Origin of the sequence: Rheinheimera baltica DSM 14885 (assembly GCF_000425345.1) — a bacterium.
GTDB lineage: Bacteria > Pseudomonadota > Gammaproteobacteria > Enterobacterales > Alteromonadaceae > Alishewanella > Alishewanella baltica.
Genome location: NZ_AUDG01000035.1, coordinates 1 through 44649, shown reverse-complemented (window position 1 = coordinate 44649; position 44649 = coordinate 1). Strand labels below are relative to the sequence as shown.

Here is a 44649-nt window from a genome sequence, read left to right as displayed (position 1 = left end):
CGACACACTTACTGACGCGGCGATTTAAGAACGTTAGCACGGAAATCAGTTTGCATGTGCTGGCTTATAACCTCAAAAGAATGATGTCCATCTGGGGTTCTGAAGGATTAACTAAAAAGCTGCAAGAGCGTTACGGCTAGCGGCTGTAGTCGCTTTAGCTCCTGATACCACACCCATAACGCTCAATATCGGACTTAATAAGCCTCCGAACCGCACTGAATGAAAACTAAAACGCACACTCATTATTTCAGCGAGGCACTAACAGTGCATACTGGCGAACCGCTGAAAGAGCGGAAAATATGAGTTTTTACACAGCCTGGGCACAAACCGGTAGTAGACTATTGCTCATTACTAAACTACTTAGTTACCATGCCTTACCGACATTGGAAGCGCATTCTTTACTCATGAAATGGATTTTACTAACCGCTATCTTGCTTACACCGTTATCCCTTTTCGCTGCTGAACAGTACTCCAAAGCTGAATGCGATAATTTAAAACATCAAAAAGAACAAATCAGAAAGCGCATGAACCAGGGCTATGGCGTTGCAGAAGGCAACTGGTTAAATAAACGCGATCGTGAACTGTTCAAGCTTATCGGTTTACATTGTTCATCGCCAAATGAAGATAGGGCATCAACCACAACAGAGCGGGTAGATATGTCGCCTTCGGTAAGCAGAAACACGCGACCCAGCACTTCGCTGCAAGATATGCCGAATTGGTCAGCCAATAATGATATTTTTAAAGACGATAAAGCTGCCGCCTGGAGTGAGTATTATCAAGTGCCTGTGCGCTGTCGGCAGAAAGCCTTGTCTGAAATTGATTTTGTGCAGTGTGCTGATCATAAAGCAGAACAGCGAAAGCAATTTGACGAAATGTGGCAATTGCTTAAATTCACCCCGCTAACTACTGGTGTGTCTTCTGCAAGTACCTCTACCTTTTCTACCCCACGATTACAAACACAACCCCACGTTGAAAGTATGCAGATCTATACCATCGACGATACAGCAGATATGCCGGACGTTAGCGTTGCTAATACTGTTACCGTGGATAAGGATTTTCACAAACACTTTAGCTGGTTCGGAATTGCGTTTGTTATCTTCATTGCAGGTTCAAGCTGGATAATATGGCGTAAATGAGCCTAGGCTTCGAGGTGTAATCAGAAATACAGATTACCGGCTTGCACTTATCAAGCTGATTAAAAGTTGTTCATATCTTTGTAACTTTGCTCGGACAGGATGCTTGTAGTTTAATAACCCGAGCATCATCATGAAAACGATAACCTTTATAACGTTTACGCTTACAGCTATTCTGTTTGGCACTTCAGCTAACGCGGCTAATTGTGCTTATAACTGCCCATCCGGTAAATCTGGCCAGACTATTGAAAGGCCAATTTACACGCTACACAACAACAGCAGCACTAAGTTTGCCAATTGGGTGGCTTACAAAGTAACCAAAAACACCATTGATGGACCCAGCCGGACCCGGACGTGGAAAGCAGACCCAAACATCAACTCAGCATATACGCTTGAACCCGCAGACTATACCGATGCGGCTGCAGTACTGAGCACAGACCGTGGCCATCAGGTGCCTTTGGCGGCGTTTAGTAATACTGCTTACTGGGCAATGACGAATTATCTGTCTAATATCACACCACAGTCTGCTAACCTGAACCAGGGGGCTTGGGTAAAGTTGGAAACTGCCGTTCGTAATTTGGCTCGCACCGGCCAGGACGTTTATGTAATCACCGGGCCATTGTATGAATGGTACTTTGGGGCTTTGCCGGGGGCTGATGAAGGCCATACTATCCCGTCTGGCTATTTCAAAGTGGTCATTACGGATAACGCCGGGTGGGTAGAGGCGTCTGCATTTATCATGGAGCAAAACCTTAACCGCTCTGCCAGTTTCTGCCCACGTGAGGTTACGGTTAATGAAGTAGAAAGCCGCAGTGGGTTAAATATTATGCCGTTACTGCCGTCATACAAAGAGCCCGCGGTTGAAGGGCAGGTTGGTGGGCTAAAAACTGAGTTAGGTTGTTAACGTGCCGTCCAAAGGGTATGTCTTGCTACATACCAACAGGAGTTAACAACAGACCTAACCAGGAAGTCTAAATAGGGGCCTTAAGGTTAATTAGCACAGGCCCTTTTTTCTGGCTCTTTTTCGATGCTGCCTTGAGCGTTGTTATACCCGTTTACGGCAACAATACATCAGAGAATGTTTTATCACGGTTATTGAAATAGTTAAGATCAACTTCTTTCTCCACCCCGGGAAGCGTTGATTGCTCTGTCCATTGCCAGAAATGCCAATCCAGCCATCCTTTTGGACTTACCGGTTTTTCCACGCCATACTCCGCAATCCACAATGGATATTGGCCAAATTTGTCGGTCATATTCGTGTTCCAGAAGGTGCGGCCGGTGTAAATAATCGGTTTTTTACCGTAATGCGCGGTCAAAATATTAACAAATACCTGCAGTTTGTCTGCCACATCAGGGGCGGTGTTTTTGCCCAGTAACTCGATGTCTACTGCAGGTACCAAATCTCCACTACTTAGCTTGACAGTATCGATAAAAAACTGCGCTTGTTTCTCTGGCGGATCTTCGGTGACATAAAAATGATAGGCGCCACGCACAATGCCTGTTTTTTTAGCGTTTTGCCAGTGCGAATCAAAGTTAGGGTCTTTGTCATCCATGCCTTCAGTCGCTTTGATAAAGACAAAACGCATCCCCACTGTAGAGAGCTTTGGCCAATCTACTTCGCCGTTATGGTGCGACAGATCAAGCCCGTGGTAGGCAATATTTTGGCTATCATTTGCTGTAGCGCCAACCGGAACCGACGTAAAAAACAGTACCGCGAAAACGCTAAGCAGATTGGCTATTTTTTTCAATATTCTCATTAGTACAACGCCCCGTAGCTAATTATTACCATCGCCAGCAGCAGGCTGGGCCAGTAAAGCAGTTTGGCTAGCATAAAGTTATGCGGTGCCAGTTTACGCTGCACGTCTAGCGGCGCTTTAACTATAAAACTGCACAGCAATACTAAGATCATTGCGATATACAGTAGCAGATAAAAATACTCGATGTAGACAATGCTCTGCGCTGGAAACTTAGCACGGGTATTAAGCTGTAATAACATCACCACAACACACAGTGCCGATATGAAACCGATAACCAACTTAATAGAAAAGCTGTTAAACGCCAGATTGCTGGGCTTACGGCTTATGGTTAATAACACGGCAAATAACAGCACTGCGACGGCTAATGCCGGCAGAACGTTAACCACAAAGGCATTATTGCGCTTTAGTACCAGGTTAAAATGCAGTTCCGGGCTTTGTGCAGCAATGGCGGTGGGGTAACCAAAATTGCTGTGGTAGCTGGCGGTTTTAACATCGAAAAAGGTTGCAGCTATCAACCAGTCACTCAGAACAATATCGCGCTGGACGCCATAGATGTTTGCCATGCCGGAGTCGTTATAAGCGTTGAAATCGGGGATCAGAATCGTTTTACCATCAAAATCATCAGATAAAATGCGCAGCTTTACCGTTTGCTGATCCAGAGGGTACTGGCTGTAATCAAATTGCTGGCGCAGGGTGGTTTCAAAAAACCACGCTGTCAGGGTTTCATCGTCCTGCACCTTTTGATTAACGTCATTCAGCTGCGCGCTACCCTCTATTGCATCTGGAAAGTAAAAACCGGCTTTGGCCTGCAGCGGGCAATTGGGCGCTATGGGGACTTTTTGCCAGATATAGCCGCTGATATGCACATCGTTAAGTGAATGAAAGCTCAGCGATTGCAAAAATACGCCGGTTGCAACATACGCGCAGTGCGGTACATCGTCTTTAGTTGTCTGTGCCAGCTTGGCTATCCAGTTATCGCGATCCATGTTCATGTGTGTTAACTGATGTTCAGTTGCCTCGACCTTTGGGGCGGCCTGAAACCACATATATGCCAAGATGGTAATACCTATAACGCTGCTGCTAAGGCTCAACAGCAGGTAAAAACCCAGGTTCTGCAAAGGGTGGGAGCTAATTTTGTCTGGCATGTTAAAAAGAATATATAAGTTAGGCGCCTGCTAAGCCTAGCTGCTAGCAGGTGAATTGCCAGCATGGCTGTAAGACAAAACTGACCATTAATCTCTTTCTTGAACGATCTGAAAGCCTCCTTATTTGGCCATCTAAACGTATAGAAGTTGACTTTGCCGTCGGTTTTGCGCAAAGTAGCGGCTATGTGTGCTAATGGGGTTTGGCTATGCCTATTAAAGTGATCGATCAGTTGCCGGCGGTAGAAGCGCTGTCGGCAGAAAATGTCTTCGTAATGACCGAAAGTCGGGCGCAGTCGCAGGATATCCGGCCGCTGAAAATTGCCATTCTCAACCTGATGCCAAATAAAATTGCCACTGAAATTCAGTTGCTACGTTTATTGGCTAACAGCCCATTACAAGTAGATGTCGATTTGGTACGTATTGATGATCACGTGAGTAAAAATACGCCACCGAGCCATTTAAATTGCTTTTACCGCTATTTTTCAGACGTGCAGCAGCAAAAGTACGACGGCCTGATTATTACCGGCGCGCCGTTGGGGCTGGTGGACTATGAAGATGTGAGTTACTGGGATCAATTTGGCGATATTCTGCGCTGGGCAGATAAACACGTTACCTCAACGTTGTTCTTATGTTGGGCTGCACATGCCGCGCTGTATCAGTACTACGGTTTACAGCGTGAAATACGCGGCGAGAAACTCTCCGGTGTTTATTGGCAAGATGTTGTGCAGCCACTGTGTCCGTTAGTTCGCGGTTTTGATGATGCCTTTTTAGTGCCCCATTCACGTTATGCGCAGGTGCCAAAACAGAAATACCAGCAACACGATGATTTACATATTCTGGCGGAAGCGGATGCGACCGGCGCCTATTTATTGCAAAACAGCAGTGGTAGCCGGGTATTTGTTACTGGTCACCCGGAATACGACTTAACAACGCTTGATGACGAATATCAACGTGATGTCGCCGCAGGCGTATCGGCAAAATTGCCGGAAAATTATTACCGTAACAATGACCCCTTACAGGGACCACAAAAGTTATGGCAGAGCCATGCCTTTTTACTGTTTAGTAATTGGTTAAACTATTATGTTTATCAGGCTACCCCATTTGATTTGGGCCAGATAGGCCAGACGGCTTAAGGTAAAGAGTATTCTATGACAGCAAGATTAACGCCTGAACAATTTCGCCAGTTGCTCGCTCAACGTATTTTTATTCTTGATGGCGCCATGGGCACCATGATCCAGCAACATCGCTTAGAAGAGGCCGATTATCGCGGCGCGGAATTTGCCGATTGGCCCAGTGATGTTAAAGGCAATAACGATTTACTGGTGCTGACGCAACCGGATTTAATTGCTGATATTCACCGGCAATATTTGTTGGCCGGGGCGGATATTGTTGAAACCAACAGCTTTAACGCTACTACCATTGCGATGGCCGATTACCAGATGGAAGGCTTATCGGCGCGGATAAACCGTGAGTCGGCAGCGCTGGCGCGTAAAGTATGCGATGAGATAACTGCGCTTGAGCCAGAAAAGCCGCGCTTTGTCGCCGGTGTGTTAGGGCCAACTAACCGCACCGCGTCTATATCACCTGATGTAAACGACCCAGGCTTTCGTAATGTCAGTTTTGATGAGTTAGTAGACGCTTACACCGAATCTACCCATGCGTTAATTGCCGGTGGCGCCGACATTATTATGTTGGAAACCATTTTTGATACCTTAAATGCGAAAGCTGCGGCTTTTGCCGTACTTAAAGTGTTTGACGAAGTTGGCTATAAACTACCGGTGATGATCTCCGGCACCATTACCGATGCGTCTGGCCGTACCTTGTCGGGCCAGACTACCGAAGCGTTTTATCATAGCCTGGCCCATGTTGAGCCGGTATGTTTTGGCCTTAACTGCGCACTTGGACCAGATTTGCTGCGGCCTTATGTCGAAACGCTGTCGGGCGTATCAGAAGCTTATGTTTCCGTGCACCCCAATGCAGGTTTGCCAAACGAGTTTGGCGAATACGATTTAGGCGCTACAGAGATGGCTGCAGAAATTGCCGATTGGGCCAAACAGGGCTTTTTAAATATTGTTGGTGGCTGCTGTGGCACCACGCCTGAGCATATAAAAGCCATCGCTGATGCGGTAAAAGATGCGCCTGCCCGCCAACCGAAAGCGCCCGGCCATAGTTTTAATTTAGCCGGCCTTGAAGCCTTTTCTTTGGAGTGGTAATGCGACAACAGGCCAGATTTATCAACGTTGGCGAGCGGACGAATGTTACCGGCTCGGCCAAATTTAAAAAGCTTATTTTAAACGGCGACTATGAGGCGGCACTGGATGTTGCGCGTCAGCAAGTGGAAAACGGTGCGCAAATTATTGATATCAACATGGACGAAGCGATGCTCGACAGCAAAGCCGCCATGGTGCGCTACTTGCAATTACTGGCGTCTGAGCCTGATATTTCGCGGGTGCCCATTATGGTCGACTCGTCGAAGTGGGAGGTTATTGAAGCTGCGCTAAAATGTATTCAGGGCAAGGCAGTAGTAAATTCCATTTCGCTAAAAGAAGGCGAAGCGCCGTTTTTACATCAGGCGCGTTTGTTGCGGCGCTATGGCGCTGCCGTAGTAGTGATGGCGTTTGATGAAAAAGGTCAGGCTGATACTAAGGTGCGCAAGGTCGAAATTTGCCAGCGTGCTTATAAAATCCTTACTGAGCAAATTGGCTTTCCACCCGAAGATATTATTTTTGACCCGAACATCTTCGCTGTTGCAACCGGCATTGAAGAGCACAACAACTACGCGGTCGACTTTATTGAAGCCACCCGCGAGATAAAGCGTTTATGCCCGCATGCGAAAATATCCGGCGGTGTGTCTAATGTGTCCTTCTCGTTTCGCGGTAATGATGCGGTTCGAGAAGCCATTCACTCAGTATTTTTATACCATGCAATCGGCGCCGGTATGGATATGGGCATTGTTAACGCCGGCCAGCTTACCGTGTATGACGATATTCCATCACTGCTGAAAGAGCGGGTGGAAGACGTTATTTTAAACCGCCGTGACGATGCTACCGAAAGGTTACTTGAGATTGCCGCCCAGTTTAAAGGCGATGGCAGCGTGGCTGAAAAAGTGGATGATGCCTGGCGCAGCTTACCGGTAAATAAGCGGCTTGAGCATGCGCTGGTAAAAGGTATTACCGACTTTATTGATATTGATACTGAAGAGGCGCGCCAACAAGCCGAAAAACCGCTGCACGTCATTGAAGGGCCGTTAATGGACGGCATGAACGTAGTGGGGGACTTGTTTGGCGAAGGCAAAATGTTTTTGCCGCAAGTGGTTAAATCAGCCCGGGTAATGAAAAAAGCCGTGGCCTATTTGCAGCCTTATATTGAGCTGGAAAAAGAGGGCGGTCGGGCGCAGGGCAAGGTGCTGTTGGCCACAGTAAAAGGTGATGTGCACGATATCGGCAAAAATATTGTTGGTGTGGTGCTGCAATGTAATAACTTTGAGGTTATCGACCTTGGCGTTATGGTGCCCTGTGCTGAGCTGTTGCGCGTGGCGAAAGAACGCGATGTTGATGTCATTGGTTTATCTGGCCTTATTACACCGTCGCTGGATGAAATGGTGCATGTTGCCAAAGAAATGACCCGCTTAGGCTTTACCCAACCGCTGCTGATTGGCGGTGCTACTACGTCTAAAGCCCATACTGCCGTGAAAATAGAGCCGAATTACGCCAATGGCGTGGTGTATGTGCCGAATGCCTCGCGCAGTGTGTCGGTGGTGCAGTCACTTATAACACCGGACAGCAAAGCGGATTATTTAAGCCGGATTAAAAACGAATATGTCGTGGCGCGTGAACAACATGCCCGCTCGCGCCCCGGTGAAAAGCTGCTTAGTTTAAATGAAGCTAAAGCGAATAAGTTTCAGCTTGATTTAAGTAAGGTGGCGCCGGCACCAAAACAGTTAGGTGTGCAACTATGGAAGGACGTTGATCTTAACGTGTTACGCGATTATATCGACTGGACACCATTCTTTTTAACCTGGCAGTTATCCGGTAAATACCCGGCCATACTTAACCATGCTGAAGTGGGCATGGAAGCGCGCAGAGTGTTTAAAGACGCTAATGCCATTCTGGACACCATGATTAACGAGGGGCATGTAAAAGGTAAGGCCGTATTTGGTTTATTTCCGGCTAATAGTGACGGTGAAGATATTGTGGTTTACACCGACGAAAGCCGCAGCACCGAAAAAGTTCGCTTATATAACCTGCGCCAACAGTTGCAGCTGCGCAATAATGCGCCCAATTGCAGCCTGGCCGATTTTATCGCCCCGGTGGGCAGCGGGGTTAAAGATTATATTGGCGGTTTTGCCGTAAGTACCGGTTTTTGTGCTGACGAATTTGCGGCTAAATTTGCTGCTGAGCACGACGATTACAACAGCATTATGGTTAAAGCACTGGCCGACCGTTTAGCTGAGGCTTTAGCCGAATACCTGCATTTAAAAGTGCGGCGCGAATACTGGGGCTATGCCGCAGGCGAGACGCTTGATAACGAGCAGCTTATTCGTGAGTTGTATCAGGGGATTCGCCCGGCACCCGGTTATCCGGCGTGCCCGGAGCACACTGAAAAAGGCACCTTGTGGCAGTTGCTGGATGTTGAAGCGCAAACCGGTATTGTACTGACCGAAAGCTACGCCATGTGGCCAGGCGCTGCGGTTAGCGGTTGGTACTTTGGCCATCCTGACAGCAAATATTTTGCCGTGAGTAAAATAGGTGATGATCAATTAATCGACTATGCCGCGAAAAAAGGTTGGAGCAAGGAAGAAGCAGAAAGCTGGCTGGCGCCCAATATACGCTGATACGGCAAGGCGCGTTATTTTAGCTGTGTTACAGCACAGGTAAAGCGCGCGCTCATATCTGCTGGCCTGCTTTGTTTTTCATTGCAACCATTTGTCGAGTAATTGCGCCATAGTAGTGATATCGATAGGCTTCATTAACAGATCATTCATGCCAGCTTGTGCGGCGTTTTGACGGGTGATATCGGCGCTGTGTGCTGTCATAGCAATAACCGGTAGAAGGTCTAAGCCTGGCAAGCGACGAAGTTGTCTGGTGGTTTCGTAGCCGTCAATGCCGGGCATTTCTATATCCATCAAAACAAGGGAAATCGTGTGCACTGCGAGGCACTCCAGAGCCTGTTCACCATGGGTGGCAGTGATAATGTTGTAGCCCAGCTTATGCAAAATTATCTTCGCCAACGCCTGATTAAAATAGTTGTCTTCAACTAACAAAATGGTGTGTTGTGCTACTGTAGCCGCGTTGCTTGGCTGGAGTGTTTGCAGTGTTGTTGGCTCAGCGGCGCTTAAGGTTATATTTGCCGCTTCAGCAAATTCCAGACTAAAACTGAACGTACTGCCTTTGGCGGGTGAGCTACTCACAGCCAGCTGGCCTCCCATCAATGTCACCAGCCGCTGGCAAATTGTCAGGCCCAGCCCCGTGCCGCCATACTTGCGACTAATTGAACTATCCGCTTGATTAAATGCAGTAAACAAGAGCTTTTGCTGGCTTTCGCTAATACCGATACCGGTGTCACGCACGGCAAAATGCAACTGCCAGCCTGATTGGTTGAGCTGCGCGTTAATACTCAGGCTAATATCACCTTGCTCAGTAAACTTAATGGCATTACTTATCAGGTTAATTAGTATTTGAGACAGGCGAAGTGCATCGCCTTGCAGCTGATCGGGTATTTGCTCGTCCAAATACAGGCTGAATTGTAAGCCTTTTTGCTTAATGTGTTCGCTAAACATGTCACTGACCTGTGCCACTGTATCGCGCAGACTAAAAGCAGCCTGTTCTAACTCCAGCTTGCCGGCTTCAATTTTAGAAAAATCTAAAATGTCATTAATAATGCTGAGTAACATTTTTCCAGCGCCGCGTATCTTGGTAATGTAACTTTGCTGTGTCGTTGGGTCTTCGTTGAGTTGTGCCAATTCAGAAAAGCCTAATACTGCATTAAGTGGTGTGCGCAGTTCGTGGCTCATGTTGGCCAAAAAGTCACTTTTTGCCTGCGCTGCGGTTTCGGCACTTTGCTTGGCTTGTTGCAGTTGCATCATGGTTTGTTGTAAGTGGGCCGTGCGTTCTTCTACCTGGCGGGTGAGTTGGTGTTTTTCCTGTAACAGATGATAGGTGCGCCATTTCAGCAAAAAATACATAATGAGTAGCGCAAATGTTATGTACCCAATCCATGCGACTGTGCTGGCATACCAGGGCGCAGCAATATGAAAACTTAACTGTTCAGAGAGTTGCAAATTTCCCTGATGGTCGCGACTGCGCACCATAAAATGATAGTCCCCTGGCGCAAGGTTGGTGTAATCGCGGTATAGTTCGTTGCTCCAGCCAGACCAGGCCTTATCATGACCTTGCAGTTTTAGCTGAAACTGCGGCTGAAATAAGTGGCTAAAATTGGGGCTGGCATATTCAAAGCGCAGTGCATTACTGTTGGCGTTAAGCTTGAGTTGTTTAGGTAAAGCCCCTCCGTGGTAAAATGTGCTGCCATCAAGTGTTCTTAGTTGGCGAAGTAAAGGCGGTTTAGGTGGCATATTGCGATGTTCATCCAGCGCAAAGCGGAATAGCCCCTCAGCACCGCCAAACCAAATCACGTTTTGTGCATCAATCAATAAGGTGTCTAGCGGGATATCCTGCAACGGCAGTAGGGCAGAAGCTTGCCAGCGATACAGGCCTTCACTGTCAGCAAACAGCACGCCTGCCTGACGCCGGCCAGTATCATTGTCCCAGGTAAGTAACCACAAATTATTATTTTTTTCAGCTTGCGGATAGCGAACCCAAGGCTGGGTAGCGCTAAACGCTGCAGCTAACTGTGGGTCCAGAAAAAATTGCTGGCTTGGCGGGTCAAAGCGGTAAAAACCGGCAACCGTTGCAATTAATAATGCGTTTTTATACCAGTGCACAGCGTTGCGGTTATTACTGGGTAAGCCATCGGTCTTACTAAAATGTGTAACGGTGAACGAGGCGGAATTGCCGCCTTGCCAATTTGGGGGTAATTGAAGCCTATACACACCATGGGCCAGAGTGCCCAGCCAGAGTTCGCCGTCGGCGGACTCTAGTATGCTGTTAAGATTACCACTGACGCCCGGCACCCGGCCTTCATCTCGCCATTCTCCTTGCTCATAGCGCATGCTAGCCAGACCATTTTGCAGGCCAATGTAGATGCGTTGTGGGTCTAACCTTGATTGATACAGTACTTTGCTGGCCAGTTCTGACGCACGTATTAGCTTCAGTTCAGTTCCGGTTTTAGCGTAGACGCCTTTACCATTAGCGATAAGGAGTTGCTCGTTATAGCTAATAAAATCCCAGGTTTGCTTTTGTGCTTGCTCAACTGCCTCAAAACGGTTCTGCGCATTTTTACGAAATAAGCCCAGGCTGGTGCCAGCATATAAGGTGTTTTGATGCTGGTACAACGACAGCACATTGCCTTGCAAACCACTGGCGCTGTTGTAATAGGAGATAGCTGCGGACAAATCTATGCGGCTTAAACCATGATCCAGCGCCAACCATAAACCTTGCTGATGGTCTTGATACAGCGCACGGATATTCTGGTCTACCAGACCAAGCTCGGCAGTAATGTGGCTTTTTAGTTTGCCATCAGCGGTCAGAATATATAAACCGGCATTTGTAGTGCCAAGGGCAAAGTCGCCGTTTTTTAGCCGTATACCACTGTAAAGTGACGCTTGTTGAAGCTGTGCGTCAATGTCGGTGTGCCAGCGTTCAGTACCGGTGCTGCGAAGCAAAAACAGCTCGCCTTCGCGGCTACCCGCAAGCAGCGTATTTTCATCAAAGGATTCGAGCATAAAAATGCTGGTATCACTAAACTGTTCTGCACCGGGCACAGGGCTAAATTCACCTTGCACCAATTGCAGTAAGCCACGGCCTTCCTCTCTGACAAGTAAGCGCTGCTGTAAATAAAAGGCTTTGAGAAAACCATTTTCAGAGGCCCAAACGCTGACCTGTTGTGGCGAGATAAAAAAGATATAGTTACGGCTAACGAAATAAACGCCGTCGGGGGTGGTGAAGGTTTGGCGCACATCCTGAAAATTGCGGTATTCTGGCGCAATACGGTCTAATAGCGATACGTACTGCGTTCCACCTGCAGCTTGGGTATCCAGATAGCCAAGTTCGCCTTTTGACCCAACATAAACTTTGCCATCTGCCGCTAAGGCCAATGACCGGACTACTGCTTTATTGTGAGTGGGGATCATCCGCCAGCTAGCACCATCATGCTCAAGCACGCCGACATTGTTGCCAACGTAAAGCACGCCGCGCTGATCTTGAATTATGGCCCAGTTTTGCGTGCCGCCATTGTAATCTTTTGGCTTGAAGTTGCTTAGCAGTGGTGTGCCATATTGCTGTGCATTTGCTGTCTGGCTAAATATCAGCACCAAGGCACAGCAAAGCCAGATTAACTGTTTTAAAACCTTCACTATGCACAACCTCCCTGTTTGCACAGCTATCTTTGCTTGTACACCCGTCAGCGTGTCATTCGGGTGGGCGTTTTATTTGCGTAACACTTTGTCCAGATAGCCCATAGCAAACGCTGATAACACAAACGTTATATGTATCAGTAAATACCATTGTATTTTGTCATTGGCAATGGTTTCGGTATTCATAAAGACTTTAAGTAAATGTATCGACGAGATAGCCACGATAGAGGCTGCGACTTTGTTCTTCAACGACGAAGAGTCCAGTTTACCTAACCAGCTAAGTTTGTCGTCATTACCCTCTAAATCAAGCCGTGACACGAAGTTTTCGTAGCCGGAAAACATCACCATGACAATAAGCCCGCCTACCAGAGCAATATCAATAAGTGACAGCACGACTAAGATTAACTCTACCTCTTTCATAGTCAAAATGGTGGGTATAATGTGGAATATTTCCTGGAAAAACTTAATACCCAGCGCGAAAAGTGCCAAGCTTAAACCCAGATAAATTGGCGCCATGATCCAACGTGCTGAATACATCAGTTTTTCAATAAAATTTTCCATAACCATACCCGAAGTTTCTAATCGCTGTATTATGCGGTTACTCAGTTATAGATCAAGCATTGCTAAAGCTTTTTCTTGTTTGCGTTACAGTTACCGCAAATTCCAGCGTCTTGCCGCAACGACAAAGGATACAGCGTGAGAATATGATAGCGTCATCGCGTTATAAGTCAGCCACATGTTGTTATGATGAAAATTATTTGCTGCAGTATGCTTGCCTTACTGCTGTTATCCCCAAAAGGTAGTGCCGCTGAAGGATTTTGGCTGCCAAGCCAACTTACTGCTGATAGCCCCGTACTGCAACGCTACAAGGGGCAAACATTACCGTTAACTCATCTACAACAGGTTAGCGGTCGAATTGATAATTGCAGTGCTGCCTTTATATCCAAAGCCGGGTTGTTGATTACCAACGCGAACTGTGTTGCCTCTTATCTGCAGGAATTGTCTGTTGCAAGTGTAGCCCCAGAAATGCCGGTGCCCGGCTTGAAGTTTAGAATGCTGCAGCAAACTTTGGATGTCACCACGACCATTAACCGTCAACTCAGTGGCGAGTCTTCGGCGTATCAACGTAGTATTAAATTTGAGCAAATAAAACAACAGCTGCAAGCGGATTGTGAACAGCGTTCGCAGTTATCATGCGAGCTGAAGACTCTGCACCATGGCCTGGAATTCTATTTACTGCAGTATAAAACCTTACGTGACGTGCGCTTGGTATATCGACCACCACTGTCAACAGCTGATGCCGATCAGCGCTGGCCACGTTATGGTGCGGACTTTGTAATATTGCGTGCTTATGATAGTGCTAATAACGATGGGGTGGCATATGCAAAAGACAATACGCCTTATCGTTCTGCTTTTGCACGATTGTCGCAACAGGGCGTTACCGATGATGAGTTGGTAATATCACCGAGCTTTTCTGTACATAGCCGGCGCTATGCTACCGCGACAGAGATTCAGTTCAACTTTGAGCAGCTTTTCCCCCGTTCGATTGAATATTTGCAGCAAGCGACTCGGCTGTTAAAGCAACTGGCTCCAGCCGGTTCAGCTAGAGCTGAACAATACAACAATACGTTAACTGACTTGACAAGCGAAGCTGAAAAACTAAGCGATATGCTGTCGCATTATCAGCGTAGCGGCTTATTATCAGGCAAACAGCAGCGGCAACAGGCTGTGCTGGAATGGATTAATAGTAGTGCTGTTCGACAACAATTATACGCTCCTGTACTGGCTACTTTGGATAGGTTATTACTGCAACAACAACGCGTAGCGCTGCGCGATCTGGTGTTGGATTACCTGAAGTATGCGCAGTTACCTGCTTTAGCTAATCAATTATATCAACACGCCTTGCAGCCAAATCCAACGAAGGCTGCGTTATTAAAAAGCCGAATGCAGCAGTTTGACCTGCGGTTTGATGCCAGAGTTGATTTAGAGCTGGCGCTGCATTTTTTGGAACAATACGCTAAGTTGCCGCAGGAGCAAAGACTAGTGGCATTAGATCAGTATTTTGCGCTCAATGATGGGTTTAATCGTGAAATTGTGCGGCATAAACTGTCAGCTATGTATCGGGGGACGAGTTTGACCGATGCTAATCAGCGGTTGCAATGGTTGCAGCGTAATGCTGAACAGTTCCAGCAAAGTTCAGATCCGTTAATTAGCTTTTCCGTCGCCATGTATGACACGGTGACACAGCTTAATGCAGAGCGCCGACAGTTAAAAACAGCATTAGATAATGCCCGCGCTGAATTTATGGAAGTGCTGATGGCCTATAATGATGCGCAAGTCAAAGCCACTTATGCTGAGGCAAATGGTATGTTGCGTTTTAGCGTTGGCAGGGTAAGTGGCTATCAACCCGTTGACGCAGTGTGGTTTCAGCCATTTAGTACCTTGCAAGGTATGCTAAAGCTTAGCCGCAGTGTTAATAACACCCAACCTGTGTTGGCAGAACATGCCGCTGATAAATTAACTCCGGTAAATTTTCTTAGCAGTATCGACAGTGGTACGGATTATGGCGGCGCCCCCACGTTTAATACAAAAGGCGAAGTCGTTGGGCTGCTCTTTTGTGGTGTAGAAGAAAACTTGCTTGCAGATTGGCACTATGATGAAGCGCTTAGCCGTGCGGTGCATGTCGACAGCCGCTTTATTATTTGGCAATTAAAACAAACTGATGCTGGCCGTGCCGTACTGGCCGAACTGTTTTCTGATATATAACCCGTTAACCTATTCCGAACATAGCGTTATTCTGATTCTACGCTCTTAATTTAGGCTAATTTACAGTATCATGGTGGCGTTGCATCAAAACTATGATAGCCAAGATTTTGAACGTTGGAGAGCATGTGGATAAGCAGTTCCGGGTGAAACTTATTGTAAAGCGCGCGCCCACTTTGGCCGCGATAAGCTGGTTAAAGCAAAGCTGGGTCATTTTTATGCAGGCCCCTATGACATGGCTGCTGATGTTTATTACCATTGGCGCTATTGCATTAGTGGGACAGCTGCACCCTTTAGCAGCCGTCATAAGCATTTTGTTAAACCCGTTTCTTACGGCGGGTGTCTATAAAAGTGTGGTGATGCTACAACAAAAGCAGCCCATTACGTTCACTGATCTATTCAAGCCGCTAAGCGAGAGTGACTGTAGAGCCGTATTCTTACGCATCGCAGCGCTAAATGTATTAGCGTCTATACCGTTAAGCAGTTTAGCGATGACACTGATGCAACAGCACGAGGCACAGCAAAGTGTTGATGCATTAATGTTGATGCTTTTTGTGGTAAGTTTTTTAGTCAGTTGGATGGTTTTTGCTTATGCCGTTGCTATAGCTTACTTTTTAAAAGAATACCGCATATTGGCAATTATTAAGGCCAGCTTTATTGCTTGCTGGCGCAATATAGTGCCGTTGGTCGTCTTTGGCCTCTTGAGTCTGTTGCTGATAATGCTTACCATGCCAACGCTATTTATCGGTTTACTGCTGGTTGTACCGGTGCTGAATATCGCGTTCTTTTTATCGTTTAATGAATTTTTTGCTTTGCAAGTAAAAGCTACTGATGATGGCGTATTGGAAATATAACCTTGGCTGATATCGCAGAGCTTAAACGGATGGCGCTAAATTGGTTAAGCCGGCGTGATTATAGCGAGGCGCAATTGAGTCAACGTTTAGCGCGTCAGGGGGGAGAGCCTGCTGATATTGCTCAGGTTATTGGCTGGTGCAAAAACGAAGATTATCTTAACCAGCAGCGTTTTATCAGTATGTTGTTACGCAGCAGAATAAACAAAGGTTATGGCCTTAACTATATTGTGCAGGAATGCCGCCAGCAGAATATCAGCCGTGAGCAGGTACTAGAAGTTGTTGCTCAGCTGGATGTAGACTGGTTTCAACAGGCTTTGCTGCTTTATCAGAAAAAATATGGCCAAAGTGCAATAACAGAATACAAAGACAAGTTAAAACGTATGGCGTATTTACAGCGCCGTGGTTTTAGCAGCGAGCAGATTCAATTTGCTATTAATCATTTAGAGTAAAACCCAAGCGGACAGGATTTTTCCATGACAATGACATCGGCCAACATCAGGCGTGCCTTTTTAGATTTTTTTGCCAGTAAGCAGCATCAGATAGTATCTAGTAGCTCACTTATTCCTGGCAACGATGCCACGTTACTGTTTACTAACGCGGGTATGGTGCAGTTTAAAGATGTGTTCCTTGGCCAGGATTTACGAAACTACAGTCGGGCTGTTTCTGCACAACGTTGTGTGCGGGCTGGCGGTAAACATAACGACCTGGAAAACGTGGGTTATACCGCGCGTCACCATACTTTTTTTGAGATGTTGGGTAACTTTAGTTTTGGTGATTACTTTAAGCATGATGCTATTGCCTATGCCTGGGAGTTTTTAACCGCAGTGGTTAAGCTGCCCAAAGACAAGCTTTGGGTTACCGTTTATGAAACTGACGATGAAGCTTACGATATTTGGCTAAAAGACATAGGTGTACCGGCTGAGCGTATTATCCGTATTGGCGACAATAAAGGTGCGCCCTATGCGTCTGATAACTTTTGGGCCATGGGTGACACCGGGCCATGCGGTCCTTGTTCTGAGATTTTCTACGACCATGGTGAGCATATTTGGGGCGGCCCGCCAGGTTCACCAGAAGAAGATGGCGATCGCTATATTGAGATCTGGAACATCGTGTTTATGCAGTTTAACCGCCACAGTGATGGCCGGATGGAACCGCTACCTAAACCCAGCGTAGACACAGGCATGGGGCTGGAGCGTATTGCGGCAATTTTGCAGCATGTACACAGCAACTATGAAATAGATACTTTTGTAGCACTTATTAAAGCGGCGGCAGAGGCTACCGGTGCAACAGATTTAACGGATAAATCATTGCGCGTGGTTGCTGACCACATTCGTAGCTGTGCCTTTCTTATTGTCGATGGCGTGCAACCCTCCAACGAAGGTCGTGGCTATGTGCTGCGCCGCATTGTGCGTCGCGCAGTGCGCCACGGTAACAAGTTGGGTGCTAAAGGGGCTTTCTTCTATAAGTTGGTCGCTGCGTTAGTGGCACAGATGGGCGAGGTTTATCCTGAGCTGGCTGAAAAGCAGGCCGTAGTTGAAAAAATACTGCAATTAGAAGAAGAGCAGTTCGGCAAAACCTTAGAACGTGGTTTGGTTATTCTGGAAGACGCGTTAGCGGGATTAAGCGGTACTGAGCTACCCGGCGAGCTGGTGTTTAAGTTGTATGATACCTATGGTTTCCCGGTAGACTTAACCAATGACGTAGCACGAGAGCGTAATTTAACCATTGATCAGGCCGGTTTTGATGCGGCTATGGCAGAGCAACGTAAACGTGCACAGCAGGCGTCTAATTTTGGTGCCGACTACAATAACGCGCTAACATCGAATCAGCACACGGTATTTACCGGCTACGAACAAGAGTTTGGTAATGCACAAGTGCTGGAAATTCTACATGAAGGCCAGCAGGTTAATGCGCTAACAGATGGCCAACAGGCTCTGATTGTGCTGGACAGCACACCATTTTACGCTGAATCCGGTGGTCAGATGGGTGATAGCGGCAGCTTGACGCTTTCAAACGGCGCAGTGTTTGTAGTACAAGATACCATTAAGGTAGGTAAAGCCTTTGCTCACAAAGGGCATATCCAGGGAGCCATCGCAACTGGAGATAAGGTTGATGCACAGATTGATAGTGCGCGCCGGGCAGCGATTAAACAAAATCACTCTGCAACACATTTACTGCATGCTGCCTTACGTGAAGTGCTAGGCGAGCATGTTACGCAAAAAGGTTCTTTGGTTGGGCCAGAGCGTTTACGCTTTGACTTTAGCCACTTTGAAGCGGTTAAACCAGAAGAGCTGCGAACCATAGAACAGATGGTAAATGAACAGATCCAGCAAAATAATGCTTTGCAAACGCGTTTAATGCCCATTGACCAGGCTAAAGCGGCAGGTGCAATGGCGTTGTTCGGCGAAAAGTATGACGATGAAGTGCGGGTGCTGAGTATGGGCGAGTTTTCCATCGAGTTGTGTGGTGGAACGCACGTTAATCGTACCGGTGATATTGGTATGTTTAAGCTGGTGTCTGAAGGCGGTATTGCCTCTGGTGTGCGCCGTATAGAAGCCGTCAGTGGTGCTGGTGCCGTTGCCTATATTCAGCAAATGGAACAGCAAGCTCTTGCGGTTGCCAGTGCCTTAAAAGGTGATGTGTTTAGTATTGGTGAACGCGTGCATCAGGCGCTGGACCGCACTAAATCACTGGAAAAAGAGATTGATCAACTAAAAGCCAAATTGGCCAGCCAGGCGGGTGCGTCATTGTTAGATCAGGCTGAGCAAATTGCGGGCGCAACCGTGTTGGTAACACAATTACCGGCAACGGAGCCTAAGGCCTTGCGTACCATGCTGGATGAGCTGAAAAATAAACTGAACTCTGGTGTGGTTTTATTAGCCACAGTAAATGACGAAAAAATTAGTTTAATTGCAGGCGTAACAGCTGACCTGACAAGCAAAGTACATGCAGGCCAACTGGTGGGCTGGGCGGCTGAAAAGTTGGGTGGCAAAGGCGGCGGCCGGCCTGATATGGCGCAGGCGGGTGGTTCAGACGTCGGTGCACTTGCACAAGTTATTATTGATGCAAAAAATCTTATAAGTGAGAAATTGGGCTAAACTGCTTAAATCGCTGATAAAGAAGGGCAAGAAAGTCCTTCTTTACTGTTCCTGAGGCTGAGTTTTGGCATGGAGATATGTCAACGGTTGTGCCCAGATCAGAAGCAAAGGGTGTCTATTTGTCATTCCACTATGACATGTTGCAACATTATTGTTAGCAAACTAGCAGAAATGCTGGGTTTGAACGCTAATTAATTAAACGCTTTACTTTTAATCGGCTTAGAAGCTGAGTTATGATACGGCGCTTATAGTTTATGTCCCGGTGTGATCCGCGCTGGATAAAAGGAAAAAGGAGCAAACGAATGCTAATTCTTACTCGTCGTGTAGGTGAGACACTGATGATAGGTGATGAAGTTACGGTGACTGTGTTAGGTGTAAAGGGAAATCAGGTACGTATTGGTGTTAACGCACCAAAAGAAGTATCAGTGCATCGCGAAGAGATTTATATGCGTATCCAAGCTGAAAAAGGCGATTCAAGCTCAACTTATGGTGAGGACAACTAAATTACGTTTTGCTTTCGTGCCTTGCTGATGATTTATGCCGTTTTTGTACGTTTTATGACTCATTATCGGTGAATTGCTTAAAAGGTCGACAAACGCACTTTTGATTACCAAAAATTGTTTGACTTATTTTCCTGAGACATTAATATACACGCCGCAACACAGAGCGGAGAAATGGCCGAGTGGCTGAAGGCGCACCCCTGCTAAGGGTGTATAGGGGAAACTCTATCGAGGGTTCGAATCCCTCTTTCTCCGCCAGTTTTTCAGATGGACGCATAGCTCAGCTGGATAGAGTACTCGGCTACGAACCGAGCGGTCGGAGGTTCGAATCCTCCTGCGTCCACCATTTACGAAGAACCCGCTACGGCTAACGCCTTAGCGGGTTTTTTTCATTTTAGCCTGGGACAAACTGACGCAGGCGGGTGAGAAGCTCCGCAAGGTTCGACCAATTTGCCGGGAGCAAATTGGCACAGTGTAAGCTGGCCCGAAGGGCTAGCGGCAGGATAGCCGCTAGCAATCCTCCTGCGTCCACCCTATACGAAGAACCCGCTACGGCTAACGCCTTAGCGGGTTTTTTTCATTTTAGCCTGGGACAAACTGACGCAGGCGGGTTAGAAGCCCAAACTAACAGTAAAGCTTGCTGTGCGCCCTGCACCAATCAGATAAGCGCCTTCGCTACCACCGGTAATATAGCTTTTATCGGTCAGGTTGTTCATCACTAAGGCTAAATCAACAGACTTAAACGGGCTTGCAGCACCCAGATCTTTTTCATACCCTAAATAAGCATTAAAAATAGTGTGCGCTGAGATAGTGTCTTTATTCCAGGCTTCACCGCCATTGGCCGTAAAGCTATGTTTAGCTGCACCGTAGTAATCAGCCACGTATTTGCCACTGATGCCGGCGCGATAGCCAGCATCATTATAGTCTAACGACAATGTCAGCATTTTCTCCGGTATACCTGCAAGCTTGTCGCCTTTGCGATAATCCTTTACTAATAATTGCTCTCCGTCAGCGCCTTCTTTGCTGGCCGCGACATCTTCAGAATATTCGGCGTTATTCACTGTTATCGCACTGGTAATGCTTAAATTTGGGTTTAAGCGCCAGTTGATATTCGCTTCAAAGCCTGTTGCAGTTACGCCGCCAACGTTATCAAAATCGCCGTCGCCCTCAGCAAGATAGTTTGGTGTGCCGTCTGCAGTGGTTTGGTAACGTAGTTGGACAATACGGTTATTAAATTTCACCCGGTAAAGCGATGTCGACATGCTGACGACGTCACTAGAGTAGCGGATACCCAAGTCCAGATTTGTTGCTGTTTCGGGTTTTAAACTGCTTAGCTCTGCTGATTTTTTATTTTCCAGTGGGCCGTCTGATATCGCTTTGAAGTTTTTAACGTAACCACTAAATATCTCAATGTGATCGTTTAGCGAGTAAACCACGCCGGCACTGGGCAATAGTGAAGAATCGCTATCGACACTGTCTTTGCCTTTACCATTAAGATCATCGGTGCGGCTTACATCAACCAGATATTGTTGTACACCGAGTGTAAGTTGTAAATTTCCAAACGTTATGTTGTCTTGCAGGTAGTATTTAAAGACCTTATTGGTGTAATCATCATCAAACTGCACCCAGTAAGGTGTTTTATCAAAGTAATGATAAATCTTCGGATCGATAATGTTGTGCCAGTCGCGGGTTTGATTACGTTTTTGCTGCTCCAGCCAAATACCCATGCGTAGCTGATGCATCTCAAGGTCCCACTGCAAGTTAGCCGTGGTACCAAAACGTTGCTTTTCATAATGTGTATGTCGGTAAGAGGCTACACGGGTTGCATCAGTGGTGTCGGCATTGGGATCCAGAATAGGTAAGCCGTTTACGTCAATGTAGCGGTAGCGCTGCATGTTTGCACCGGTGCCTTTGGTAATCCGATTACCTGATGCATCTGTTGTATACACCTGATAGTTTGGCATCCAGTCGCCACGACCATTTTGCAAATGCAAATAGGGCGTGATCTCAAGCGCGATGCTGTCAGATAAATCAAACTCACCTTTAACATAAACTAAGGTATTTTCTCGTAAGGTTGACCAGGTTTCAGCAAAATTCTGGTCGATGTCAGGAGCGCCAGTCCAGGCGTTCGTCAGGCCATCCCAGCGCGGTGTTTTGGCAAAATGGGCCAGAGAGATTGGCTGATAATTATCTTCATGCGTGTCGTCATAGGATACCCGGGCTGTAATGCGGCCTGAATCCAATTCAGTGATACTTTTGGCTTCAAGGTGAATTCTGTCACTGTAACCATTGCTGCCACTGCCGATCCAGCGGCTGTTATAGCTGTCGGACACACTGAAATAAGCCGTGGTATTACCGAAAATCTCGCCGCTATCATAACGGGCAAAATAACGCCGTGCGTTGTGGCTACCATTTGAAACACCCACTCTGGCGCCGCGCTGCATCTCCGGGTTAGCGGAGACAAAGTTAAGTGTGCCACCCAGCGCATCCAGTGATGCAGAAGCAATGTCGGACGCACCTTGTCCTACTTCGACATAGCGGGTGTTTTCACTGTCCATATAACGGTTAGCTTTACTGCCACCGGCATAGCCTGAGCCACCATTGGGTACACCATCTACGGTGATCCCCAACTGCTGATCCGCTCTATCAATCACAAAGCCGCGCAAACTTATCGTTGTGGTGTAGTCATCACTGCCAAATGCATCGCCTTGACCTACATTCACACCCGGCAGATTGTTCACCAAATCCAGTACATTGGAAATAGGTGCCTGCTGGTATTTATGTTGTTGTCTGTACTGTTATTGGCATAGCTAACACGTTTTCCTTCCACAGAAAGTACTTCTACGTCAGTCTCGTTATTCGCTATGGTGTTGTCTTGTGCTTGCAGTGAAGCAGACAATAGACCAGCAATAGCCAGCGTGATGGTATTTAACCTAAGGTTAGGCACAATAATTCTCCCTAAAAGCGTTGATCTTGTTGTGGTCAGACGAGCTTGTCGACGGCGGCTTATTGTGCAGAGGGAGTGTGTAAAATATATGACGATAAAATGTGGTTACTGTGTAGCTAATGTGTTTTTTTTATGACAAGCCAGTGAGATTGAGTAATGCTAATGTCATACAGCGATATTAGGCTATCGCTACTTTGGGGTGGGGATGTAGGAGGGATGATGAAATTTTACTGGCTATTGATCATGCTTATGCTGTTAGTGGCGTGTCAGGGAACGTTGCCCACGGCACAGCCCGGTGTAAGGCCTACTTATTTGCTACAACAGCTGCCTGAGAGCGATTTGAAACAACGCTTGCAAGCTTGCCAGCACAATACGTTTTATCGCAGCGATTTTTCAATAGCGCATCGTGGCGCGCCATTGATGTTTCCGGAGCATAGCCTTGAGTCTTATCAGGCGGCAATAACGATGGGGGCTGGCATGGTTGAATGTGATGTCGCCTTTACGGCAGATCAGCAGTTAGTGTGTCGGCATGCCCAGTGCGATTTACATCAGACTACCGATATCCTTTTGCGTCCGACACTGGCAGAGAAATGCTCTCAACCTTTTGTTGCAGCCGATCCCACAACTGGCACCAGTGCCTCTGCGCGTTGCTGTACCAGTGATATTACCGTGGCGGAGTTCAGCAGTTTATGTGCGAAAATGGATGGCGTAAACACTGCCGCGCAACAGGTAGCAGACTATGTAAAGGGTACTCCAGTATGGCGTACTGAGTTATATACACAGTGCGCCAAGCCAATGACACATCAAGAGTCCGTGGCATTGTTTAAGCAACAAGGGGTGAAGATGGTGCCGGAGCTAAAACAAGCTGAGGTCCCTATGCCATTTAATAGCCGTTACAGCCAACAGCAGTATGCGCAGCAGCTGGTAGATGACTATAAAGCATCTGGCGTGCCGCCATCTCAGGTGTATCTGCAGTCTTTTAACTGGCAAGATATTGAATATTGGTTAACATTTGAGCCTGAGTTTGGCCGCCAGGCTATTTGGTTGGATGAGCGTTACGAACAGCCGGGCTTTGATGCTATGCAGCCTGATAGTTGGCAACCTTCTATGCAGCAACTAAAAGATGCCGGATTAAATATTATTGCGCCGCCTTTGTGGGTATTAGTGACTGAGCAAAAGGGTAAAATTGTGCCATCCCGCTATGCGCTAGCCGCTAAAGCCGCCGGCTTAAAGATTATTGCCTGGAGTTTAGAGCGGTCTGCCCCACTGAAAACAGGGGGCGATTGGTATTATCAGTCGCTGCCTTTAACTGCAACCGATGATAGTGCAGTATTACAGTTATTAGATGTATTGGCACAGGACGTTGGGGTAATAGGCGTGTTCTCCGATTGGCCTGCAACAACGACCTACTATGCAAACTGTTTGCTCAACCCTAAACATTAATTAATTGATGCATCCTGTTTCACGCCATCGCTAAGCGCTTGTGATTATGCTATAAATTGCTAATGCATATCAGCAGTTTTACTCAGGCAGAGATTAGTTTTGCTCTGCTACTACTGCATTTCTGTCTTAAGACGGGTAAGCCTGACACGTGACAACACTCCAGACTTTTGATCATCAATCAGTAGCGGTGTCTTGCGATACCGCTACTGAGCTTGCAATGTGTCCTCATTGTGATTTGGTACAGCATCTGCCAGCGCTTAAACCCGGAGAAGAAGCTGATTGTGCCAGATGCGGACACCATCTGGATGCCTGTCATCCTGAATCGGTAATGCGGCCAATGTTATTTGCGGCTTCAGCGTTATTTATGTTGCTGCTGGCTAATCTATTTCCTTTTGTCAGTATGTTCGCTGCGGGCAACAGTAATGAAATGCATTTCTTCGATACCTCGTCAGTGTTGTTTGCTGAGCATCATCAATCGTTGGCTATTCTGATCTGGTTATTAATTCAGGCGGTTCCTGCGGCGTGCATGTTTGCCATTATTTACCTCAAGCTTGGTATGTTGTATTCGTTACCAGCGCGAACCTGGGTAGCCAGAGTGCTCTATATGCTAAAGCCATGGAGCATGGTAGATATTTTTTTGATGGGATTAATTATTAGTTTTGTAAAATTAGTCGCCGATTCAGAGATATCGCTCGGTAACAGTTTCTGGGCGTTTTGTTTGTTTTGTCTGCTGCATTTAAGGGCATTTCAAGTTATAGACCGTCGAGAATTGTGGTCAAAAATCGCACCGTCTCCTGTGCCTCAGGTTGCCGCTAATGTTGGTAAAACAGGCCTGGCACAAAACCTAAAGCTGTGTAAGGTGTGTACCGCTATGGTGCCGGTAACACAAACTCACTGTAGTCGTTGTCATACTAAAGTCAGGCTGCGTCAACGTGCCAGTATGCAAAATACGTTGGCTTTGCTTATTGCGGCCACCTTACTGTATATCCCTGCAAATTTATTACCCATAATGCGTACTGTCTCCTTTGGCGAAACAACTGACTCAACCATTGTTAGTGGCTTGATATTAATGTGGCAGGATGGTGCTTATCCCGTAGCTATTATCATTTTAATTGCCAGCGTTGTAGTGCCCGTTGTAAAAATAGTGATTATGTTTTGGTTATGTTATTTAACCCGCCTGCCTTTTTCGCAGCGCCAGCGATATTCCACCCAGATTTACCGTTTAGTAGATTGGGTTGGGCGATGGTCTATGGTAGATGTGCTGGTTGTTGCCATTATGGCCGCGTTGGTTAGGTTTGATTTACTAATGAGTGTTTATCCCGGAGTTGGTGCATTAGTCTTTGCATCCGTGGTTATTTTAACCATGCTAGCCGCATTGAGTTTTGACCCCAGATTATTATGGGACCCGTTAACAGAGCAGAAGGGAGTCCGTTTTGACGCAACCAAAAATGGCTAAAATAAGTCGCATCAGACAATTGTCACCCATCTGGGTGGTACCCATAGCAGCAGTGCTGATTGGTTTATGGATGCTATACAACCATCAACAACAACAAGGGGCTTTGCTTACGCTTTTAACTGCTGATGCAGAGGGCATTATTGCTGGTAAAACCCAGATTAAAAGTCGCAGTGTTGATATCGGCCAGGTGGTATCGGTGGAGCTTAGCAGGGATTTAAAGCAGGTTATTGTTAAAGCCCGCATGAAACCTGCGATTACGGCGTTGCTTAATGCTGATTCTCAATTTTGGGTAGTGAAGCCACAAGTGGGTCGAGGCGGTATTACCGGGTTAAATACCTTGTTGTCCGGTGTGTATATTGAATTGCAACCTGGTGACTCAACACAACTGCAACTACAACATCAGTTATTAGACACACCGCCGGTAGCCCCCGCTGATGCACCTGGCATTAGAGTTGTATTAAGTACTAAAGAGTCTGGCGGTTTGGCAGCAGGTGACCCGGTACTGTACCGTGGCTATGAAGTGGGGACGGTCGAATACAGTGAATTTGATCTGTCATTGCGCCGCACTCAGTATCAACTCTATATACGCGAGCCTTTCGATGTGTTGGTGTCTGAAAACGTGCGCTTTTGGCTAAGTAGTGGTTTTTCGGTTGATCTTACCGCAGAAGGTTTGCAAGTAGATGTAGGTTCTGCGGCTACTTTACTCACAGGAGGTGTCAGTTTTGACCTGATGCAAGGCTGGCCAGCAGGTAGTGTGGTAGCCGATGGTACTGAGTTTCAGTTATTTCCTAACAAACAGAGTATTCAAGACGGTTTATACAGTGAGTTTGTTGAATATTTAGTGTTTTTTGACGAGTCAGTTAGAGGCTTAAAAGCCGGTGCGCCGGTAGAGTATCGTGGCGTTCGTGTTGGCACTGTTACTAGTGTGCCGTTCTTTTTTTCTATTGATAAGCCATTTGAGGTTTCTTTACAGCAGGGAATACCTGTCCTTATTCGGATTGAGGCTGGAAGGTTATATGAAAACCTCACCTTAGCACAATTGCGTCAAGAGCTGGAGAAAGCGGTAGGGCGGGGTATGCATGCGACGTTGAAAACCGGCAATTTGTTAACGGGCGCTTTGTATATTGATTTAGATATTAATCAGGAGCCTGAGCAGGATGTTGAACTGTTAGCGTTACAGGCGCAGCAATTCTCGCTAAGCCAAAGTGCCGGTTATCCTATGTTGCCGACCACCCGTTCAGGCCTTAGCAACATTGAGCAAAAAGTGCTGATGGCGCTGGACAAAATTAATAATTTACCGGTAGAGCAGCTTTTAGTGCAAAGCGAGCAAACCATGCAAAGTACCCAAATTCTTATGCAAAATGCCAGTAGTATGGTGGCGCAGTTAGACGCATTGGTGGCCAACCCTAAGATGCAACAATTACCGGCTCAGTTGCAGCAAAGCTTGCAGGATTTACAGCTTATGTTAGCGGGATTAAGCCCGGGATCAGCGGCGTATGACCGGTTAAATGGCAATCTGCAAACTCTGGATCAAGTGCTTAGAGAAGTGCAGCCATTATTGCAAACATTGAATCAACAAAGTAACGCCTTGGTGTTTGAAGCCGAAGCGGCCACAGATCCGCAACCAAAGAGGGCAAAACAATGAGACGAGTACTGCTGGGGTGTGCATTGCTGTTCGTCGGCTGTAGTAGCCAGCAAGCTATAACGTACTATCAGCTACCCGTTATGCCGGCGTTAGTTGCTAGTCAAAATACGGCCACGCAGCCGCTTTATATTGAGCCGGTGCAGGTAGCCAGTTATCTTAATGGTCGTGGTTTGGTATTGCAGGTATCTGACGTTGAGCTTGTTGTGGCGCGGCAACATTTGTGGGCAGAGGCACTGGACCAGCAATTGCAGCGCCAGTTACGTGACAGATTACAGTCTTTGTTACCCGAATTCGTCACCGTTTTACAGGCACAACCGACAACCATGCGGCTTGCTGTGCAAATAGATCAGTTTCATGGTCAGGCAGATGGTTATGCGATAATTAGCGGACGTTTTACGCTGAGTACTCACCTGGGTTCTGAGACGTTTTCTCTGCGTGTACCACTAGAAGATGATGGTTACCCAGCGTTAGTTGTTGCTTTAGGTCAGGGATTGCAGTTGCTTAGCCAACAAATTTCTCAGCAGTTAAATGCTGCAATCTAAATTCCGCATTTATAACCAGAAGAAACAAAGCGTCTTTTTCTATATTGGATGGCTAGACATTTGAGCGTCTTTACGTGTAGTGTAATGGCGTTAGGCAAATTGTTAGTATAAATAGCAGCTATCACTGAATATTATTTAGCCTGATGTTATTAACTAAGCATAATGCTCAGTCGGTCTTATATAACTATACCGAGTTGACCGTGTTCAACTATTCTGAACTTAGTGCAGCGATGACTGCACGGTATTGTTAACGAAGGGAGATAACGCCTATGGTCGCACAACTACTATTAGAAGCTGCAAATCTGATGTTTATTGGCATGGTGGCGGTATTTTCTTTTCTGTTGTTGCTGGTGTTTGTGGTGCAACTTATCAGCAAAATAATGCAGCGATATTTCCCGGTGAAAATTGCTGATAAAGCCGTAAGAATTGATGCGGGTAGCAATGGCCCCAGCCCAGCGGTCATTGCCGCTATTTCAAGTGCAATACATCAGTATCGCAAACAACAATAAGAGGACTCAGGCATGAGCAAACCATTATTACTTACTGAACTGGTACTGCGTGACGCACATCAGTCATTACTGGCGACCCGGTTACGACTGGAAGACATGCTGCCAATTGCAGCTAAGCTGGATAAAGTGGGCTACTGGTCAATGGAGTCTTGGGGGGGCGCAACCTTTGATGCCTGTATTCGTTATCTGGGTGAAGATCCCTGGCATCGTATTCGAGAGCTAAAAAAAGCGATGCCTAACACCAAGCAGCAGATGTTGTTGCGAGGTCAGAATTTATTGGGCTACCGTCATTATGCTGACGATGTTGTCGAAGCCTTCGTAGAGCGGGCACATAAAAACGGTGTTGATGTATTTCGTATTTTTGATGCAATGAACGATATCCGTAATTTGCAAACCGCAGTACAAAGTGCAATTAAAGTGGGCGCCCATGCTCAGGGGACGATTTCTTATACTGTCAGTCCGGTGCATACCATCGATATGTGGGTGGATATGGCGCGCCAGCTGGAGGATATGGGCTGTCATTCTATCTGCATTAAAGATATGGCGGGTTTGCTTAAACCTTATGAGTGCGAAGAGTTAGTTACCCGTATCAAAGAAGCCACTAAAATTCCATTAGCCATGCAATGCCATGCGACCACAGGCTTAAGCACCGCAACGTATCAAAAAGCCATAGATGCTGGCATTGATATGCTGGATACCGCTATTTCATCAATGAGTATGACTTATGGCCATACTGCAACGGAGACAATGGTAGCAATTACCGAAGATACCGAGCATGACACCGGGTTAAACCTGGAGTTGTTAGCCGATATTGCGGCGTACTTTCGTGATGTACGGAAAAAATACGCGCAATTTGAAGGCTCATTAAAAGGCGTGGATGCCCGTATCTTATTGGCTCAGGTTCCAGGTGGTATGTTAACTAACATGGAAAGTCAGCTTAAAGAGCAGGGCGCTCTGGATAAGCTTGATGCGGTATTAAAAGAAATTCCCCATGTACGTGAAGACTTAGGCTTTTTACCCTTGGTGACACCCACCTCACAAATTGTTGGCACCCAAGCCGTGCTTAATGTGTTAACCGGTGAGCGTTACAAGAGTATTACCAAAGAAACGGCGGGCGTGTTAAAAGGCGAGTATGGTGCGACGCCAGCACCAATGAATGCAGAATTACAGAAACGTGTGCTTGCCGGTGCCGAAGCCATTACCTGCCGGCCAGCCGATTTGCTTGAACCTGAACTGGAAAAGTTGCAGCAAGAGCTGGGCAGCCTGGCAAAAAGCGAACATATACGCCTGGCCGATACGTTAATTGATGACGTGCTGACCTATGCGTTGTTTCCACAGGTTGGCTTGAAGTTTCTTAAAAATAGAGATAACCCTGCCGCATTTGAACCCGCGCCAGGCGTTGAGCTCGATAACGTTCAGCCGTCGACTCCAGCCAAAAACAAGCCCGTAGCAACCGGCCCGGCAAGCTATAGCGTGCGGGTTGATGGCAAGGTGTATGAGGTTGAAGTTGCCCCCACGGGCGAGCTAAGTTCTGTTAAACCTGTTGTGTCTGAAAATATTCCCGGTAGTGCATCGGTAACGGGCAGCGCGACACTGAACGCGCCTCTGGCCGGCAATATTTGGAAGATTGTGACCAAGGTAGGCGCAGAAGTTAAACGTGGTGATGTGGTCATTATTATGGAAGCCATGAAAATGGAAACCGAAGTGCGGGCAGTTGCTGATGGTACTGTCGTCAATATTCACGTGGCAGCCGGTGATGCCGTTAGCACCGGTGATGTGATGATAAGCTTTGACTAGACAGAATTAAGGAACATCCATGGATGCTGTAACGACATTAATCGCCTCAACCGGCTTAGTCAATTTTAGCGCTGGCCAGGTTGTTATGATGCTGGTTGGTTTCTTACTCCTCTATCTGGCTATTGCCCGGGGTTTTGAACCTTTGCTGTTATTGCCCATTGGGTTTGGTGCCGTTTTGACCAATATTCCGTTGGCCGGTATGGGTGACCCCGGTGGGTTGCTTTATATGATTTATAACGCGGGTATCAGCACCGGTGTGTTTCCGTTACTGATTTTTATGGGCGTGGGTGCACTGACAGACTTTGGCGCGCTTATCGCAAACCCCAGGATGTTATTACTTGGCGCTGCAGCCCAGTTTGGTATTTTCGCCACGTTATTGGGTGCTATTGCGCTTAATGCCGTACCCGGATTGAGCTTTACCATGAAAGAAGCGTCGGCTATTGCAATAATCGGCGGGGCTGATGGCCCTACGGCAATATTTCTGGCGTCAAAACTGGCGCCTGATTTACTCGGTGCCATTGCTGTTGCTGCTTATTCCTATATGGCATTAGTGCCTATTATTCAACCCCCTATAATGCGGGCGTTAACCAGCAAGGCTGAGCGTAATATACAGATGGTGCAGTTACGTGTCGTCAGCAAAAAAGAAAAAATCATCTTCCCACTGGCGGTGTTGTTACTGACCATTTTGTTATTACCCAGTGCGGCACCGTTGATAGGCATGTTTTGCTTAGGCAACTTGATGCGTGAGTCTGGCGTGGTAGACCGGTTAAGTAAAACGGCGCAAAATGAACTGATTAACATCGTGACCATCTTTCTTGGTTTGGCGGTGGGGTCCAGGTTGAGCGCGGATAAATTTTTAACGCTGCAAACCTTGGGTATTTTGGTGTTGGGGGCCGTCGCTTTTGCCATTGGTACTGCATCTGGGGTGATGATGGCAAAGTTAATGGGCCGCTTCTCTAAGCAACCTATTAATCCACTTATTGGCGCCGCAGGCGTATCTGCAGTGCCAATGGCAGCTCGCGTGGTGAATAAAGTAGGGCTGGAAGCCAACCCGCATAACTTTTTGTTAATGCATGCCATGGGCCCTAATGTCGCTGGGGTTATTGGCTCCGCGGTGGCTGCTGGTATATTACTGGCATTAGTAGGGTAAAGCGGTTAGTTAAGCTCGTAGCGGGTAGTTAAGCTCGTAGCGGGTAGTTAAGCTCGTTTTACCACGTTATATCTAAACAAATAAAAAAGCCCGCAGTTTCCAGCGGGCTTTTTTATCGCACTCAATTTATGGTGCTTTAATGCTTGTAGCTTAGGGTGCAGCAGTCGCGTTATCAGGCATGGTTTTAGCTAATAAAACCCGTTCATTAGTTTGTAACTGGACCAGTATTTGCTGGGCTTGTGCTGTAAACAGTTCTTTATCTTTACCTTGTAACGGCGTTGCCTGAGGCAGTTTTACTGTTCTGGGGTTACGGTGAACACCAGACACTAAAAATTCGTAGTGCAAATGAGCGCCAGTTACGCGACCGGTTGAACCCAGACGACCAATAGCTTCTCCCTGGCGCACTTTCTCGCCTTTACTGACCAGCCGTTTTGATAAATGCAGGTACTTTGTCACGATGTTATTGGCATGCTGAATAAACACGTAATGGCCATTTAAATTATTATATGCAGATGCAATAACCCGGCCTTCACCTGCCGCCATAATTGGCGTGCCAACCGGTGCTACATAATCGACGCCGTTATGAGGTCGAACAGTCTTTAGCACAGGGTGTAGACGACGAGGGTTAAAGTTTGAGCTAACGTACTGAAAGCTAACCGGCGCACGTAAGAAGGCTTGGCGCATACTGGCACCATCCGGTTTATAATAGTTGCCATCGGTATGGCGAACCGCTTGATACAAATGGCCTTGGTTAGAAAATTGCGCAGCAATAATATTGCCGTTACTGATAAATTCACCGTCTACGTATTGGGTTTCATACAGCACACTGAAATTATCGCCAGCACGAATATCCAGGCCAAAGTCGATATCCCAACCAAAAATGCCGGCCAGACTCATAATTTGTGATTCACTGAGGCCGGCTTCTATACCCGCACTCCAAAAGTTGCTGCGAATTTCAGCATTGGCAAACTGGCTACGAAGTTCAACATCTTTCTTTAGCTCTTCGGCAACAAACTGGCCATTGGGGTCGCGGCTAACGCGTAATGTGGTTAAATGGTTTAACGCATAACGCAGCTCTTGTAATTCGCCATCGCTGTTCAGGCCAAATTCCAGCTGCTCGCCAGGGAAAATGCGGGTTAATGTTTTTACGCTACTTCCCAATGCCAGCACATCAAGCATAACCTGCTGACTAACATTGGCTTTTTTAAATAAAGCAGATAAAGCATCGCCCTTTTGCACTTGCAACACAGACCAATTGAGTGATAAATCCTCTTCTGGCAGTGCTGCCAGCTCGGCAAGAGCATGCTCTGGTGTGATGTCATCAATAGTTTCAGGCATGTCCAAGCTGTAACGCTTGCCAATTTCAAGGCTATCGTTTTTGCTACCTTTAGATGCAGACACCGGTTCAGACGGTAATAATAAAACAATGGATAAAAACACCGAAGTTGCAGCGATTAAGGCGCGGTGTTTTGGCGGAATCTTAGTTACGAATTGACGCATAATGCTAGTCTGGGCTCAGGAAACGCACAAAAACCGAGCATATACCGTTTTTTTGCCCGACACCAGACTTTTGTGCGTTTCCAGCAGGCTGAACATACTATAGAATGCGGTTTGTTTGCGCAATTGGGTTAAAAATCAGGAGACTAAAATGGCAGGTTGGGAGCAGGATTTAGCAGAATTAAAACGTGGTTGCGAAGAAATTCTGCTGGAAGAAGAGCTTATTGCCAAACTTAAAGAAGGCAAGCCACTAAAAATAAAGGCTGGCTTTGACCCTACAGCACCTGATTTGCATTTGGGCCACACTGTGCTGATTAATAAGTTGCGTACTTTTCAGCAGTTGGGACATGAGGTTATTTTTCTGATTGGTGATTTCACTGGTCTTATAGGTGACCCTACCGGAAAGAACGTTACCCGCAAACCCCTAACCCGGGAAGAAGTGCTGGCCAATGCGGAAACCTACAAGGAGCAGGTATTTAAGATCCTTGACCCTGCCAAAACCCGGGTGGCGTTCAATTCTGAGTGGATGAACGAACTGGGTGCAGCTGGCATGATTAAATTAGCCGCCCGACAAACGGTGGCGCGTATGCTAGAGCGTGATGACTTCAAAAAGCGTTATGCGAATAATCAGTCTATTGCCATTCATGAGTTTTTATATCCGTTGGTACAGGGTTGGGACTCTGTTGCGCTTGCAGCCGATGTTGAAATGGGCGGCACCGACCAGCGCTTTAACCTGCTGATGGGACGGGAGCTACAAAAGGATGAAGGCCAACGTCCACAAACGGTGATGATGGTGCCATTGCTGGAAGGCTTAGACGGCGTGCAAAAAATGTCGAAGTCGCTGGGTAACTATGTTGGCATTACCGACGCACCCAACGACATGTTTGGCAAAATTATGTCGATATCTGATGAATTAATGTGGCGCTACTATGATTTACTGAGCTTTAAGCCAATAGAGGATATTAATGCTTTAAAAGCCCAAGTCGCTGCAGGCTCTAATCCCCGTGATGTAAAGATTACCCTGGCAAAAGAAATTATTGCCCGTTTTCATGACGATGCTGCGGCTGAAGCGGCACATCAGGATTTTACCCAACGTTTTAGTAAGAACGCGTTACCGGACGATATTCCAGAGGTAAGCGTAAGTTGTGATGGCGCAACCATGCCCATTGCAAACATGCTAAAAGAAGCTGGTTTGGTGGATAGTACTTCAGAAGCCATACGTATGATTAAACAAGGTGCGGTAAAGCTTAATGGCGAAACTAAGATTGAAGACACTAAGCTAGAGATTAGCAAAGGATCGATAGCCATTTATCAGGTTGGTAAGCGTAAGTTTGCTAAAATTGCTTTAGTTTAATAAATATTAGCGCAGTAAGTTGTAACTTACTGCGCATCCCTTCTGGTTCCCTGCTCATCGTTTAACCCTCGTACTGCTGTGTTGATGAACTACACTTAACAGACAGTAATTAATGCGAGGTAAGTATGACTAAGCCTAACCCTTTTGCCGACAAGCTGTTGGTGGGTCAGCAGCAATATCGTATTTTCAGTTTGGCTAAGGCCGAAACAACGTTTGGTGACATTAATAGGTTACCTTTTTCCCTTAAAGTGCTGCTGGAAAATTTACTACGCAACCTGGATTCAGATGCGGTGACTGAGGCGGATATTCAGGCACTGGTAGATTGGCAGAAAAGCGGTAGTTCTGAACGTGAAATCGCGTTTCGTCCCGCCCGTGTCTTGATGCAAGATTTTACCGGTGTGCCAGCAGTGGTAGATTTAGCAGCGATGCGCGCTGCGGTAGCTGCATTAGGCGAAGACCCGGATAAAGTTAACCCCTTGTCACCGGTTGATTTAGTGATTGACCATTCAGTCATGGTTGACCATTACGCCACTGAGCAGGCATTTACTGAAAACGTTGACATAGAAATGCAACGTAACCATGAGCGCTACGCCTTTTTACGCTGGGGAGCGAAAGCCTTTGCTAATTTTAAAGTGGTGCCGCCTGGTACCGGGATCTGCCATCAGGTAAACCTGGAGTATTTGGGCCAGACGGTTTGGAGTGAGCAGCAGGATGATGCCCTGTTAGCTTATCCGGATACATTAGTCGGTACCGACTCTCACACTACGATGATTAATGCGCTGGGTATTCTGGGCTGGGGCGTGGGTGGTATAGAAGCTGAAGCGGCCATGTTAGGCCAGCCGGTATCAATGATTATTCCTGAGGTGGTAGGTTTTGAGTTTACTGGCGCCTTGCAAGCAGGGATCACGGCAACCGACTTAGTGCTGACCGTGACACAAATGCTTCGTAAACAGGGAGTTGTGGGCAAGTTTGTTGAGTTTTTTGGTGATGGGTTAGATAAGCTGGCTCTGGCCGACCGCGCCACCATTGCCAATATGGCGCCGGAGTACGGTGCTACCTGTGGCTTTTTCCCGGTTGATCAGATAACACTGGATTATTTAAAGCTTACCGGTCGTGATGACAGCATCATTGCGAGGGTTAAAGCCTACTGTCAGGCGCAAGGTTTATGGCGTCAACCAGGTGTAACACCAATATTTACCGATACCTTGCATTTAGATCTTAGCACGGTTGTGCCATCGCTCGCTGGGCCGAAACGGCCGCAAGACAAAGTAACCTTAAGCGAATTAAAACAACATTGTAGTGATGCTAAGGCGCTTGAAGTAAAAGCGGCTAAAGCCCCAGAGGCTCAACTGGTAAATGAGGGCGGTGGCCAAACTGAAGCAAAACCGACAGATCGTAGTTTTGACTTTAATGGCGAAAAAATTCAGCTGGATGATCACGCCGTGGTGATTGCTGCCATTACTTCTTGTACCAATACGTCTAACCCCAGTGTGTTAATGGCGGCAGGTTTACTGGCAAAAAATGCCCTAGCCAAAGGCTTAAAACGTCAGCCATGGGTAAAAAGTTCATTGGCGCCAGGCTCTAAAGTGGTTACCCGCTATCTTGAGCAAGCAAATCTGATGCAACCTTTGGAGCAACTGGGCTTTTATCTGGTAGGTTATGGTTGTACTACCTGTATTGGTAATTCCGGTCCGTTGGCTAAACCAATAGAAAAAGCCATAGGCCGTGCTGATCTTAATGTGTCAGCAGTGTTGTCGGGCAATCGTAACTTTGAAGGCCGTATTCACCCCTTGGTGAAATCGAACTGGTTAGCTTCACCGCCTTTGGTAGTGGCATATGCGCTTGCGGGCACGGTAAATACTGACTTAACGACAGAACCGCTAGGGCAGGATAAAAACGGCAACGACGTGTATTTAAAAGACATCTGGCCCGATAACAGCAGTGTTGCAGCCGAAGTGGCCAAGGTGCAAAGCAGTATGTTTAACCAAGAGTATGCTCAGGTATTTGACGGTGATGCCAGTTGGCAGGCTATCGAGGTGTCTCAGGCGAAAACGTACGCCTGGCCAGATTCAACCTACATTCGCCAGCCTGATTTTTTCCGTGGTTTAACCCGTAAACCCAAGCCTGTGCGCGATATGGTTAATGCCCGGATGCTGGCCCTATTGGGGGATTCCGTGACCACAGACCACATTTCCCCAGCGGGTTCAATTAAACAAGACAGCCCGGCTGGTGAGTATTTGCAGCAGCATGGGGTGGAGCAAGCCGACTTTAATTCTTATGGTTCACGGCGCGGTAACCATGAAGTGATGGTACGGGGCACTTTTGCTAATGTGCGTATTCGTAATGAAATGGTACCCAGTAGCGAAGGCGGTGTAACACGGCATTATCCGTCAGGTGAGACGATGCCTATTTTTGATGCTGCAATGCGTTATCAGCAACAAGAGTTACCATTAATCGTGGTGGCAGGTAAAGAATATGGCACAGGTTCTTCAAGAGATTGGGCGGCAAAGGGTACGCTAATGCTGGGGGTTCGTGCGGTACTGGCTGAGTCGTTCGAGCGCATTCACCGGTCAAATTTAATTGGCATGGGTGTATTGCCGCTGCAGTTCCCAACGGGTACCGACCGTAAAACGCTAAAGCTAACTGGTGAAGAGAGTTTTACGCTACGCGGACTGAACAGCTTGACGCCACGGCAAAAGCTAAAGTTAGTTATTACCTATGCTGACGAGACAAAACAGGAGATTGACGTGAACTGCCGTATTGATACGGGCAATGAATTGGCGTATTACCAGCATGGCGGTATTTTGCACTATGTGCTGCGGCGAATGATAGGAGAGGCATAGTCAGAAGACTGCGAGTGCCTTTTATCGCCGGCACTCGCAGCATACTCTTTTGTTGCCGGCTCTCTTACAGAGTACAGCCTAACAAAGCATCCTCTCGCAGAACACTCTCTCACAAAGCTCGTTTAGGGCGCTGGGGGTAATGACAAGCCCGATTTAATATGTAAATCACGTTGTGGGTAAGGGATAGTAATATTAGCCTGTTTAAACGCACGCCATATTGCAACATTGATATCCGACTTCACGGTGTCTGCGCCGTATTCCGGATCAGCAATCCATACACGCAGTTCCAGCTCTATGCCACTGTCGGCAAAGTTTTTTAGCATGACGGTGGGTTCTGGCGTAGTCAATACCCTTGATGATTTGTTTGCGCATTGCAGCATCAATGCCATTGCCTGTTCGGGGTCATCTTCGTAACTTACCTGCACCAGAATTTTTACCCGTACATTACGATCTTCATAGCTCCAGTTAATCACTTCTGATGTAATCAGGTTCTCATTTGGAATCAGCGTGTCTACGCCTTCACGGTTACGAACCACGACATAGCGTGCTTTAAGCTCATGCACCCAGCCAAAATTTTCGCCCACAGAGATAACGTCACCCGGCTTAACACTGCGATCGAGCACCAATATAAAACCGCTAATAAAGTTAGACGCAATACGCTGTAAACCAAAGCCCAGCCCCACGCCCAGTGCACCGCCAAATACAGCAAGTGAACTTAAGTTAATGCCTACAGCATTTAGCGCAATTAAAAACGCGATGGTGATAAGCAAAAATTTACTAAATTTACTAAAGCCTACCTGCATGCTGGGGCTGACATGTTTCGCCCGTTTAAGCTGCTGGTTTAATAGTTCTGCCAGCCACAACGCGATAGTAAACGCCAGGATCACAACCAGCGTTAGTTTTATAGCACCGAGCAAAGACAAGCGGCTATCACCGAGATTAAATGCCAGAGCATCCATTATTTCTAGCATGGGAGTTAATAAGTCAGCCAAGTGAAGCACAACGAGCAACCAAATAATGACAGCAATAACCGGTTCAGCAGTCTTAACCAATGGGCTGGATAAAAAGGCTTTGCGTAGCATATAAACTAACAGCCGAATAATACCAAGCGCCAGCGCAATGGGGATAAAGGCAGCAACCAGTTGTTTTGGCAAAGCAAATGCCTGTAAAACAGCGCTGCCTATTCCCAGCAATGCCGCCATGCTAAAGGGCAACAAAATGCGATGAGAACTGCGCAGTGCAACATGACGTAGTCCTTGCCCACCGCTGTCACTAAGTCGTTGGCCTAGCAAACGGTTTACCAATAGTGCCAACATTAAACACAGTGCAATAGCCAGCAACTGATACCAGAAGGTTGCTTGCTGTATTTGTGTTACTAACGTTTGCCACCAGGCTGTCATTTGCTCAGACATAAGCTACTCAAGGTATGTTATTGATAACGAATACCTTAGCAGAAAAGCCACCACTGCCACAGTAGAGAAATTATTGCACTTTTAAAAAAGCATGCTAAAGTGATATCAAAATAATATCATATCGAGAGGATTTGACGATGCTAAAGGAACGCATGATTAACAGCAAAGGTGGATTTGGCATGCTAGGCATTTTATTGCTGGCGCAGCTTGCCGCCTTAGCAGGTGTGGTGGTTTTGCCTGCGATATTGAAAGTGGTGGCATTACTCGCTGCGGTAGTGGTGTTTATCTGCTGGTTTGGTTTTTATATGGTGCATCCGAATCAATCGGCCGTGTTGCAGCTGTTCGGCCGTTATGTGGGGACTGATTTAAATAACGGTTTGCGCTGGTCTAACCCACTGTATAGCAAGCAAAAGGTGTCGCTGCGGGTTCGTAACTTTGAAAGCAGTAAAATGAAGGTTAATGACAATGCTGGCAATCCGGTAGAAATTGCGGCTGTCGTGGTATGGAAAGTGGTAGATAGCGCCGAGGCGGTGTTTGAAGTCGATAACTATGAGAACTTTGTCAATATTCAGAGCGAGTCTGCCATTCGCCATTTGGCATCCAGTTATGCTTATGACGCGGGTAATGATGAAGCAATAAGCCTGCGCAGCAGTACTGATGAAGTTACAGAGTTACTCAAAAAAGAAATTCAGGCGCGGTTGAATAAAGCCGGGGTAGAGGTGTTAGAAGCGCGTATTAGTCATTTAGCTTATGCGCCGGAAATTGCCAGCGCGATGTTACAACGCCAGCAAGCGGCTGCCATTGTTGCTGCGCGTCAGCAAATTGTTGAAGGCGCCGTTGGCATGGTGGAAACCGCGTTGCAGCGTTTGTCTGAGCGCAATGTGGTTGAGTTGGATGATGAGCGAAAAGCCGCCATGGTAAGTAATTTACTGGTTGTGTTATGTGGTGATCATCATGTCCAGCCAGTGCTAAATGCTGGCACCTTGTATTAACGGGAGTTGTTGTGGCGAAAAAAGCTTTTGCCTTACGCCTGGACGAAAAAATGCTCAGCGCTTTGCAGCGCTGGGCAGATGATGAATTTCGCAGCGTAAATGGTCAAATAGAATATCTGTTGCATGAGGCACTGAAAAAGGCGGGCCGGTTAAAACCGGCCTCCAGTGATGAGGTGGAGCAAGATTAATGTAGCAGCCAGGATACCAGCGGCAGAGTTAGCAGACCGGTGAGTATACCTAAACCAATTATTCCACTTACCAAACGGGGTGCCAGCCCAGCCATTATCGCAATCGCACCCGCTGAGATCATCGGTGGCATTGCGGCCTGAAATATACTGATATTTACCGCTGTGCCGCTATAACCCAAGCCTAGCCATAACAATGCTGCCAGTGCTGGCATCAGCACCAGCTTAATGCCAAGCGCACTTACCAGCGGCAATATTTCGGCTTTACTAAATTTCACCGTTAATGCAAAACCCGCGGCTATCATAACTACCGGTACTAAGGTTGCGGCTAAGTTATCAATCAGTTGTGTGGCCAGAGGCGGATAATCGTTTCCACGCAGCAATAAGCCAAGCGCTAGGGCAATAAAAGACGGAAAGGTAATAATTTTTAGTGTAATGCCTTTGGCAGTTGGTTTAGCGGCGGTAGGGCTGTAAAGTGCAGCAATAATAGTGACATAGGTGGCTAGTGCGATAAAAGAGCCCACCTGATCATACACCACAGCATAAGGCATAGCCGTGGCGCCAAACAGGGCTTCAGTCATCGGGAAACCTAAAAAAGAGGTATTACCCAGTGGTAGAACAATTAACAGCGCGCCGGTTACCTCACGTGACCATTGCAATAGCTTACTTAGCAATAGAACGGTAGCGACCACCGCTAGCAGCAAAAACCATGGCGTAATAGCCGGAATAAGTAGCTCAGCAGAGAATTGTAATTGAGGCACATTTTTTAAAATTAACGCTGGCAACGCGACATAAAGCACATACATATTAAGTGCTATACCGCTGTTTTCTGGCATCGCTGGCAGGCGGCGCAATAGCACACCAATACACAAATAAGCCAGCACCAGTATAAAGTTATCCATTAAGCCTCACTTTGGTTGTATTGGGTGATCAGCGCCAATTTGGCACTGCGAGAAAGTTGTTTTAGTTGATATTCCGCTTTAGCTGCGGCACTTTTATCAGCCAGGCTTTGTTGATATACCAGTGTTAGCGGACCTTTACCGCGCAACGCTTTAGCACCGCCGGTTATCTCGCCGCTATGCTGGCGCAAACGCCTTTTAGGATCGGTGCTGATGCCGGTGTATAACATGCCACTGGCCGTTTGCACCATATACAAATACCAGCTGCTCACCAGGCTAACTCAGCCGTGTGTGCTTCTGTTATACTGTGCGCTTTAAAGCGTCTGGCAGTTAGTAACACACTGTCAGCAGCTGCGGTTAAGCGTTGGCAAAACAGGAATTTTAATGTCATTTCAATCTCTCGCACTGGCTGCGCCCCTTTTACGTGTTCTGTCTGAGCAAGGTTACGATGTACCTACACCGGTGCAATTGCAAAGTATCCCGGTGATTTTAGCGGGTAAAGATGTACTTGCCGGCGCACAAACTGGCACGGGTAAGACAGCGGCCTTTACTTTACCGCTGCTGCAGCAAATGCTCAATGCGCCTAAGGTCGTAGCGCCTCATCAGGTTCGGGTACTGGTATTAACGCCAACCCGCGAGCTGGCGCAGCAAGTGTATGACAATGTGCGCAAGTATAGCCAGTACCTAACTACGCGTTCAGCTGTGTTTTATGGCGGTGTATCGATAAGGCCACAATATGATGATGCAGAGCTGGGGCTGGATATTCTGGTTGCAACGCCGGGCCGGTTGATTGACCACCTGCATCAGAAAACGGTGGATCTCTCTGCGTTAGACGTTTTAGTGCTTGATGAAGCCGACCGCATGCTAGATATGGGCTTTATTGTAGATATTAAACGCATTATGGCCAAATTGCCGCCAAAACGGCAAACGCTGCTGTTTTCTGCCACCTACTCCAATGACATTAAGCAGTTGGCTGATGAACTGTTAAACAGCCCGCAGCTGATTGAAGTTGCGGCGACCAATGCTACCGCTGAGCGGGTAGAGCAGCAAGCCTATTTAGTTGACCGGCATCGTAAGCGTGAATTGCTTTCGCATGTTATTGGTAGAAACAACTGGCCACAGGTGCTGGTATTTGTGCGCACTAAGCATGGTGCCGATCGTCTGGCAAAACAGTTGGCAAAAGATGGCTTAAAAAGTGCGGCTATTCATGGTGATAAAAGCCAGGGCGCCCGCACCAAAGCGCTGGCCGACTTTAAAGCCGGCAGTGTACGTATTTTGGTGGCAACCGATATTGCTGCCCGCGGTTTGGACATCAACGAACTACCTTATGTGGTGAATTATGATTTACCACAAGTCGCTGAGGATTATGTGCACCGTATTGGCCGTACCGGACGTGCAGGCAACAGTGGCGTTGCGCTAACCCTGATTACGCCAGAAGAAACTAAAGCGCTACAGGAGATAGAGCGGCTTATTAAGCAAGTAATTGTTGCTAAAGTGCTGCCGGGCTACGAGCATGATCCTAATCACGTTACCCCTGAGCAAGCGCAAGCAAGGCATAGTGACGGGCAGAAAAAGCCACAAAAAAAGGGCCATGTTAAAGCCAAATTACGTGCTAAGGCTTTGGGTAAAGCATAACGCGAAGCAGACTACAGAGTCTGCTTTTTTAGACATATTAAATTCTTCATATGGACGATTTTATATTTTCAGTCTATATTGATAATAATTTGATCAGGTACGAGGTCGTTATGCAGGCAGTACAGCTCGACAGGCAAAGCCAGCGGCAAGCTGCCGCAACAGGGCTTAAAACGGTATTTACCATTCTGGATAAATGGCAATGTTCGCCCGAGCAAATTCAGCGCATTTTGCAAATCTCTAAAGCGGCATACTACAAGTATCGTAACGATCCACACTGCGCTAGCTTAACGCAAGATCAGATAGAGCGGATAAGCTATCTGTTAAATATCCACAGCAGCTTAAGAATGCTGTTTGATAACCCGCAAAATCTGTATGGCTTTATGGGACTGCCAAACCATAACCCGTATTTTAACGGTAGTAGCCCACTGGATATTATCAGCAGCGGGCAATTTGCCGCGCTATATGAAACTTTCAAACATATCGACGCGCTGCGTGGTGGCATGTGGTAATAAAGGCAACTGTAGCGTCGGACGATTTGCCACAGGTTAAACTGCATAAACAGCGCAGCTATCGTTTGATAAATTCCAAATATCCGCCGGTATCCGTGTTTGACGATGTTGCCAATGCCGATGAATTTGACGTGCTGTATGAATTGCAGGCATTAACCAACCCCAGGTTACAGGCACAAGCGGGTAATTTGAGTTTGTTGCCGCGCAGTAACATTCCGTTTGGTATTACCGGTTGCTCCTATGCCGTAGCTCCCTTTACCCATGTCAATCCTGCGGGCAGCCGCTTTTCTGACGGTCGTTTTGGTGTGCTGTATTTGGCTGACAGTGTACAAACGGCTATTAGCGAGGTGGCATATCATCAGGGGCAGTATTGGAGCAGGGTACCTGGGCTGGCTTATGAGCGCTTTGTGTTTAAGGCATTAAGCTGTGAGTTCAGTGAGGTTAGCCTGACAGATTTAACCTACCTACCGTTACAACATGGTGTTTATCATTCAAAAGACTATAGTGCTGCCCGTGCTTTGGGAATAAGCTTGCGTGAGCAGCATGGCGCTGGGGTACAGTACTATTCGGTGCGTAACAATGCTGCGCTATGCTGGGGCTTATTCAGCCCGCAATATGTTACACAGATGGTGCAAAGTGCTCACTATGAGATGATCTGGCAGAGCGGCCGTATCAACGCTATTAACAAGATCGTTAGCTGTGTTTAATTAGTGTTTAACCCACATTGAGTTAGCTGCGATATAGTGTTTTGATCAGATGGAAACCAAACTGGGTTTTTACCGGGCCTTGTACTTCTAGCAGTGGGCCTTTAAACACGACGTCATCAAAGGCTTTTACCATCTGTCCTTGACGAAACTCGCCCAAATCGCCGCCTTTTTTTCCTGACGGGCATTGTGAGTGTTGCTTGGCTAATTTGCCAAAATCAGCCCCTTTTGCCAGCTGTTGTTTAAGTCTGTCAGCTTCTTCACGGGTTTTTACCAGTATGTGTAAGGCGCAGGCTTTGGCCATCAGAACGCTCCTTTATAAAAACCGCTATGGTAGCAGTTTTCGTTATTCTGGCCCAGTAAAGCCAACTACGTTAAATACATTTACCGGGTCTCAGGCTGTGCCTGAAACCCGGTATTTTTTTAGCCCTCAGTGTCGTATTCAACTATTTTATAATAGTCATCTTGAAAGATGCTTTTCTTACAAATGTGCTTAACAATATTGGAAAATTTAACGCGTTCATATTCACAGCGCATAAATTGTTGCTCAGCACCGTATTTACTTTTGTATTCTTCAAACAGGGGATCAAGTGATGCCAATTGTTGTTTGGTCAGGTTTTTAGTGATATCACGATAGCGGTTTTTCCAATCCGTTGTTTCTTGTTCCAGCGCAAGTCTCATCCACACTAGCCCTAATTCGGTATTAGCCTCTACTCCGCCACCTGAAATGAATAACACGCCAGTTAGAAATTGTGCCTGTTTATCGCCATAGCGTAATAGCTCAGGAAAAGCTTTATCATAAGCTTCCAATTTCACATTGTTCATCATCGTGTCGTAATCAGAAAAGTACTTCAATCTGTTTACGCTGCTTACTTTACCTGCATTTGGTGCATCGTCAGCTAAAACGGCTAAAGGACTGGTGGCCAGTAAAGTGGTTATTGCAATGAGGAGCAGCTTTTTCATATATCGTTATCCATAATCAATATTAGTAGCGTTAAGTGTAACAAGTAACCTGTTACACCATTGTCTCCATTTGTAAAAAACTATTTCACAAACACAGTGTTTTATTAGGGCCTGTTGATCTTTGCTGTTTATAATTCAGCCAACCCACATTGGCAGCCATAATAGACAGCAAGCCAAGGCAAGTGTACTTGCATAATTCCGGGCCAATTTATCATACCGGGTTGCTACTGAACGGTAATGTTTTAGCCTGGCAAACACGTTCTCTACTAAATGGCGATATTTGTACAGACACCAATCAATATCGCCATTTCCAATTTTTGAATTACGTTTACGCGGTATCGTTGGGACGCCATTTTTCGCTCGGATCTGCTCCCGTACTTTCTCACTGTCATAGCCCCGGTCTGCGATAACATGCTCGGCATCAGGCAGTTGTTCAAGTAACTCTAT

The 44649-nt window shown here is 46.8% G+C and carries 38 protein-coding genes and 2 tRNA genes; 26 read left to right on the top strand and 14 right to left on the bottom strand.

Annotated features, from left to right (window positions below; genetic code table 11):
- The first annotated feature begins 299 nt into the window (after window positions 1-299).
- Complete coding sequence (locus H595_RS0112440) at window positions 300-1136, top strand: hypothetical protein (protein WP_027671508.1); 837 nt, start codon at window positions 300-302, stop codon at window positions 1134-1136.
- Window positions 1137-1266: 130 nt separating this feature from the next.
- Entirely contained in the window at window positions 1267-2037 is a 771-nt protein-coding gene (locus H595_RS0112435) for a DNA/RNA non-specific endonuclease (RefSeq protein ID WP_027671507.1), read from the top strand.
- Between the two features lie 151 nt (window positions 2038-2188).
- On the opposite strand, the gene H595_RS22275 is transcribed toward H595_RS0112435, so the two are convergent.
- On the bottom strand, window positions 2189-2890 hold the full coding sequence (locus H595_RS22275) for a glycoside hydrolase family 25 protein (RefSeq protein ID WP_051219875.1): 702 nt from the start codon (window positions 2888-2890) through the stop codon (window positions 2189-2191).
- Complete coding sequence (locus H595_RS0112425) at window positions 2890-3882, bottom strand: ligand-gated ion channel (protein ID WP_156885978.1); 993 nt, start codon at window positions 3880-3882, stop codon at window positions 2890-2892. The genes H595_RS22275 and H595_RS0112425 overlap by 1 nt, the downstream gene beginning before the upstream one ends.
- Before the next feature lie 359 nt (window positions 3883-4241).
- Between H595_RS0112425 and H595_RS0112420 the strand changes: the two genes are divergently transcribed.
- Genes H595_RS0112420 through metH form a run of 3 tightly spaced genes read left to right on the top strand, consistent with a single transcriptional unit; the run spans window position 4242 to window position 8869 of the window.
- Complete coding sequence (locus tag H595_RS0112420) at window positions 4242-5168, top strand: homoserine O-succinyltransferase (RefSeq protein WP_027671505.1); 927 nt, start codon at window positions 4242-4244, stop codon at window positions 5166-5168.
- 15 nt (window positions 5169-5183) lie between these two features.
- Complete coding sequence (locus H595_RS24740) at window positions 5184-6248, top strand: homocysteine S-methyltransferase family protein (protein WP_027671504.1); 1065 nt, start codon at window positions 5184-5186, stop codon at window positions 6246-6248.
- Entirely contained in the window at window positions 6248-8869 is a 2622-nt protein-coding gene (gene metH, locus H595_RS0112410) for a methionine synthase (RefSeq protein WP_027671503.1), read from the top strand. Before H595_RS24740 ends, metH begins: the two co-directional genes overlap by 1 nt.
- Before the next feature lie 78 nt (window positions 8870-8947).
- On the opposite strand, the gene H595_RS22270 is transcribed toward metH, so the two are convergent.
- Together H595_RS22270 and H595_RS0112400 are read right to left on the bottom strand one after the other, a co-directional pair.
- Window positions 8948-12505 carry an ATP-binding protein gene (locus tag H595_RS22270; protein ID WP_051219874.1) on the bottom strand — a complete coding sequence of 1186 codons (3558 nt, stop codon included), beginning with the start codon at window positions 12503-12505 and terminating at the stop codon, window positions 8948-8950.
- 72 nt (window positions 12506-12577) lie between these two features.
- A complete protein-coding gene (locus H595_RS0112400; protein WP_027671502.1) occupies window positions 12578-13066 on the bottom strand; it encodes a TIGR00645 family protein in 489 nt (162 codons plus the stop codon).
- A gap of 183 nt (window positions 13067-13249) precedes the next feature.
- Between H595_RS0112400 and H595_RS0112395 the strand changes: the two genes are divergently transcribed.
- From H595_RS0112395 to H595_RS0112365, 7 genes are all read left to right on the top strand, one after another.
- Complete coding sequence (locus H595_RS0112395; protein ID WP_027671501.1) at window positions 13250-15271, top strand: S46 family peptidase; 2022 nt, start codon at window positions 13250-13252, stop codon at window positions 15269-15271.
- 125 nt (window positions 15272-15396) lie between these two features.
- Entirely contained in the window at window positions 15397-16122 is a 726-nt protein-coding gene (locus H595_RS0112390) for a DUF2189 domain-containing protein (RefSeq protein WP_240474887.1), read from the top strand.
- Between the two features lie 2 nt (window positions 16123-16124).
- Window positions 16125-16571, top strand: coding sequence for a regulatory protein RecX (locus tag H595_RS0112385; RefSeq protein WP_027671499.1), 447 nt, complete (start codon window positions 16125-16127; stop codon window positions 16569-16571).
- Between the two features lie 30 nt (window positions 16572-16601).
- Window positions 16602-19220 (top strand): alanine--tRNA ligase, encoded by a 2619-nt coding sequence (alaS, locus tag H595_RS0112380; protein ID WP_169338552.1) that lies wholly within the window; start codon window positions 16602-16604, stop codon window positions 19218-19220.
- A 302-nt stretch (window positions 19221-19522) separates the two neighbouring features.
- Entirely contained in the window at window positions 19523-19723 is a 201-nt protein-coding gene (gene csrA / locus H595_RS0112375) for a carbon storage regulator CsrA (RefSeq protein WP_027671497.1), read from the top strand.
- Between the two features lie 165 nt (window positions 19724-19888).
- Window positions 19889-19978, top strand: a tRNA-Ser gene (locus tag H595_RS0112370).
- A gap of 11 nt (window positions 19979-19989) precedes the next feature.
- Window positions 19990-20066 (top strand) — tRNA-Arg (locus H595_RS0112365).
- Window positions 20067-20331: 265 nt separating this feature from the next.
- Here H595_RS0112365 and H595_RS22265 read toward each other — a convergent pair.
- Both H595_RS22265 and H595_RS24605 read right to left on the bottom strand, forming a co-directional pair.
- Window positions 20332-22461: a TonB-dependent receptor domain-containing protein gene (locus tag H595_RS22265; RefSeq protein ID WP_051219872.1), complete on the bottom strand. Its 2130-nt coding sequence runs from the start codon at window positions 22459-22461 to the stop codon at window positions 20332-20334.
- Window positions 22458-22667 carry a hypothetical protein gene (locus H595_RS24605; protein ID WP_051219871.1) on the bottom strand — a complete coding sequence of 70 codons (210 nt, stop codon included), beginning with the start codon at window positions 22665-22667 and terminating at the stop codon, window positions 22458-22460. The genes H595_RS22265 and H595_RS24605 overlap by 4 nt, the downstream gene beginning before the upstream one ends.
- 219 nt (window positions 22668-22886) lie before the next feature.
- Here H595_RS24605 and H595_RS0112355 point away from each other — a divergent pair, with 219 nt between their 5' ends.
- From H595_RS0112355 to H595_RS0112325, 7 genes are all read left to right on the top strand, one after another.
- Window positions 22887-24110 (top strand): glycerophosphodiester phosphodiesterase family protein, encoded by a 1224-nt coding sequence (locus tag H595_RS0112355; protein ID WP_240474886.1) that lies wholly within the window; start codon window positions 22887-22889, stop codon window positions 24108-24110.
- Window positions 24111-24258: 148 nt separating this feature from the next.
- Entirely contained in the window at window positions 24259-25566 is a 1308-nt protein-coding gene (locus H595_RS0112350; RefSeq protein WP_240474885.1) for a PqiA/YebS family transporter subunit, read from the top strand.
- Window positions 25544-27211, top strand: coding sequence for an intermembrane transport protein PqiB (gene pqiB / locus H595_RS0112345; RefSeq protein ID WP_027671494.1), 1668 nt, complete (start codon window positions 25544-25546; stop codon window positions 27209-27211). The genes H595_RS0112350 and pqiB overlap by 23 nt, the downstream gene beginning before the upstream one ends.
- Window positions 27208-27753 (top strand): PqiC family protein, encoded by a 546-nt coding sequence (locus H595_RS0112340; protein ID WP_027671493.1) that lies wholly within the window; start codon window positions 27208-27210, stop codon window positions 27751-27753. Before pqiB ends, H595_RS0112340 begins: the two co-directional genes overlap by 4 nt.
- A gap of 269 nt (window positions 27754-28022) precedes the next feature.
- Complete coding sequence (locus H595_RS0112335; protein ID WP_027671492.1) at window positions 28023-28262, top strand: OadG family protein; 240 nt, start codon at window positions 28023-28025, stop codon at window positions 28260-28262.
- A gap of 12 nt (window positions 28263-28274) precedes the next feature.
- The gene (oadA, locus tag H595_RS0112330) at window positions 28275-30059 is read left to right on the top strand and encodes a sodium-extruding oxaloacetate decarboxylase subunit alpha (RefSeq protein ID WP_027671491.1); all 1785 of its coding nucleotides are present in this window, start codon (window positions 28275-28277) and stop codon (window positions 30057-30059) included.
- Between the two features lie 19 nt (window positions 30060-30078).
- Window positions 30079-31209, top strand: coding sequence for a sodium ion-translocating decarboxylase subunit beta (locus tag H595_RS0112325; protein WP_027671490.1), 1131 nt, complete (start codon window positions 30079-30081; stop codon window positions 31207-31209).
- 150 nt (window positions 31210-31359) lie between these two features.
- Here the strand turns inward: H595_RS0112325 and H595_RS0112320 are convergent, their stop codons facing one another.
- Window positions 31360-32709, bottom strand: coding sequence for a peptidoglycan DD-metalloendopeptidase family protein (locus H595_RS0112320; RefSeq protein WP_027671489.1), 1350 nt, complete (start codon window positions 32707-32709; stop codon window positions 31360-31362).
- A 148-nt stretch (window positions 32710-32857) separates the two neighbouring features.
- On the opposite strand from H595_RS0112320, the gene tyrS reads away from it, so the two are divergent.
- Window positions 32858-34060: a tyrosine--tRNA ligase gene (gene tyrS, locus H595_RS0112315; protein WP_027671488.1), complete on the top strand. Its 1203-nt coding sequence runs from the start codon at window positions 32858-32860 to the stop codon at window positions 34058-34060.
- A 125-nt stretch (window positions 34061-34185) separates the two neighbouring features.
- Window positions 34186-36903 carry an aconitate hydratase AcnA gene (gene acnA / locus H595_RS0112310; protein WP_027671487.1) on the top strand — a complete coding sequence of 906 codons (2718 nt, stop codon included), beginning with the start codon at window positions 34186-34188 and terminating at the stop codon, window positions 36901-36903.
- A gap of 122 nt (window positions 36904-37025) precedes the next feature.
- On the opposite strand, the gene H595_RS0112305 is transcribed toward acnA, so the two are convergent.
- A complete protein-coding gene (locus tag H595_RS0112305) occupies window positions 37026-38315 on the bottom strand; it encodes a mechanosensitive ion channel family protein (RefSeq protein WP_027671486.1) in 1290 nt (429 codons plus the stop codon).
- Between the two features lie 137 nt (window positions 38316-38452).
- Here H595_RS0112305 and H595_RS0112300 point away from each other — a divergent pair, with 137 nt between their 5' ends.
- Window positions 38453-39307, top strand: a complete 855-nt coding sequence (locus H595_RS0112300) for an SPFH domain-containing protein (RefSeq protein WP_027671485.1) — start codon at window positions 38453-38455, stop codon at window positions 39305-39307.
- An 11-nt stretch (window positions 39308-39318) separates the two neighbouring features.
- A complete protein-coding gene (locus H595_RS23860) occupies window positions 39319-39495 on the top strand; it encodes a type II toxin-antitoxin system antitoxin (protein WP_084153587.1) in 177 nt (58 codons plus the stop codon).
- On the opposite strand, the gene H595_RS0112290 is transcribed toward H595_RS23860, so the two are convergent.
- Genes H595_RS0112290 through H595_RS24710 form a run of 3 tightly spaced genes read right to left on the bottom strand, consistent with a single transcriptional unit; the run spans window position 39492 to window position 40782 of the window.
- The gene (locus tag H595_RS0112290; protein ID WP_027671484.1) at window positions 39492-40394 is read right to left on the bottom strand and encodes an AEC family transporter; all 903 of its coding nucleotides are present in this window, start codon (window positions 40392-40394) and stop codon (window positions 39492-39494) included. The genes H595_RS23860 and H595_RS0112290 overlap by 4 nt on opposite strands.
- Complete coding sequence (locus H595_RS22260; RefSeq protein WP_240474884.1) at window positions 40394-40663, bottom strand: GIY-YIG nuclease family protein; 270 nt, start codon at window positions 40661-40663, stop codon at window positions 40394-40396. The genes H595_RS0112290 and H595_RS22260 overlap by 1 nt, the downstream gene beginning before the upstream one ends.
- Window positions 40660-40782: a hypothetical protein gene (locus H595_RS24710; RefSeq protein WP_276202262.1), complete on the bottom strand. Its 123-nt coding sequence runs from the start codon at window positions 40780-40782 to the stop codon at window positions 40660-40662. Before H595_RS24710 ends, H595_RS22260 begins: the two co-directional genes overlap by 4 nt.
- Here H595_RS24710 and H595_RS0112275 point away from each other — a divergent pair.
- The 3 genes from H595_RS0112275 to H595_RS0112265 all read left to right on the top strand — a co-directional run bounded on the left by H595_RS0112275 (window position 40776) and on the right by H595_RS0112265 (window position 43242).
- Entirely contained in the window at window positions 40776-42026 is a 1251-nt protein-coding gene (locus H595_RS0112275; RefSeq protein ID WP_027671483.1) for a DEAD/DEAH box helicase, read from the top strand. The genes H595_RS24710 and H595_RS0112275 overlap by 7 nt on opposite strands.
- 110 nt (window positions 42027-42136) lie before the next feature.
- Window positions 42137-42535, top strand: a complete 399-nt coding sequence (locus H595_RS0112270; RefSeq protein WP_027671482.1) for an antitoxin Xre-like helix-turn-helix domain-containing protein — start codon at window positions 42137-42139, stop codon at window positions 42533-42535.
- Window positions 42529-43242, top strand: a complete 714-nt coding sequence (locus H595_RS0112265; RefSeq protein ID WP_051219870.1) for an RES family NAD+ phosphorylase — start codon at window positions 42529-42531, stop codon at window positions 43240-43242. Before H595_RS0112270 ends, H595_RS0112265 begins: the two co-directional genes overlap by 7 nt.
- A gap of 22 nt (window positions 43243-43264) precedes the next feature.
- On the opposite strand, the gene ppiC is transcribed toward H595_RS0112265, so the two are convergent.
- From ppiC to H595_RS0112250, 3 genes are all read right to left on the bottom strand, one after another.
- Entirely contained in the window at window positions 43265-43543 is a 279-nt protein-coding gene (gene ppiC, locus H595_RS0112260; protein WP_027671480.1) for a peptidylprolyl isomerase PpiC, read from the bottom strand.
- A gap of 119 nt (window positions 43544-43662) precedes the next feature.
- Window positions 43663-44202, bottom strand: a complete 540-nt coding sequence (locus H595_RS0112255; protein ID WP_027671479.1) for a hypothetical protein — start codon at window positions 44200-44202, stop codon at window positions 43663-43665.
- Window positions 44203-44337: 135 nt separating this feature from the next.
- On the bottom strand, window positions 44338-44649 hold a 312-nt coding region (locus tag H595_RS0112250), incomplete at its 5' end, for an IS5/IS1182 family transposase (protein ID WP_027671478.1).

Bases quoted from the DNA above. Each gene is read 5' to 3' on its own strand.
- H595_RS0112440 (WP_027671508.1), top strand. From the start codon at position 300: ATGAGTTTTTACACAGCCTGGGCACAAACCGGTAGTAGACTATTGCTC.
- H595_RS0112435 (WP_027671507.1), top strand. From the start codon at position 1,267: ATGAAAACGATAACCTTTATAACGTTTACGCTTACAGCTATTCTGTTT.
- H595_RS22275 (WP_051219875.1), bottom strand. From the start codon at position 2,890: ATGAGAATATTGAAAAAAATAGCCAATCTGCTTAGCGTTTTCGCGGTA.
- H595_RS0112425 (WP_156885978.1), bottom strand. From the start codon at position 3,882: ATGAACATGGATCGCGATAACTGGATAGCCAAGCTGGCACAGACAACT.
- H595_RS0112420 (WP_027671505.1), top strand. From the start codon at position 4,242: ATGCCTATTAAAGTGATCGATCAGTTGCCGGCGGTAGAAGCGCTGTCG.
- H595_RS24740 (WP_027671504.1), top strand. From the start codon at position 5,184: ATGACAGCAAGATTAACGCCTGAACAATTTCGCCAGTTGCTCGCTCAA.
- metH (WP_027671503.1), top strand. From the start codon at position 6,248: ATGCGACAACAGGCCAGATTTATCAACGTTGGCGAGCGGACGAATGTT.
- H595_RS0112400 (WP_027671502.1), bottom strand. From the start codon at position 13,066: ATGGAAAATTTTATTGAAAAACTGATGTATTCAGCACGTTGGATCATG.
- H595_RS0112395 (WP_027671501.1), top strand. From the start codon at position 13,250: ATGATGAAAATTATTTGCTGCAGTATGCTTGCCTTACTGCTGTTATCC.
- alaS (WP_169338552.1), top strand. From the start codon at position 16,602: ATGACATCGGCCAACATCAGGCGTGCCTTTTTAGATTTTTTTGCCAGT.
- csrA (WP_027671497.1), top strand. From the start codon at position 19,523: ATGCTAATTCTTACTCGTCGTGTAGGTGAGACACTGATGATAGGTGAT.
- H595_RS0112355 (WP_240474886.1), top strand. From the start codon at position 22,887: ATGAAATTTTACTGGCTATTGATCATGCTTATGCTGTTAGTGGCGTGT.
- H595_RS0112340 (WP_027671493.1), top strand. From the start codon at position 27,208: ATGAGACGAGTACTGCTGGGGTGTGCATTGCTGTTCGTCGGCTGTAGT.
- H595_RS0112335 (WP_027671492.1), top strand. From the start codon at position 28,023: ATGGTCGCACAACTACTATTAGAAGCTGCAAATCTGATGTTTATTGGC.
- oadA (WP_027671491.1), top strand. From the start codon at position 28,275: ATGAGCAAACCATTATTACTTACTGAACTGGTACTGCGTGACGCACAT.
- H595_RS0112325 (WP_027671490.1), top strand. From the start codon at position 30,079: ATGGATGCTGTAACGACATTAATCGCCTCAACCGGCTTAGTCAATTTT.
- H595_RS0112320 (WP_027671489.1), bottom strand. From the start codon at position 32,709: ATGCGTCAATTCGTAACTAAGATTCCGCCAAAACACCGCGCCTTAATC.
- tyrS (WP_027671488.1), top strand. From the start codon at position 32,858: ATGGCAGGTTGGGAGCAGGATTTAGCAGAATTAAAACGTGGTTGCGAA.
- acnA (WP_027671487.1), top strand. From the start codon at position 34,186: ATGACTAAGCCTAACCCTTTTGCCGACAAGCTGTTGGTGGGTCAGCAG.
- H595_RS0112305 (WP_027671486.1), bottom strand. From the start codon at position 38,315: ATGTCTGAGCAAATGACAGCCTGGTGGCAAACGTTAGTAACACAAATA.
- H595_RS0112300 (WP_027671485.1), top strand. From the start codon at position 38,453: ATGCTAAAGGAACGCATGATTAACAGCAAAGGTGGATTTGGCATGCTA.
- H595_RS0112290 (WP_027671484.1), bottom strand. From the start codon at position 40,394: ATGGATAACTTTATACTGGTGCTGGCTTATTTGTGTATTGGTGTGCTA.
- H595_RS0112275 (WP_027671483.1), top strand. From the start codon at position 40,776: ATGTCATTTCAATCTCTCGCACTGGCTGCGCCCCTTTTACGTGTTCTG.
- H595_RS24710 (WP_276202262.1), bottom strand. From the start codon at position 40,782: ATGACATTAAAATTCCTGTTTTGCCAACGCTTAACCGCAGCTGCTGAC.
- H595_RS0112270 (WP_027671482.1), top strand. From the start codon at position 42,137: ATGCAGGCAGTACAGCTCGACAGGCAAAGCCAGCGGCAAGCTGCCGCA.
- ppiC (WP_027671480.1), bottom strand. From the start codon at position 43,543: ATGGCCAAAGCCTGCGCCTTACACATACTGGTAAAAACCCGTGAAGAA.
- H595_RS0112255 (WP_027671479.1), bottom strand. From the start codon at position 44,202: ATGAAAAAGCTGCTCCTCATTGCAATAACCACTTTACTGGCCACCAGT.